We start from the raw sequence: 57,671 nt of genomic DNA on the forward strand, positions 1-57,671 counted from the left end.
TTAAAGGCAAAAGTCAGTTCGACCCTAAATCGGCGCACGGCACTGCGTGGGGCGAACTACGTCTTCTGCGTGGTGCGTACCGGCGGCCTCGAAGCCTTTACACACGACATCGATATTCCGCTCAAATACGGAATCGACCAATGCGTGGGCGACACGCTTTGCGCGGGCGGTATCATGTACGGGCAGCGTGGGATCGCGGTACTCCTCGACATCTGCAAAGACATCCGCGAAGTCGCCGCGCCGAATTGCCTACTCCTCAACTACGCTAACCCGATGGCGATGATGACTTGGGCGGCCAGTGTTTACGGCGGCGTGCGCTGCGTCGGCCTTTGCCATGGCGTGCAGGGCGGCATACACGAGATTGCAAGAGCAATCGGCGCATCCGCTAAGGATCTTGATGTGATCTGCGTCGGCATCAACCACCAGACTTGGTTCACCGAAGTAAAGCACAACGGCGTCGATGTCCCGATGGACAGGATTCTCGCGGGTTTTGAGAACCACCCCGAGGCTGCACGCGATGAAAAGGTGCGTATCGATATGATGCGCCGCTTCGGCTACTTCTCCACCGAATCGAACGGTCACTTGAGCGAATACCTGCCTTGGTATCGCAAACGCCCCGCTGAGATTAAAAAGTGGATCGATACCAGTACCAACGCTTGGATTCATGGCGAGACTGGCGGCTACCTGCGCTACGTGACCGAAGGTCGCCATTGGTTTGAAGAAGAGTTTGGCGAAGGCCGCTTGCCCGCCACGCTTGAGTTCACCGCGGAGAATCGCAGTCCGGAGCACGGCAGCTACATCCTTGAGGCGATGGAGACCGGGCGCGTATATCGCGGTTTCTTTAATTTGGTAAATCGTAACACGATTTCCAATCTGCCTGCCGATGCGATTATCGAAGCCCCCGGCTTCGTTGACCGCTTTGGGTTCAATATGCCACAGTTTGGCGATCTGCCCTTGGGTTGCGCCGCCGTGTGTAACGCGAGTATCTCCGTACAGCGTATGGGGGCGCACGCCGCCGCCACTGGCGACATCAACCTACTGCGCCAGGCCATGCTCATGGATCCACTCGTCAGTGCCGTTTGTAACCCGCCCGAAGTGTGGCAACTGGTGGATGAGATGCTCGTCGCCCAAGCGGAGTGGCTGCCGCAATACAGCGAGGCCATCAAAGGGGCGAAAGCCCGGCTCGCCAAGGGGCCATTGATCAAAACCAAGGCGGGCTACAAAGGCGCGGCTAGAAAGAAAATCCGCACGACCGCCGAGATTCGCGCCCAGGAAAAGGGGAACCCACGCGGTGGGCATTAAGGTCGCAGACCTTTTGATTTAGCAAGAAGGCCCCGAGTGAAGATTTTCACTCGGGGCCTTTTCATTTGCAAAAAGCAAGCAAGAGGCGGCTTCCACGTTACCGCAGAGCAAGTGCTCTGCGGTCTTTCTGAGTTTTAGAGGTTGATGGTGATGCCTCGTTGGGCGGCGGACTCTTCGGCCGCATCAAGCACTTTTTGAATCTCCGCACCGCGTGCGAAGTCAGGGGCCCGGGGGCCGTCTTCGCCGCGTATCGCTGCGATAAAGCGCGCTTGGTTATCAGTCACTGGGGCGACCTCGATCGATTGCCACTTCGGTTTCTCCAAGTCGGCCTCTAAGCAGGCAGTTAAGGTTCCCAGCTCTCCACTGGTGCTGACTTCAAGAGCCCCCTTGGTGCCGTAGGCTTTGAGGCGCAGATCGTTGAGGTGACCGCTGGCGACACGGGTCTGCGAGATTGTGCCTAGGGCACCATTGGCGAGTGAGACCTGCATTGTCGCACTGTCGTTAGCATCGAGCACGTATTCGCCGATTTTGTTGCCGGGGGCTTTATTGTGCAGCGCAAAGCGACACGATACGTCAGCGACTGGCAGGTCCATCACGTAGGTGGCGAAGTCGACAATGTGCACACCGACATCGCCGAGCGCACCCTTCGAGCCGTGGGCACTTGAAAGCCGCCACAGCCATTGCGGAGTTGTCGTCCACTCGCCCCAAGCCGGTTGGTGCAACCAACTTTGTAGGTAGCTGGCCTCGAAGAAGCGGACTTCGCCAATCAACCCCGAACGGACGAGCTCGGCGGCTTTTTGCATGGCCCCGCCAGAGCGGTAGCTGAAGTTTACGGCGTTGACCACACCGGCTTTGGCGGCGGCTTCAGCCATCTTAACGGCGTCAGCCGCGTTAGTTGCTAGCGGTTTTTCGCACAGGACGTGCTTGCCAGCTGCGAGCAAGGGCAAGGTCGTCGGATAGTGGAAGCGATCGGGGGTTACGTTGCTAACGGCGTCAAATTGGCCCCATGCAATCGCCTCTTCAACAGAGCTAAAAGTGTTGGGGATTTTATATTCTTTGGCGAAAGCCGCGAGCAACTCGGCTTGTACATCGACAGCCGCGACAACTTCTACTCCGGGCATTTGCTGATACCTGGCAGAGTGGCCTTTGCCTTGACCACCCGCACCGACCATGAGGATTTTCACGGGCTTGCTCATTTGACACCTCCTGCCTGCTGTGCACAGACGAGCACTTCAGTCACTTCGTGGATGGGGGTGGGCGCGACCTTGCTAGGACTAAACACTTGGGCATTGGCCCTCTTTTGTTCGCAGGTCAGTTCTCTAGACACAGTTGATCGTATCAGCATAGGATCTACTCCTTTTGTTGTTTGGGTTATGGGGAGCTGGGCCCCGCACTCGACTAAGAACAGGTACGCAGGCCCGAGCGCGCGAACGCTTTCAACCCAAGCCTCAAACACAAGAGGATTTTGTCAGCTAAGCTGAGACTCACCGCTCAAGCCCCCGAGTAGCTTGTCCCAGTCTTCGAGGTACTCGCAAAAATAAGGAAATGTTCTATGGGGATGAAGAGGCACCATTCGTCATTGCATGGGAGCGATTCTACGAGTTTCTACGCGTCAAGCTTTCCTCTGCCTTATGAATCTCTCACGCTCTCTTAGTGATCGGTTTCTCTCCCCTGGTGGCCTGCTGATTTTGAGCTTCGCAGTGGTGTCCAGCATCTTGGTGGCACTCTTACCCAGTTCAGAGCCCGAAGGCATTGAGTACTGGGTCTTCGTCCAAGAGCATGCCTCCGCCTACGAGGCCCGAATTGAACGCTGGAATCGGGAAAACCCTGATCGGGTTTTTGCGATGAAGCTTTTGCACGCGGGCGCGCTGGAACGCCGAATGCTCTCCGGTTTCCTTACTGGCACACCCACAGCAGACCTCATGGAGGTAACGGTCGGAATGTCTCCTAAGGCCTTTCTTGGGCCCATTGATCGTGTGGGCTTTCTAGACCTTACCGAGCGGCTTCATGAGGAGGGGCTTTACGAGCAGTTTAACAAGCCGTCACTCTCGCCGCATACTTCGCGCGGACACATTTTTGGGCTACCACATGATGTGCACCCCGCAGTGCTTGCCTACCGCGCCGATATTGTGGAAGCGGCAGGGATTGATGTCTCCGAAATCGAGACTTGGGAAGACTACTTCCGCGTGATGCGACCGCTGATGGTAGACCTTGATGGCGATGGTCGACCGGACCGTTACTCGCTCAACTTCTCCGAGTTTGATCAAGACATGATCATCGGCTTTCTACTCCAAAACGATGGCGTGATTTTCGACGAGCAGGAGCAACCTGCCTTTGCCAACGAGCGCAATGCGCGCAGCCTAGCCACGATGGTCACATGGGTCACGGGGCCCGAGCGCGCCTCAACCCCCGTCCCCATCCATTCGCCCTCTGGGCTTAAGCAACTCATGGATGGGCTCGTTATCGGCACTCCAATCGGGGATATCCAACTTGGCATGTGGAAATTCAATACGCCTCGCTTAGGCGGGATGATGAAGGTGATGCCGCTGCCCGCATGGGAACGTGGCGGGCGGCGCACGACCGTTCTGGGCGGAGGCACGATGATCGGAATTAACAAACGCAGTCCAAATATCGAAGCGGCATGGGAAATGGCGAAGGAACTCTATATGTCGCGGGAAATTGCGGAAGCCACCTACCGTACGAATATGATTATATCGCCGGTAATGGCATTTTGGGACGAAGCGTTCTACCATGAGCCCGACCCCTTCTTTTGCGGTCAATCTCCCGGCTCCTTTCTGGTGGCCGCCGCGCCCGATGTCCCCACACGTCCGTCTTCGCCCTACACTCCAACCGCTTACAGTCGGATCGGTGTAGCGATGATTACCCTGCGTGCCTATGCCGATAAGCACGGGATTTACGATGCCGAAGGGCTCTATCCGGAAGCACTACGGCTCCTCCAAGAGGAGGAGGAATCACTCAATAAACTCATCTCGCGCAACCTACTCTACAGCGAGTCTTCGGAGACTTGAGCCGGGTACTGAAAAGGAGGGGTACCTTCGTTTAAAAGTGCCCCTCACTCCTAATCACAGGCTTCCGCGCCAGAGGCGCTAGCCATTTCGGTAAGTCATTAGCTTAGTTGACTACCGCTAACAAAGCGCCGCCAGTTCTTCTGAAAATGCCAGAGTCTTGCGTAAGTGACATAATGGTGCATAACCGCTTTACACTCAATGGCCTCAGGAGGATCAGGGAGTAATACGTAATCCTTCGGATCAGGATAGATGCACTCGCGGTCGCTTAGGTGGAGAGCGAAAAGGGTTTGCTCAACATGGTGAGCACTCCCTCCGTGCGCGGTCAGCTTTTTCGCCCAAAACTCCATCTGCTCCCAGTCTATATCCGCTGAGCGAATCCCGAGGAGACCAGCATTAACCCGCTGAAGTACTGGACGACCGGCCAACTCGCTCAAGTAGTCAATCGAAGCACTATAAGCATTCTTTATATCATATAAGTAGAGCTGAGCTTGAGGCAAGTCGTACCATTTCAGAACAAACTCCGGCGAGCGGAAAAATAGAATGTCTGAGTCCATTTGCAGACGCCATTCGACCTGTCCCGCGTGAATATCTAACAGCTTACGATAGATTGGGTTAACGCGATGTTGCGCCCGTAGCGTCGGGTAGTGGCTATCCGGAAGGTGGGTGTCTAGCCAATCCAAAGATTGAGTGGCACCGACAAAGGTAAGCTTAGGAAAAGTCCTCTTCAGTGCCTCAATATGCTCCAGTTTAAGGCTGCCATCGTCAAAAATGACAGGGGCCACCGCACGTCCTGATGCTGCGGCAAAGGACCACAGACAAAATGCAGCCTGATACCAGTGTCGCTCTCCAGTCAGGATATGTATTTTTACTGCTGGGCCCTTAGTCGGAGAAGGGGGCGGGAGCGTATAGGCTGCCTGCTCCATCTCTCGACCGCCTTTTTCAGTGAGCTCCTGGTTTTTCTCATAGTTATTGTACATCATAGTGTTATGAGAGCTCATTGCTGTTTTAGAATGAGTCATTCCAACTAAGATAAGTAAATGTAGTGCGCGTTCCACTACGCTTTACTTATGACGTTATTAATGAAGCTTCCATTCCTCAAATAAGGAAAACTGAAGAAGCGAAACTGCATTAATGGGCTGTTAACTCATTTATATCATAAGACTAAGTAATTTTACTAAAGCGATCTTGACTCATATATATATCCCTTCATTTCCCCCGTCGCTTGTCTGCTAGGTGAAAGCACACACCCGCGCTTTCTGCCCTGCGATGAGTGCCGCCCTCTGCGGCCTTTACCAAACCTAAACCCCTAACCCAGAAGGTTATGCCCCCTAAGAAATTAATCCCGACGGGCCTTGTACTCGCCCTGTCTTGCTCCCTGTTGAGCTCCGCGTCGTTATTCGCTCAAGAGTCTCCTTCTTGGGATCAAGCTGCCGAAACAGTAGAAGATACCTACGTTTTGCCCACCTTTACTGTGGAGAGCGAGACGGTAGACCGCTATCGAGCCGCCGATGCGGTTTCCGCCGTGCGGATTCGCACTCAGATGATCGAAACGCCGGCAACAATTAGCGTACTGACAAAGGACTTTATTGAGGACGTCGCTCCCGTGCGCATTCTCGATGCGACCCGCTACAGTGCTGGCGTCCAAGCGGGTTATCACCAAGCTTTTGCAGATACGATGACCATGCGCGGTTTCGAGTCTGCGTGGAAAACTATCGATAACTTCTTGGAGACCTCTGGTTACTTAATGGAGCCAGCGGTGATTGAGCGGATCGAGATTTCTAAAGGCCCCAATGCAATTTTGTCGGCCGGAATTCGCCCTGGTGGACACGTTAACATCGTCACTAAGTCCCCTCAGTTTGAGCGCAGCACATCCATCACAGGTATCTATGGCGAATGGGATGCCAATAAGTTCTCTTTCGATACCACTGGCCCGCTAGACGACTCTGGACGTTTCGCCTACCGACTCATCGGCGTCTACCAAGATACACACCGCTATTGGTCGAAAGATTTTGAACGTAGCCGCAGGGTAATCGCACCGTCCTTCACTTGGAGAATTAACCCGACCACGGAGCTCGTTATCCGTTATAACTATCGCAACACGACCGAAGCGCACTCGGCACATGCGATCCTTGATCCTTCTGTTACTCAGCGTGGACAAAAGCCTATTCTCGCCCCCGGGTTTTCCTATCGCGGTATGAATGGCATCCCCAGGTGGGCAGTCTTGAATTATGCAGGTGGGACGGCTCAGGCACAACTGACCAGCTCCTTTAACGAGCACATCACTATGCGGCTCGCCGTCTTTGCGGATCGTGGTGGAGAAACCTCCGCGGTAGTGCGCCCCAATCTTCCCCAGCTTGCTGATACCGTAACTCCCTATACGGGGAATGATCGCTACGACCCCTACACCGGATACCTAACCCAAGACTACGTATGGTCGCGTCAAAATCCTAGCCTGCCCTATGATGAGCAGACTAACCCCTACATCTCGACCTTTAGCCCTTACTATGACCCGACGAATATCCAAGTTAGAGCATTAGATATTTCGGCGTGGGCCAAAACTCGTGTCATACAAAATGACTGGGTATTTAACTATGAGCTCCCGGTCGTGAAGCTCCAAACGGTCACTGGTTGGGCTTACAAACACCGCGAAGCCGAGTACCGAGCTATCGTCGGCGCTATGGCACCGTACAGCCTCTATGATTTAGAAAACCAAGACCAAAGCGTGGTGTGGGGGAATAGCTTTGAATCTAACAACGAAAGCGCCGATAGGACTACGGAGATTTTCCTTAATCAGCGTGCATCCTTCTGGGAAGATAAGATCGCGATCTCTGGGGGGGTAATGTATTATGAAACGATGAATTCAGTAACGGACAAGGTCAGGCCTAGCGACAGTTCGCGATTGTCCGACTCCCAAGAGATGTATATGGGCAGTGCGCTCTATCGCATCACAGAGCAGGCATCGGTTTACTATAGCTACTCGACTAACAGTATCCCGACCGCCGCTAACGGAGTGGCGATGTGGAGTGAGGGCAAACAGCACGAGTACGGGGTAAAATCGGAGTTCTTTAACAGGCGGCTCTCAATCAACCTCGCCTATTTCGAAATCACTCAGACGAATGTTACCTCTGGTAATCCTGCTAGAATAGCCGGAGACATGAATGCCCCCGCCACTCTTGTCTCTGACCAAAAAAACCACGGTTTTGAGGTCGAGGTAAATGGAGCACTGACCCGCAACCTCTCTGCACTCGCCAGCTTCAGCCAAGTCAAGATGAGCGATCAGTGGGGCCGTGATGTCCGCTTCGTCTCGAAGAACTTGGCAGCAGCACTTCTTACCTACCGCGTTCACGACGGAGCGCTCTCCGGCCTGAGTGCCACTCTCGGTGCGGTTTATACCGGTGAATTCGCGGGTGAAGTTCCGTCTCTTGACTTAACGCCGCTTGGCGTCGTTGTGCAGCCAAGTTTCTACATTCCTAGTTACACGCTGGTAAATGCAGGCTTAGGCTACGATTGGGGCCGCTATCAAGTCCGCCTCTATGTCGATAACGTCCTCGACAAGAAGAACTATGTTCAGACCGGTGGGGCCCGTTATGGTTCTGAAGGCCTGTTCACTGGTGCGGGAAGGCTCTTTAAGGTTCAAGCGACCGTAAAGTTCTAAAAGCTGAGTTACTGCGCCCCCGCTTACTTATGCTAAGCGGGGGCACTTTGTCTTGCGGAAGTAGATTTAAATCTGCTTCCTCTGTAAAAAATCGCCCCTGCCTGCAAACAGGTCGAAGGCAGATCCCCTTTACCCCGACTCACTGTTATGCCGAATTTTCTTAAAACGCTAACAGATCGCTTCTTTTCCCCAGGGGCGCTAGTCATCGTAAGCTTGGCGGTACTGAGTTCACTCGTTGTGATACTGCTGCCAGTTGAGAAGCCTGAAGGCATTCAGTATTGGGTTTTCTCCAGCCATCACGGCGAAGCGAGAGTTGAAGACATTGCTGAGTGGAACCGGTCGCATCCCGATAAGCCCGTGGTTATGAAGTTGATGCACATGGCCGCCATTGAGCGGGGGATGCTCTCGGGCTTCCTAAGCGGCACGCCACTGGCAGATATAATTGAATCCAACCATGATGTTTATCCCAAAGCCTTTCTCGGCCCACTTGATCAGATTGGTTTCCTAGACCTTACGGATCGGCTACACGATGAGGGGCTCTATGAGCAATTCAACGCGCCCTCATTTTCTACCATGACCTCGCGTGGTCGGATATTTGGTCTACCCAAAGATGTGCACCCAGTGCTACTGGGCTATCATGTAGACCTAGTGGAGGAAGCAGGTATTGATGTTAACGAAATCGAAACTTGGGAGGATTACTTCCGCGTGATGCGACCGCTAATGGTAGACCGTGATGGCGACGGACGTCCCGACCGCTATTTACTTAACCTCTCAGAAACCGACACAGAGCTCTTGCTGCTATTGATGATGCAAAATGATGGAGTCTTTTTCGACGAAAATGACGTACCCATATTCGCCAATGAGCGCAATGCTCGCTCCCTCGCAACAATCATCACTTGGCTTACTGGGCCTGATCGCGTTGCGGCTCCAGTCACCTCAGGCCCTTCTGGATTTCGTCAGCACCTCGACGCCTTCGTAGTGGGTAATCTATTCCCCGACTGGGTTTATGGAGATTGGAAAATAAATAACCCCGCTATGGCTGGAAGGATAAGGCTCATGCCCCTACCGGCTTGGGAGCCCGGTGGGCGACGTACCAGTGTGATGGGCGGCTCCAATATTGGGATCAATAAGCACAGCCCTTATGTTGAAGAGAGTTGGGAAATCGCAAAGATGCTCTACACCTCAGCCAGGGGAGCAGAAAAGATCTGGCAGACAACGAACATTCTCTCTCCCGTTAAAACGCTCTGGGATGAGCCATTTTATCATGAGCCCGACCCTTTCGTCGGTGGTCAGCGAGCAGGGACACTCTATATTGAACAAGCACCGCATGTGCCGGAGCGGCCCTCATCGCCCTACAAAAACACCGCATTTGGGCAAGTCAGCGCCGCTGCGATTGCACTCCGAGCCTACGCTGAACAAAACAGTATCTATGAAGTTGATCGCCTGATCCCCGAGGCACTGCGACTCCTAAAAGAAAGGGAAAGTGCGCTTAAACGCCTCATATCGAGAAACGTGTTTCAAGAGGGATATCTCGATCAGTGAGGGAAGGTCCTTTCCCTCACTGCCCTAGGGCTCTTCTTTGGGGCCCCGAGTCTGTCTGACTATCTCGTTGGGGCTTGGCCGAGTAGCTGTGCACACAGGGTACAGCCGCTCGGCCTTTAGCTCACCAACTAAAGCTCGCGTATCCAAATGTTACGGAAGCTGACCTGCTCTCCGTGGTCTTGCAGCATAAGCGGCGCGGGGCCGTGCGGACTGTAAGAGGGAGGATCGCGGTATTCGGTTTTCCCTGACAAGGTAACGTTGTTTTGGACGATGACGCCGTTATGTATCACGGTGATGCGTGCCGGCGAGATCAGACCGCCGCCCTGCGAGAAACGGGGGGCCGTCCAAATGATGTCATAGGTCTGCCACTCGCCCGGTGCGCGCGAGGCATTTACCAAGGGGATAGCCTGCTTGTAAATCGCGGCAGCCTGACCGTTCACGTAAGTTTTATTCTCGTAGCTATCGAGCACCTGCACTTCGTAGCGCTGTTGAAGGAAAACGCCGCTATTACCCGGCCACTGCCCGGTCTTCTTCTCGGCATAGATGGGCGTGCGCCATTCAATGTGGAGCTGGGCGTCACCGAAGCTACGTTTCGTGCGAATGTCCTTGGTGCCAGGTACAACGGTGAGAATGCCCCCCTCCTCTACCTGCCAAGATGCGTCACCGCCCTCCACACTCTCCCACTCGGAAATTCCGGAGCCGTCGAAAAGCACAATCGCATCCGACGGTGCAGCATTTAAGGGAGTAGCGACGTGCGCCGGCTCCGGTGCCCAAACTTCGTTATCAAGGGGCGGGGGATCCACTTGTGCGTTTACAGATGCAGCGGCAATTGCCGCCCCAGTGTTAAGAGTGCCTTTGATTGTCATGATTTTGAGGTTTCAGCTTACAGTTAAGTTACCCAAGCCGACTTAACAGGCTCGTGGAAACTGCGGTGAAGAATGAGGGATGGCTACGTAGCGCAATACCTGATTTCCCCCGCCCCGACCTAAAGAAAACTAGAACCTAAGCTGCTAGGACACGTAGCCGGATTGATACCCTCGGTGCAGGCGGCGTTGCCCTACGCGCTGTTTCGTTTTGGCAGAGGCAGCACGCCTCACCGATAGGTAAAGGCGTGGCAAATGGCGGCACCGGCGGCATCGGCTTCGTCGGGCGCGAGTGTCGCGCCGTGCCCCACAAGCCCCATCACCATTTTTTGCATTTGCTCTTTGCTGGCGCGGCCTGTGCCAACGACCGCCTGCTTAATCCGTGTAGGCCCGTATTCGAAAATCGGCAGCGCGCGCAGTGCGGCCGCGGCGATTGCCGCGCCGCGCGCAGCACCGAGGATTTGCGCCGTCTGAAAATTCTGCACGTAGATGGATTGCTCGACTGCAACATGCTGAACCTCGTGCCCGTCGAGCGCAGCACTCACTGCGCGGTGGATGGTTGCCAGTGCCTCCGGCATCGGCACGCGCGGCGAGATCGTAACGGTGCGGCAGTGCAGCAAGAGTGGCATACGGCCCGTGCGAAATTCCACAACGGCAAGCCCCGTTCCGCGCAGACTTGGGTCGATGCCGAGCACTTGCCCCTCAAAAGCGCCGCGGCCCGCGTGCGCCCCACCGGCTTGGCGCGCCGCCGTAATGGCAGATGCACTACTTCGACCGCGCGCACCGCCGCTGCGCGGCACACTTAATCCGGCGAGCTTCGCCGCCCACATTTGCCGAATGTTCATGCGGTGCTGTCCTCGCTAGGTTTCGCCTTTTCCGTCTCCAGTGCGCCACTTGGCCAGTAATGGCTATCGGGAGTCGCGCGAGCACCGAAGATCGCTTGGCCCACGCGGACGACACTCGCGCCTTCCTCAATCGCCAACTCGAAGTCGCCACTCATCCCCATCGAGAGTTCGTCCAAAGAGATGCGACTAGGCGCGTCTTGTCGGAGCCTCTCGCGCAACTCGCGCAAAACCACGAAGCAACGGCGCACGCGCTCGGCGTCATCGGAAAATACCGCGAGCGTCATTAGCCCGCGCACGCGCAGCGCGCTAAAGCTGGGCAGCTCGCGCAAAAACGCGGCGACCTCTTCTGGCGGCAGCCCGTACTTGTTGGCCTCACCCGAGGTGTTGACCTGCACAAAGACATCGAGCCCGCGCCCCTCAGCCTGCAAACGGCGTTCCAATGCCTCGGCCACGCGCAAGCTATCGAGTGCCTGAAACTCGCTGGCGCAGCGGGCGACGAGCTTCGCCTTATTCGTCTGCAAGTGGCCAATCACCGACCAGCGCAAGTCGGGCAATTCCGTGCACAGCGCCTCCCATTTCGTGTGTGCCTCTTGTGGTTTGTTTTCCCCGAAAATGCGGACCCCTGCTGCATAGGCGAGCCGCACTACTTCGGCTGGTTTGGTTTTACTCACAGGCAAAAGCCTCACCTCCGACGGGGCGCGCCCGACACGCGCGCAAGCCGCCGCGATTCGCGCATTCACCGCAGCGAGATTCGCACGAAACCTCTCAACGCTCTCAGCCTCCGGCCAGCAGTTGTGTTGATCGTTTTTCAGAGCGGTAGTCGTAGAGTCATTAAGGTTCATTTTTGGTCACTTGCTTAGCTTGGGCGGCGAACAACTTATCCCGCCCAAGAGCGGTAGAGCAGGTTTAATCCGGCGACGACAGACAGGACGAGTGCGATCATTTCAAAAAGCTGCTGCTTCATTTTTTGCAGAACGACGCGCCCGATCAGCGTCCCGACAAAGACCGCAGGCGCGAGGATCAGATTCCCTTTTGCGCTTTCCCAATTGATGAGCCCAAGGTCCACCATGAAGGGCACTTTAAAACAATTCATAAGCAGGTAAAAATAAGCCGCTGTGCCCATGAACTGCAGCTTCGGCAACCGCATCGCCAGCAGGTAAATCGCCATAATCGGCCCGGCCGCATTGGCGACCAAGGTCGTAAACCCGGCCATGATCCCAAAGGTAGCGACAAACCCAGTGCCATGAGTTTTCTGATCCGCAGTGGCGGTGGCCTTACGCAAAGCCGACGGGCCGCCAACGCGTGTCCCGCCAGACGAGCGGGGCTTTGTCCCTTGGCGGATGAGATGCACCGCGATAAACACCAAAATAATCGTCCCGATGAAAGCGCCCGCTTGCGCGTTCGTGAGGTGCCCCATCGCAAAATAGCCACAAACAACGCCCAGCCCCGTCCACGGAAACAGCTTTAGGAGCATCGCCCACTGCGCATCCTTTCGGTAAGCGGCGACTGCCACGCAGTCCCCCATGATCAACATCGGGAGCACGAAGCCCGACGAGAGCTTTGCCGGCATCAGATTCGCAAAAAGCACGATTCCCAACATCCCCAGCCCGGCGATTCCAGTTTTTGAGACACCGATGATAAATGCGCAGGCCGCCGCCAGCACCCACTCGCCCAACCCCCACTCGGCTAGCATGGCACGTTCTCCTTTGGCTGAACTTCTGTAGTTATAAGCTCATTACGCTCTGGATTTCTTTCGGTAAACTTCCCGCCACTGACCTCAAAAATCTGCCACTCACCCAAGCTCGTATCGGGCGGCTGCGTGCCCGTCGCGATGATTTGGCTTTCGGCGTCAATCGCCGCCCAAAATCGCTGCCGCCGCTGGGGGTCGAGCTCACCCAGCACATCGTCGGCCAAGAGCACGGGGCGGATTCCCGTTTTGGCGCGAAACCACTGCACCTGTGCTAAACGCAGCGCGAGGACGAGCCCACGCTGTTGCCCTTCAGAGGCGTAGTCGCCTGCAGCCTGCCCATCGTGCAAAAACAAAAAATCGTCGCGGTGCGGCCCATTTAGCGTGCTCCGAAACTGCCGATCGCGCTCCCGTCCCTTGGCCCAACGCTCGATCCACGTGCCCTCGTTTTGGGCATCGAAATTCGGTGCGTAACGCAGCGCCGCTTCGCCGCTGGCCCCTCCAAGTTTTACTCCAGCTTCGCGGAGTAGCTCGCTCAACTCATCGAGCCCCGTGTGTCGCCGTGAGACGATCTGCGCCGCTGCAGGCGCCATTGTCTGCTCAAAGGCGGTAAGAGCGGCATCACTCGCCCCCGTTTTTAGCAAACTATTCCGACTCGCCAGCGCACGGTGATAGCTCTGCAAGCTGCGCAGATACTCTGCATCGACCGCTGCGAGTGTCAGGTCGAGCCACCGCCGCCGCAGTGCAGGCGCACCGCGCAACAAGGCCATGTCCTGCGAAGAAAACACCACGCACGGGAATTGCCCAAGATGAGCCCCCAGCCGCGCGACTCGCTCGCCGTCGCGCCAAAGCTCGCGCCCGTCTGTGCGCAGCTTGATGATCAACTCGACTGCTTCACCGAGCGCTCCACCGGTCGCCGCCCGAGACAGCGAAGCCCCATTGCCGACCGCAACCTCGCAGCGAATCGCCGCTTCGCGTGCGTCGTTGGCGATTAAGTGCCGTGTCTCGCGCGTGCGAAACGAGCGCAGCGCAGTGATGAAGCCTGCCGCCTCTAGCAGATTGGTTTTTCCCTGCCCGTTTGGCCCGAGCAAAAAGCTCTGCCGCCCCCGAAATTCCAGCCGCGCAAAACTGATGTTTCTAAAGTTCTGAAGCGTGATTGAGCGCAGCCGCATAAAGTGGTCAGTGACCACTCCCATTCACCTCTCGGGCAGAATGCAACACGCAAGGTAATCTCCCAGCTGACGGCCACTCGGGTCTGCTCCCGTTTCAAGCGCGAGCCGCGCTGCTGCCCTCCCCCATCCTTCACACGCAAACAAAGGTACTGCTGCACAAAGAATAGCTTTCAGCGCGCCAAGCGGCTCTGCTATTTCTGCTTGGCATCATGATCTTCGCCGACGCGCTCCACGCTAGCCTCTCTGCGCTCAAAGCCCTCAAGACTATCCGCCCGCAAATCGACGATGCGGCAGCCCTCATCCTCGATACTCTCCGGCACGACAAAAAACTCCTCATCTGCGGTAACGGAGGCAGTGCCGCCGAAGCCTCGCACTTCGCCACCGAACTCGTGGGCCGCTACCAGAAAACCCGCGCCTCCCTCCCCGCTATTTCGCTCTCCAGCGACGGCTCGCTGCTGAGCTGCATCGGCAACGACTTTGGCTTTGAGCAAGTTTTCGCCCGCCAAATCGCCGGACTCGCCCGCCCAGGCGACCTCGTGGTTGCGATCAGCTCCAGCGGAAACTCACCCAACATCCTCGCCGCGCTCCACGAAGCGAAAACGCTCGGGCTGAGCAGCCTCGCCCTCCTAGGGCGTGGTGGAGGCGCTGCGGCCCCACTCGCCACTTGCGCGCTTACTATTCCCAGCGAAAGCGGGGCTGCCTGCCAAGAAGCCCACCTCTTTCTTATTCACTACTTCTGCGAATTGATCGACAGCGTACACGCCTAGTCGACTCGCCGAGCGCGCGCTCACTCCTTAACTTTGAGCAAGCTCACCTGCTTCCCAAGCTCAGTGTTATATTAGGAACAGGCTCGACGCGTGTTAAGTCGCGCCATTCCTTCGCCGTCTTTATTCCATTATGAGCACTACCTCTTCCCCCGCCGAACAGGCCATCATCAAAACGACCTATGGCGACATGACCCTCGCCTTCTGGCCCGAAGTCGCCCCCAAGACTGTTGAGAATTTCAAAAAGCTCGCCCGCGAAGGGTTTTACAACGGCACCGCCTTTCACCGGATTATTAAAGGCTTCATGATTCAGGGTGGCTGCCCGAACACCAAACAAGGTGAGAGTGGTATGCCCGGTACAGGTGGCCCCGGCTACCAAATCGCGGCCGAGTTTAACGCACGCCCCCACGTTCGCGGCGTCATCTCGATGGCCCGCTCCTCGCATCCCGACTCCGCTGGCTCGCAATTCTTCATCGTTCACGGTGACGCCCGCTTCTTAGACAATCAGTACACGGCTTTCGGCGAGCTCGTCGCCGGCGACGACGTGTTAGAGCGGATTGCGACCGTACCTACGCAAAACAGCGGTGGCGGCGAAAAAAGCACGCCCATCGATCGTATCGAGGTCCTCTCAATCGAGATCACTCCCGCCGCGGCTTAACGCCTTCGGTACGAGTGAGCAGGCGCCTTCCGAGCTGTGAAAAAGCCCATCAACCTCGCCGTCGCGTGCAGTGAGAACCGAGTCATCGCGCGCGACGGGATGACGCCTTGGCGCATTCCCGAAGACCTTGAGCACTTTCACAGACTCACCGCTGGGCAAAGCGTCATCCTCGGTCGGCTCTGCTACGAGATTTGGCCGCGTGTGTCGCTTGATGGACGCACGCCCATCGTCATCACGCAAAACCGCGCGCTCGCCAAACCGGGTGTGCACATTGCGGCCGATGTCGCGGAGGCACTCGCCATTGCCCACAGCCTTCCGGGCGAAATCATGGTTTGTGGCGGGCAGCGGATTTACGAAGAACTCATCGACGCCGCTGACCGGATTTATCTGACGATCGTCCACGTCGAAATCCCGGGAGATCGGTTTTTCCCCGAGTGGCGGCACCTCAGTTGGCGCGAGAGCGAGCGACGTACGTCGCAGGATGCCCACTACCGCTACACCTTTTCGACGCTCGACCGCGTTCGCACTTAGGAATTCGCGTAGTGCTAAAACCATTACAAAGAAAAGGCCGCCCTTCTACTGAAGGGCGGCCTTTCGCTTTTCAAAGATTACACAGCGAGTCCGTTTCGCTTACGAAACGGGCGGCTGAATTACTTTACTGATGTAGAGTTGGCGAGTGCCGCCGGGGGTGCGCCAAATGAAGCTATCGCCTTCGGCGAAGCCGATGATCGCCATCCCGATCGGTGCGAGGATTGAGAGGCGGCCTTCCGCACCGTCTGCCTGCTCCGGGTAAACGAGCGTGTAGGTGTCCAGTTCGCCGCTTTCTTTGTCTTCGATTTGCACAGTCGCTCCCATGATAACGACGTTTGAAGGGATGTCCGCTGGAGCCAGCACTTCGGCGCGCTTAAGCTCGGCTTGAAGCGGAGCGAGTGTCTCGCGCAAGCGGGGCTGGGATTGAATCGCCGTATCGACGAGCAAGCGCAGGCGGTCGTGGTCAGCCGTCGTGAGCCGAAGCCTTGGCAGAGAGTTGGTAGCTGTGTCGTTCATAAGTGTGTGTAAAAGGAGTTAGGGGTTAAGGAAGAGTGAGGAGTCAGTAGAGAGTGCACAAAACCCCGCAGCAGATAGGCGCTACGGGGTTCTTGGGCTTTCACGCCACGGCGATTTCACCGGCCGTGAATGCAATAGGGTTTGGCGCTTTCGCGTTAGCTCAAATCTCAAAAATTTCGTCAGGGCGGAAGAAGCGTGCGAGCTCGATCTTGGCGTTCTCGTCGCTGTCGGAGGCGTGGACGACATTGGTCATCATGTCGGTGCCGAAGTCGCCGCGAATCGTGCCTTTAGCTGCCTTGGTCGAGTCAGTGGGGCCGAGCAGGTCGCGCACGCGCGCAACAATACCGTCGCCTTGTAGAGCCATCATAATGACAGGCCGCTGGCTCATGAACGCCTCAATCTCCGGGTAAAACGGCTTGTCGGCGACGTGCGCGTAGTGCTCGCGCAGCAACTCGGGGCTCAGCCGTGCGAGCTTGCAGCCCACGACATCGAAGCCCGCCGCTTCGAAACGCGCCAGCACCTCGCCCACATGCCGCTGCGCCATACAATCCGGTTTAAAGATAACAAAGGTCTTCTGCATAAAGGTCGCAGACGCTAGCCGAGAGCAGCGCCTTGGAAAGGCTAAATCTGTGCGCCGGCAACACAGGCCTGTGGGGGGGCTCCCAACTCTCTCTATAGCTTACTTTTGCAGGTACCGAACTGGTACCCTCACGGGGAATCGAACCCCGGTTTGATCCGTGAGAGGGATCCGTCCTAGCCGCTAGACGATGAGGGCAAAAGTGGCGCACCCGTAGGGAGTCGAACCCCAAACCTTCTGATCCGTAGTCAGACGCTCTATCCAATTGAGCTACGGGTGCGCAAAAGAGAGTCGGGGAGCAAGCAGGTGAGTCGCTGTGAGCGCAAGTGCCAATTTTGAGAAATTCACGTTGTGCTCACCGTGCTGGGGGCGCTGCCCGTGGTCACTGTCTCCCCCGCCCCAGTGTGGCGGGCGCTTAGGCGTCGCTCTGTTTCATCGCTTACCGGCCGCGCGGGTTGGATTCTCGTGAAGGCGCCAGTCGACGAGTTCGAGTTGGAGAAGTTTGCGTTCGCGGAAGTAGTTCCAGGTGAGCTTTAGAGCGAGGTCGAGCGGTGCGTCTGTTGGCGGAATGCGGTCAGCCATTTTCCAAGCCACGCCGTAGAGCCGCCGCCACGTTTTGTCCACGAGTTGAAAGCGGAAGTGCATATCTTTGAACACCGCTGGAGCTCCCGCGAGGTACACGCCGCGCATGCCAAAAATCGGCTCGGGGTTGCCTTGGCCAAAGGGATGCAGGGTATCCAGTTCCGCCATGAGTGCTTCGCCGATTTCCTCGGGGCTTATCCACGCCGCAATTGGCAACTCAGCATCGGAGATATCGCGCCCGGCATGCTCGCGGACGGCATGCGCAAATTTTTGGCGAAAGCTCGCGAGCCGCTGTTTATCGAGCCCAACGCCGACAGCCATCGGGTGGCCGCCCCAGCCTTCGAGCTCTTCGGCACAATCAGCCAGCACATCGACGAGATTCACGCCAGTGACGCTGCGGCCCGAACCTTTGGCCAGTTCGCCATCGTTACCGAGCACGACACAAGGACGGTTGTATTTGCGCGTCACGCGGCCCGCGACGATGCCGACAACGCCCGGGTGCCACTTGTCGGAGTAGAGGACGATACCTTGGTCATCGGCATAGTGTGCGTCTATCATCGCCTCCGCTTCTTCGGTCATCTGTCGCTCAATGTCTTGGCGCTCTCGGTTAAACGCGTCGAGTTGCTGCGCAGTCGTCTCGGCAAAGCGAGAGTCGCTAGTCAGCAGCAGCTCGACCGAGAGCGCGGCATCGGCGAGGCGTCCGCTAGCGTTGATGCGCGGGCCGAGCCGAAAGGAAATATCCACCGGTGTAATCGCCTGTCCGGGCGGCAGCCCGGCCACCTCCATCAGCGCGCGCAGGCCGGGCCGCGCAGTCTTCTCAATCATTTTTAGCCCGTGCCGTGAGAGGATTCGATTCTCGCCGAGGAGCGGCACGAGGTCGGCCACGGTGCCGAGCGCGACGAGGTCGAGCTCTTCGCGAAGCTGAATCGTATTGGCGATTTCATTACCTTCGGGCCGGAGGAGCTTGAGCAGGCCGTGTGCGAGCTTAAACACGAGCCCGACGGTGCAAAAGTTGCGGTAGCTTTCGCTGAGCTCGCCCGCATCGACTTGGATATGCGGGTTAACGAGGATGCACTGCGGCCCACCCTCCCCTTCGCTTTGAGGCAGGGGACTCGCGACTGCGGTCAGCTCGTCGTCGCGCGAGCGGTGGTGATCGACAATGAGCACATCGATACCGAGCCCGATTAGGTAAGCGATTTCGTCGTGCGAATTCGTCCCGCAATCGAGCGCGACAAACAGCGCGGGCCGTCCGGCTTCAAGCGCGCGATCAATCGCGCTACGCGAGAGCCCATACCCATCTTCCGCGCGGAGCGGCACGATGAAGCGCGGGGCTAGGCCGAAGCGGCGCAGGAGCCCGACAAGGAGTGTCGTGCTGCTGACGCCATCGACATCGTAGTCGCCGAGGACGACGACTTGCTCGCGGCGCTCAATCGCGCGGTGCAGTCGCTCGGCGGCGCGCTTGAGCTGCGGCACGACGAATGGGTCAGCGAGTGTCGCGAGGCGCGGGTGCAGGAACTGCGTGACTGCCGCGCGGTCGGCTAAGCGGTGCCGCAACAGCAGCTCGGCCAACACACGGCTGAGCCCGCCCGATGCAGAAGTGAGTGCCTCGACCTGCCCAGCCGAAGGCGGCGTGTAGGTCCAGAGCATGAGGAGTAAAGGTTATGCGTTTAATGCCTAAAGGGCGCGGCGCACGTTAGTCCGATGCTTTGCTGGAGCCGGCCCACTCGTACTTCGGGGCGATATCGTGGTGTTTCTCGACGTGTTTGCGGTCGCCCTTGTGCCACCAGTAGAAGACGGGGCTGGCAATAAAGAGCGAGGAGAAGGTGCCGGTGAGAACACCGATGAGGAGGGTAAAGGCGATGTCGTTTACGACGCCGCTCGTCACCACGAAGAGCACGATGGCCGTAATCAGCGTAGTGCCGCCGGTGATGACGGTGCGCGAGAGCGTGAGGTTGAGCGAACGGTTGATGATGTCGCGCAAGGTCGCGCCCGGGTTTAGTCGCAGCTCCTCGCGTATTCGGTCGAAGACTACGATGGTGTCGTTAATTGAGTAACCGGCGACGAGGAGGATGGCGGCGACCATCGCGGCGTTAAACTGCCGCCCGAAGAGCACGAAGACGCCCACCGTTACGACTATGTCGTAAACCGTCGAGACGACCGCGCCGATGCCGTAGCCAAACTCGAAGCGGAATGCGATGTAGCCGAGGATGAGGAGCAGCGACCAGAAGATGGCCCACAAGGCGTTGCGCTGAATCTCCGCACCGACACTCGGGCCGATTCGTGTTTCGGAGATTGGCGAAAGCCCCGCGTCAGGATGTGCGCTTTGCAGGGCTTCGACGAGTGGTGCAGTTTGGTCAAAGGGCGTCGTCACGCGCAGCACTTCGGTATCGCCACCGATTGCCTGCGTGTAGCTCAGGTTGATGTCTTCGAGCCCGAGCCGGTTGGCGACGTCGCGGACTTGCGCGAGCTCCAGCTTCTTACCGAACGCGAGCACGACTTGGTCGCCCCCGGTGAAGTCGATGCCGTAAACGTCCTTGCCCTTGTAGACGACGGCCCCCGCACCAATGACGACCACCGAGGTCGCCAAGATAAACGCGGGGCGCGTGTATTTGAGGAAGTCGAAGCGCGTGCCTTCGAGGATGCTGAACATTTTCAGCGACTTGATTTTCACGCCGTTAATCAGCCAATCGAGCAGGAAGCGGCTGATGACGAGCGCGGCAAACATCGTGCCAAAGATGCCGATGGCGAGCGTAACACCGAAGCCCTTCACCGGACCAGTGCCGAGCGCGACCATGATCATCGCGGTGATGAGGGTCGTGAGATTGCCGTCGAGAATCGCCGAAAAGGCTTTCTCGAAACCGGCATCGAGCGCGGCCGGAAGCGATTTACCCAGCTTCATCTCTTCACGCATCCGCTCGAAAATCAGGATGTTCGAGTCGACCGACATGCCGATGGTGAGGACGACGCCCGCGATGCCCGGCATGGAGAGCGTCGCGCCGATGCTCGCCATCACGCCGAGGATCACGAGGACGTTGCTCGCCATCGCGATAACCGCGAGGAGCCCGCCGCTCGTGTAGAAAACGATGATGAAGCCTGCCGTGAGCGCGGTGCTAAGGATGAAGGCTTTTTGTGCGCTTGTAATCGCGTCGGCGGCGAGCGAGGGGCCGACTTCGTATTGCTCCTTAATGATGAGGGGCAGGTCGAGCGGGTTGTTGAGAACGTTGGCGAGGTTGAGGGCTTCGCGCTCGCTGAAACTGCCGGTGATTTGCGCGCTCTCGCTGTCGATTTCGTCGCGCACGCTGGGGGCCGAGTAGAGCCGCCCATCAAGCACGATTGCGAGGCGACCGGGGATGCCCGTTTGACGACCGAGCGTGGCGATTTCGCGAGTGACTTCGGCGAAACGGCTGCGGCCTTCGGAGGTAAATTGGAGGATGATCTCGGGCTTCCCGTACATGTCGGGCCGGGCAAAAGCATTGGCAATTGCCGCGCCGGTCATCTCGGGGAGGCGCTTAACGTAAAGCTCTTCGTAGAGGAGTTCGCCACGCGGGCTTTCTTGCTCGAGAGCCATGCGCTCGTAACCCGCGGGGGCGACCGGGCTCGTCTGCGGCGAAGCGGTCGGATGGACGAGACGGAAGTCGAGCCGCGCGGGCTTCTTCACGCTATCGACGACTTCGGGGTTATCTTTGGTGCTGACGCCCGGGAGCTGCACCTCAATCCGCGTATCGCCCACGGGGCGAATGATCGGCTCGGCCACGCCCAGCCCGTCGATACGGGTTTCGAGGATTTCGATGGCCTTGGAGAGTTTTTCGCGGCGCTCGTGTTCGCCGAAACTGGCTGCCGCCGCCTCGTCGACTTCGAGGGTGAAGGCCACACCGCCGCGCAGGTCGAGCCCGAGCTGCAGCGGACTACGGGAGCGGCGTAGCATCTCGTTTAAGAGGATGTCGTTTTTGCGCTCGATATTGCGCAACGAGCCCTCGAAGCGGATGCCCGGGAAGTGCTTGGCGAGGTCAATTTTGCGCTCTTTGCCAAGTTGCTTAAGCGCGACGAAAACGCTCGGCGATTCGCCCGCTGCGACGCGCGCCTCGGCCTCGTCTACGAGCCGCGTGAACTCGGCACGCTCGGCACTGGCCTTTGATTTTATGTAGTCAGGAAAGGGTTGATCCTGGAGGGGGAGAAGCGAAGCGACCGCCCAAAGCACAATCAGAGTGCTCAGGCTCAGCTTCCAGAGGTTACGCTTAAGCATGTGGGTTTGTTTTGTTTGTTAATTGAAAATGAAAGCGCCGCCCGGGGATGGCGGCGTGTGCGTGTGAACAGGCGGAGAAAATGCAGGCCCCTGTTGGGCTTCGTTTAACGGTCGGCCAGCGTGCCGACCGCATAATTGAAACAGCCCGCGACTGTTACTCGCCCGACTTCTTCACGCACGCGCTGATGAAGCTCTTGCCCACCTCGATTTTTACGTTGTCGGCGATACGCACGACAAAGCGGTCGTCCTTCACGTTGGTGATTTGACCGTAAATCCCGCCGGTCGTCACGACCTCGTCACCGCTCACCAGTGCTTTGAGCATCGCATCGTGCGCCTTCTGCTTTTTGCGCTGCGGAGCGATCATCAAAAAATACATCGCGCCAAAGAGCAGAATGATAGGCAGCATGCCGCCGAGAAGCCCGCCGGGGGCGGGCGCAGCGTCCGCTTGGGCGAGGAGGTTAAGGGCATCAAAAAGGGGGGACATTTTCGGCATTGCGTGTTGGTGATTTTAGAAAAAGAAACCGCGCACTTAAGGGAGCCGCCTCTAACCATAGCAAGCCCTAACGCGGCGACACACCGCCTTAGCCTCCACCAAAAACGTCCTCGCAAACGGCCCCTTCGCACCGCACCAAACCGCATACGCAGCCCAATCGAACCTCACGCTCTTGAAACGCAAACCTGCCGCCCACTGGTCCGCCGCCAAATCCGAAGAACTCTACGGCTTTAAGCGATGGGGCGACGGCCATTTCGCCGTCGATAACGAAGGCTTCGCAACCGTCCAGCCACTGGGCGACGAGCGAAAAATCCGCATCCTCGACGTGGTGCGCGAGGCCGTCGGCATGGGCCTATCTGCGCCGATGGTCATCCGCTTCCAAGACCTGCTGCGCAACCGCGTCAGCCAGCTAAACGAGGTCTTCGCCAAGGCGATTAAAGAGGAAGACTACCCGGGCCGCTATCGCGGAGTCTTCCCTATCAAGGTCAACCAACTGCGTGAAGTCGTCGAAGAAATCATCGAGGCCGGACGCGACTTTGACTACGGGCTAGAGGCCGGTTCGCGGCCCGAGCTCATGATCGCGCTCGCCATGCACGAAGGCACGAAGCGACTGATCATTTGCAACGGTTACAAGGACCTCGACTACCTGCGGCTGGCACTCCTCGGGCGCAAGCTCGGCAAGCAAGTCATCATTGTCGTCGAGCAGCTCAGCGAGCTCGACGACATCATCGCCTTGGCCGCAGAGACCGGCGTCGAGCCCATGATCGGCTTTCGCGCTAAGCTCCAAACACGCGGCGAAGGTAAGTGGGCGACCTCCACCGGCGACAACGCCAAGTTCGGCCTCAACACCGCCGAAATCCTCTCCGCTTGCGAGAAACTCAAAGCCTCCAAGCTCAGCGACTGTCTACGGCTCGTGCACTTCCACATCGGCTCGCAAGTGCCGAACATCCTCACGATTAAAAACGCCGTCACCGAGGCATCGCGCTTCTACTGCCAGCTCCACAAAATGGGCTTCCCGATGGGGCTGCTCGACGTGGGCGGCGGGCTCGGCATCGACTACGACGGCTCGCGCACCAACTTCGAGTCCTCGATGAATTACACGATGGCCGAGTATGCGCGCGACATCGTCTCCAATATTCGGGAGATCTGCACTGCCGAGGCCGTGCCGCCGCCCGACATCGTCAGCGAGTCAGGTCGCGCGGTCGTGGCCCCGCACGCGCTGCTCGTCGTCGAAGTCGTCGAGCGCATCAATAAACGCGAGTCACTCGGCAAGCACCGCCAACCCGCCGAGAAACACGCCATCGTCTCCAGTCTCGAAGCGACGCTCCAAAACCGCCCTCGCCTCGGAAAGCTCGAACGCTTCCACGATGCTGTGCAGAAAAAGGCCGAAGCCTTTTCGCTCTTTAACCTAGGCTACCTCGACCTCGAAAACCGTGCCGCTGCCGAACAGCTCTTTTGGCAAATCTGCGAACAAATCGCCAAAGAAATTAAGAAGACCGGCTACGTCCCTGAAGAGTTGCACGAGCTGAACAAGCTCCTCGCCGACCAATACGTGTGCAACTTTTCGGTCTTCCAGTCACTGCTCGACCACTGGGCACTCGGGCAACTCTTCCCCGTCGCCCCCCTGCACCGGCTCACCGAAAAACCCAGCGTCGACGCCATCCTTGTAGACATTACGTGCGACTCCGACGGCAAGATCAGCCGCTTCATCGACCTGCAAGACGTGCAAGACTACGTCCCCCTCCACCCGCTCGGGAACAAACCCTACTACCTCGGGATTTTCCTCACAGGTGCCTACCAAGACATCATGGGCGACATGCACAACCTCTTCGGTCGCGTAAACGAAGTGCACGTCTTCCTAGAGGACGACGAAGAAGACGGCTTCTACATCGAAGAAAGCATCAGCGGCAGCTCGGTCGGCGAAGTGATGGAGGACGTGCAATACCAACAAGCCGACCTGTGCCGCCGCATGAAACGGCAAATCGACAGCGCCACCCGCAAAGACGTGCTCAAGCCCCGCGAAGGCATCCGCTTGCTCGAACTCTACGAACGCCAACTGCGCAACAAAACCTACCTCGGAACCGAGCCGTTCTCCACTCGCCCAAAACGCAAAGTAAAAAAGCGATAAGGCTTCGGCCTGCGCTCACTGCTCAAACGGCGCGGGCCTCGGTCTGCGACTGCGAGCACGCTGCTAATCAAACAAGGCTAAGCCCTCCATTCGTGGCGGGGATAGCGGCGGGAGAGTTCGGCGCGGATTTTTGGATATTGCTCGCGCCAAAAACTCGTTAAGTCGTCGGTGATTTGGATGGGGCGTTGGTTCGGCGCGAGGACTTCGATTCGCACCGGCACTCGGCCTTGGCCGAGAGTGAATTTTCCCTCCACATCATAGAGTTCTTGGATTCGTGCGCTGAGAATTGGCGGCCCCTCCGGCAGATAGCGCAGCCGCGCCCGCCCTCCCCTTCCGCTTCGTTGGCCATTTCCCATTACAAGCCGTTCGGGCAGGTAGAGGTCGAGTGCGGCGAGCTGCTCGGCAGAAAGCCATTCGCGCAAAACGGGCATTACTGGCTTTTCGCGCACTGCCCGCGCCGAGCTTTCGCCGTAGCACAGTTGCTCAATCAAGGTCGCCCTATCCTCCTCGGTAATCGGACTCGACTCCAGTTCGGGAAACCACTCCGCCAAGCGATTCACTCGGATAATCCATTGTTCCACCGCCTCATCCCAGTGTTTGAGTGCGATGCGGCCCGCCAGCACCTCGCGGGCAAGCAGGGCTGCCGCCTCACTCGGCGGCACTTCGTCGCCGCTCACTTTTGCTTCGAGCACGAGGTCGCGAAACCGCCGTTCGTGCCGCGCAACGACGCGCTTGGCGGCCTCGTCGTAGCCCACGCCCGTGGTCACCGAGTAGTCGCCCGGGAAAAGCTCCTCCAGCCACGCTTCCTCAATTTCAGTCGCGAGCCCGAGCAGCGTCGCGACTTCACCACGGCCGCCGACTTCGGTGATTTCGGCCACGACCAAAAGCGGGGCTTGCTGGCAGACACTTTCGCGTGAGAGCAGCCCGCGCCGCCCGTGCACGAGGTCGCAGCGCAGCGTCCCCGCATCGAGTCGCCGTGCGACTTGATCGGAAAACCCGGCTAGGACGCATTTACGAAGTTCGCTTTCGGCCGCCGGGCCTGTCTCCAGTTCCAAGCCTTCTCGTTGGGCAATGTTCAAAAACTGTTGAAACACCGGGCCGACCTGTCGCGCCGCTTGGGCGTGAATCCCGAGTGCGCGGCAAAACTCCACATCGAACCTTGCCTCTGCGGCCGCTTCCCAAGCCCGCATCAAAAGCAAAAAATCGCTCGTGTGCGCCTCGCCAAGGCGTCGTTCGCGCTCGGCCTCCACCGACTTGGGAACGTTCTTGAGCAAGAAACTCCGGTCCTGAGTGAGCGCGGCCATGAGTGCGACCTCGCGGACGCAGCCGCGTTTTTCGGCTTCGATAAGCATCCGCGCATAACGCGGGTGCAGCGGGAATCGGAGCATCCGCCGCCCCAGTTCGGTGATTTTTGAGTGCGCGTTTGCAGAGTCTTCACGCGAAACCCCGCCTAGGTCTTTTAGCAACTGCTCCGCGCGCATAAGTGCCGCCGGATTCGGCGGCTCAATCCACGGGAAGCCTGCAACATCCGCGATCCCGCTCGCTTTCAGCGTTAGGACGACCTCTGCAAGATCGAGCCGCTTGACCTCGGGCACTTCTTGCGGGGCGCGCCGCTCGTGTTCGCGCTGCGTCCAAAGCCGCAGGCAACGGCCCGGCGCAGTGCGCCCGGCGCGGCCCGCTCGCTGATCGGCACTGGCGATTGAGATTTTTTCGACGAGCAAGGTATTGATTCCGCGATGCGGATCGTAGCGGGCGACTCGCGCCAGCCCGCTATCAATGACGAGCGTCACGCCCTCAATCGTGAGCGAAGTTTCGGCGACGTTGGTTGAAACGATGATTTTTCGGCGCGCGCCAGGTGCGGCACCGCCCGCGCTGCGCTCGAGCGCCCGGTCTTGTTCCGCAGCAGGCAAGTCGCCGTGGAGCGGAAAACACTCGAAATCCCTCAAAGCGCGCCGCGCCCCAATCGCCTGCACCGTCCGCCCAATTTCGTAGGCCCCGGGCATAAAAATGAGCACATCGCCATCCGGCTGCGACCCGCCGCCATCGGACGCGCGCCGAGCAAGGGCCTCTTCAAGGTACTTTGCCGCAAGTTCCCAAACCGGCTCTGTATCGAAATTTACCGGACGCGGCAGGTACTCAATTTCGACCGGAAAACTCCGGCCTGCGGAAGTGAGCACCCGACACGGAGCGAGATAGGCTTCAAGTGTCGCGGTATCCAGCGTGGCTGACATCACGATGAGCCGCAGATCGGGCCGCGTGCTGCGCTGGATTTGGAGCGCCCGCGCGAGCGTGATGTCGCCGTAAAGGTGCCGCTCGTGAAACTCGTCGAAAAGGATAGCCGACACGCCGCGTAACTCAGGATCGCCCAGCATTTGGCGCAGCAGCACGCCCTCGGTCACAAAGCGGATACGCGTCGCCGCTGAGGTCCGCGACTCTAGCCGGATTTGGTAGCCGACCGTTTCGCCGAGGGCGCTACCGAGCTCGGCGGCTACCCGCTTGGCGAGCATCCGCGTGGCTAAGCGGCGCGGCTGCAAAATGACGATTTGGCCGCCGCTCGCAGGGCCGCTAGCCTCGTTACCCGCCGAGTCGGCGAAGCCGTGCTTAAGTAAAATCTTCGGAATCTGTGTAGACTTTCCCGAACCAGTTGGGGCCTGCACCAGCACCCGCACGCCAGCGGGCTTCCCCACTGCGTCACTGGCTTCCGACGCGGCGCGCAACGCGGCGACGAGCGGTTCTTCCAATTCGTAAATCGGCAGGCTTAGCGGGTTCATTCGGACAAAGCCCCGATGACGCAGCGGCACCGCACTCGTGCAAAATAAATCGGCGTAATCCTCCGCAGTCTCTACGCAAAGCTCCGACAAGAAAAATGAGAGAAGTATTTGCGTAGTGGGATTGGGCTCCCGCAGCGTTTGCCCCTTTTTCAAAAAAAACGTCAACCGCCTACGCCTACACCGCATCGCAGCCTAGCCCAATCGCATGAACCAAAACATCCGCAACATCGCTATCATCGCCCACGTCGACCACGGCAAAACGACCCTCGTCGACAAACTCCTCAAGGAAGGCGGCGCTTGGCGCGCGCACCAGCAAGTCGAAGAGCGCGCGATGGACTCGATGGATTTGGAGAAGGAAAAGGGCATCACCATCAAGGCTAAGAACACCTCCGTGCACTGGCAGGATAAGACGATCAACATCCTCGACACTCCCGGGCACGCCGACTTCGGCGGCGAGGTCGAGCGCGCGCTGCGCATGGTCGATGGCGTGCTGCTACTCGTCGACGCCTACGACGGCCCGCAGGCGCAGACTCGCTTCGTATTGCGAAAAGCCCTACAGCACGGGCTCAAGGTCATCATCGTCATTAACAAAATCGACCGTGAAAACGCCGACCCGGCCGGCATGTATGACAAAGTCCTAGAACTGCTCCTCGAGCTCAACGCCGACGACGAGCAGTTCGACGCACCGGTCGTCTACGGCTCAGGCCGCGACGGCTACATGATGTATAAACTCGACGACGAGCGGCGCGACATGACGCCGCTCTTCCAGACCATCCTCGACCACGTCCCGCCGCCCTTCGCCAAGCCTGCCGACCCGTTTCACATGCTCGTGTCCAACATCGATTGGAGCGACTACGTGGGCCGAATCGCCGTCGGTAAAATCCTCGGCGGCAGCGTCAAGGTCGGCTCACCCGTCTACGTGCTGCGCCACTCCGAAGGCGGCAAACGCGTGCAAACGAAGATCACCAAAGTCTTCGAGTTCACCGGCCTAGGCACCACCGAGACCGACTCGGCGAGCGCGGGCAACATCGTCGGCCTCGCCGGGTTTGAGGACATCGACATCGGCGACACCCTCACCGCCGATGAAGCCGGTCACGCCCTGCCCTTCACGCAAATCGACCCGCCGACGCTCGAAATGCAGTTTTCGGTCAACGACGGCCCGCTCGTCGGCACCGAAGGCAAGCTCGTCACCTCGCGCCAACTCCGCGACCGACTCATGCGCGAGCTAAAGACCAACGTCTCCATCTACATCGAAGACGCCCCCGACCGCGCCGGCACCTTTAACGTCAAAGCACGCGGCGCGATGCAGGTCGCCGTCCTCGTCGAGACGATGCGTCGCGAGGGCTACGAACTCCTCGTCTCGCGCCCCACCGTCATCGAGCAACGCGGCGACGGCGGCGAGCGACTCGAGCCCTACGAAACCGTGTGGATCGAAGTGCCCGACACCTGCGTTGGCGCAATCATGCAAAACCTCGCCAACCGCAAAGGCCAACTCACCAACATGGAAAAGCTCAACACGACTACCATGATTGAGGCCACCATCACCACGCGCGGACTCATCGGGATGGAGATCGACGTCGTCAACGCCACCAGTGGCCGCGGCATCATGAGCCACCTCTTCAAAAACTACGGCCCCTACGCGGGCGAAGTTTTGACCCGCATCACCGGCACTCTCATTGCGACCGAGGCGGGTGAGACCACGACCTACGCGCTCGTCCAATGCCAAGAACGCGGCAAACTCTTCGTCAGCCCCGGGCAAAAAGTTTACGAAGGCATGATCATTGGCGAAAACCCGCGCAATGAGGACATCGCCGTAAACGCCGTGCGCGAAAAGAAGCTCACCAACTTCCGCTCCCAGGGCGAAGGCGTCGCCGCCGGGCTCACCCCCGCAACCCAACTCTCGCTCGAACGCGCTATCGAATACATCGCCGCCGATGAACTGCTCGAAGTGACGCCGTCGAGCCTGCGGCTGCGCAAACGCATCCTCAACAACGGCGAGCGCATCAAAGCCGCCAAAGCCGGCCGCAACGCACAATAGCCGAGCGCTCAGTGACGACTTCCCGTTTGGCACGCCGCTCGTTTTTGGCACGCCGCCCGCGGGCGGCGTGCCAGAGCGGCTAAGCTCGCCCCCGCCTTTCCGGCTGGGCGAGTCGCCAAATACACGGGTTTTTCACGCGGCTGCTCTATAGCTGCCGGTAGCTCTGCTCGGCCTCTTCGAGGCTGAGCGTGGGGCGGGCGGTTTTAAGCAAATTGAAGTGTCGCAAAAACGGAACGACCTGGGGCGCGCCCGTCGCGATCTCGCGCATAAACATCCGCCCAAGCACCCCCGCGCGCGCCGTGTAGCCGGTTTCTTGGCAACGGCGCAAGGTCGCCTCGACATCGTAAGCCACATTGCGGTGCTCCACGCGAATCGCAGCGGGGCGACCTGCTGCAGAGCGGCTGCGAGTGAGCACGCAAAACTGGGGACGCGGATGCCCATCGAGTGGCAGCCCCACCGCCCCCGTCGTCACAATCCGCCGCCTAGGCTCCTGCACTAGTCGCCGCCCGCGCCACTCACGCGTTGAGCAAAAATGATTGTGCGAACGCACAATCAGCGGCGGCGCATTTTGAGAAAACATCAGGTCAAGCGCCTCGCTTGGCGTGTGCGGCCAAATCGAGTCCGCATCGCTGCGCTGCGAGGCGTGGACGATGAGCAGCCCCGGCCAATCCCGCGAAGTCCACGAAAGCGGCAGCGCCGCAAGCTCGGCGCGCTGGGCCACGCTCAAGTTTTCCAGCGTGTAATGCAGCGGTGCAAATTGCGGCGTCGCCCAAACCGGGTCCGCACGCACGGTGCCGAAATCAAAAACATAACGCTCGTGATTCCCGCGCAGGACCGGACAGCCGAGCGACTTTACCCGCTCCCAGCAAAGCGCCGAATCCGGCCCGCCATCGACCACGTCCCCCGAAACCACGATTTGGTCGGGCGCAACCTGCTCAAGCTCGGCAAGCACCGCCTCCAATGCCGCCAAGTTGCCATGAATATCACCAATAACCGCAAGTCGCATAATCCCGCAGACACTCAGCGAGCGGGTATCCGCTGCGCCACTTCTTTTATGGCGCAAAGCCTCCGATAAAATACCTATGCCAAGAAAACCAAAAGCGCGCACCCGATTAGGTGTGCGCGCTCTAAGTAAGCCAGCCGTGGCCTAGTAGTGGCCTAGTAGTGGCCTAGTGATTTAGTACTTAATCGTGCAGCCGTAAGGCAGAGTCACGGTGGTCGCTACAGGCTCACCGCGCCGGAGTGCATCGAGCGCACTCGTTACATAGTTCTCTGCCTTTTCAATGTCGCTCTGGCGAGTCGAGCGGATGCTATCAATCGCCCCATCGTAAGCGAGTGAGCCATCCGCAGTGATGATAAACAAATGCGGAGTCGTCTTAGCATCGTAGAGCCGCCCCACCGTGCCGTCCGGGTCGCGGAGATATGCGCTCGCCGCCGCTCCCGTACTCGCCTGCCACGCGCGCGCTTCGTCTGCGCTATAGTCGCCCTGTGCTTCGGGATGCGCCGAGTTGATAAGTAGCCAGACGACGCCTTCGGCGGTGGCGGCCTCTTGAGTCTTAGGCAAATTACCGCTCTCGTAGTGTTTTACGACAAAGGGGCATTCGGGATTCACCCACTCGAGGATGACAGTCTTACCGCGATAGTCGGAGAGCCTATGCGTATGACCGTCGATGTCTGTAAGGGTGAAGTCAGGAGCGGCCGCACCAATTTCGACACGGGCGCTTGCTAGAGAGGCGAGCCCAAGGCTCGCCGCGAGGAGGCTGATAAGTGTTTTCAATTTCATGGTCGGACAGTAGGAGAGCGAAGACTGCTAACGCGCTTTGCGGAAGATGCGAACCCATCACGCGGTTTTTTCTTAGTTTTGGGCGGCTTTTACGGATCACCCCTAGCTTGCCCAACTACGTAGAGTGAGCTTCACTCGCCCCCGCTTCGCCGAAACTTCTTATGACTTTCGCCTCCGGCATTTCCATTTTTCAAAAGCTCCCGCTGCTGCTTCGCATCAGCTTGGTCATGTTGCTATGCCTGTTGGGAGGTAATATCGCGTTACTCTGGCCGCACTGGCGGACAAACCCCGACCTATCACACGGCTTCTTCGTCCCGATTCTATTTTTCCTGCTGCTGCGCGAAGGGATGCAGCAACCCCGTCCGCGCTATCTCCCCGCTCACTGGCTAAAAACGCTTGCGACGCTCGGGCTCCTCACTGGAGGGCTGCTCGCAATCCTAGCAGGCGGCCTCTATTCGGCCGCGGTCGGCTGGAGTCACTCGCTCGTCGTATTTACGATGACGGCGGGCGGCTGCATGCTACTGTGCGCGACGCTCCTCGTGCTTTCGGATACACGTTGGCGGCTCGTCCCCTTTTGCTGGCCAGTGCTCGTAGGGATCGGGCTGTGGCTGCTGTGTGCTCCGATTCCGCCCGGCACTTACAGCCGCCTCATCGTCGCGCTACAACTCATGGTGACTGAGCACGTAATCACCGCGCTGCACTTGCTCGGCATCATCGCCACTCAACAGGGTAACATTATCGAGCTGGCGACTACCCAAGTCGGTATCGAGGAAGCGTGCAGCGGCGTACGCAGCCTAATCTCCTGCGTCTTCGCGGGCTTCTTTTTCTCGGCAAGTCTCGTGCGGCAAACGTGGGCGCGCGTGCTCATCATCGGCCTGTCGGCACCGCTGGCACTCGTCATGAACTTCCTGCGCTCGCTGACGCTTACCCTCATGGCCAACGCCGAGATGGACATCACCGGCACCCTGCACGACGTGACCGGCTTCGCCGTCCTCGGCATCACTGCCGCGCTCCTTAGCGGGCTCGCGATCCTTCTCGACCGCCCTGGGCCCGAAGCGCTTGCCGACTCGGAAAAACCCTCCTCCGAAGCAGCACCCGCTCGGGACAAGCCCGCCCGTACTCCTCGCCTTTTCCCCAAGCTCGACTCACTCGGGCTCGCCTCCGGGCTCGGGCTTACCTGCTTACTCGTACTCGGGTTTATCCTCCTGACTCGCGCTCCTGAGGAAAGCGCCCAGCAGCCGGATTTATTGGAGCTGCTCCCAAGCCGCGCGGCAGGCTGGCAGGTCAACGCAAACCCAAAGCTCTACCAATTCAGCGGCGTGCTCCAAACCGAGAACCTCGCCGAGCGCACCTATCGCAAGAGAACCGAAGATGGCCGCGACCTGCAGATCACCATCTACCTCGCCTATTGGGAGCCCGGCAGCACCTCGGTCAGTCAAGTCGCCATGCACACGCCCGATGCCTGCTGGCCAGGCGCGGGCTGGACGCTCGTCGAGGACGGCACACGCCCCCGCGAGGCCCTTCGCCTCGCCGGTGATCAAAGCCTGCCCACCGCCGAAGCTCGCCATTTTAAAAACGGCAACTACCCGCAGTACGTCTGGTTCTGGCATCTCTACGGTGGTCGCCCAATCGCGTACGAAGATCCCCGCTCGCCCGTCCGCCTGCTCAAGCAAGCCTGGCAACACGGCTTTAGCCGTAACGGCAGCCAATGCTTCATCCGCGTGTCGTCCAACTACCCTTGGGAAACCCTCAAAGACGAACCGCTGCTAAACGAAGTATTTGAAAACCTGCGCCCACTCGGCCTCGACGCCTGAGCCGGCGGATAGCCGCGGGAAACGGGTTGGGTTGGGCGGGCGCATCTTGTCGCGGCAGCGCAGCCGCAGGCTGTTTTTTGATCCGGGGCGCTGTGCCCCTTTTGGAATGGACGGGAGGGCAGTCGTCCCTAGAGGCTGCGCGCCTCTATGATTATCAAACCCAAGGTTCGTGGCTTCGTTTGTGTTACCGCTCACCCCGAGGGCTGCGCCGCCCATGTCCAAGAGTGGATTGATTACGTAAAAGCCCAGCCGTCGATTCAAGGCGGCCCAAAAAAAGTTTTAGTCATCGGCTCCTCGACCGGCTACGGCCTCGCCTCGCGCCTCTCACTCGCCTTTGGCGCCCGCGCCGCGACCCTAGGCGTCTTCTTCGAGCGCCCTTCCGAAGAAGGCCGCCCCGCAACCCCTGGCTGGTACAACACCATCGCCTTCACCAAAGCGGCCCGCGCCGACGGCCTCTATGCCCGCAACATCATGGGCGATGCCTTTTCCGACGAAATTAAGGCACAAACCATCGACGCCATCAAAGCCGACCTCGGCCAAGTCGACCTCGTTGTTTACTCGCTCGCCTCGCCCCGCCGTACGCATCCGAAGACTGGCGCCGTCCACAAATCCTGCCTCAAACCACTCGGCGCACCTTACACCAATAAAACCGTCGATACCGACAAAGGCATCGTCAGCAGCATCACCATCGAGCCCGCCGACGAAGCCGAAGTCGCCGACACCGTCGCCGTCATGGGTGGCGAAGACTGGGAGCTGTGGATTGACGCGCTCCGCGCTGCCGGAGTGCTCGCCCCCGGTGCGCAATCGCTCGCCTACTCCTACATCGGCCCAGAAGTCACTTGGCCTATTTATCAAAACGGCACCATCGGCATGGCCAAAAACGACCTCAGCCGCGCCGCCAAAGCCATCGATGCAAAACTCAGCCCCAGCGGCGGTCGCGCCTTCATCTCGGTAAACAAAGCTCTCGTTACCCAAGCCAGCTCAGCCATCCCGGTCGTCCCGCTCTACATCTCCATCCTCTACAAAGTGATGAAAGCCGCGGGCCTCCACGAAGGCTGCATTGAGCAAATGCACCGACTCTTTGCGACCCAAGTCTACAACGGCCACACTCCCACTTTCGACGAAGCGGGCCGCGTGCGAATCGACGATCTCGAGATGCGGCCCGAAATCCAAGCCGCCGTCGCTGCACTTTGGCCCACGATTACGACCGAAAACCTCGAGTCCGAAACTGACATCGCAGGCTATCGCACCGAGTTCCTAAAACTCTTCGGCTTCGGCCTAAACGGCGTAAACTACGACGCCGAAACCGAGCCGCACATCCCGCTGATTTAAGGGAGGAGCCACACGCCAACTATTCAGCATTTCGCAACGCCGCGTGGGCTTACGAGCCACGCGGCGTTTGTTTTCCGGCCTTCCTTAATGCCTCGCAGCACCGGGATCCTTAGGCAGTAGCCCCGCCAAGAGCCCGATCAGCGGCAGCCACGCGCAGATCTGGAACACCGTCTCGATGCTCGTCGCGTCGGCCAGCCGCCCCAAGAGGGCCGAGCCGAGCCCGCCCGCCCCAAAGGCGAAGCCAAAAAACAAGCCCGAGACCAAGCCCACTCGCCCGGGAATCAGTTCCTGAGCGTAGACCAATATCGCTGAAAAGGCCGAGGCGAGGACTACGCCAATCACAACCGTTAGCGCGACCATCGCCCAAAGCGTATCGACTTGCGGCAGTGCCAGCGAGAAGGGAGCCGAGCCCAGAATTGACGCCCAGATGACTTGTTTGCGCCCTACCCGATCACCGACCAAGCCGCCGATGATCGTCCCCGCCGCGACCGCAAACAGAAATGCGAACAAACAAAGCTGCGCACCATAAACCGAAAGCCCCAGCTTATCGATTAGGTAAAAGGTGTAGTAGTTGCTGATACTCACCATGTAGAAGTATTTGGAAAAGATCAGCACGAGCAGGACGCCTACGACCCACGCCGTCTTAGCAACACTCGCAGACGGCTTCACTCTACGTGCTCCCGTTGGTCGCAGCGCAGGCTCACTTCCGCCCGATGCTCGCTTCGGCTGCCGTTCGGCTTTGTTTCCTAAAAACCCAGCATACCAATTCCCCGCCCAGCCGAGGACTGCGATGCCAAGCAACGCGACGAGACCGAACCACAGCACCGCCCCCTGCCCCCGCGCCACGACTAGCATCGCCGCCAGCGGGCCAAACGACGACCCGAGATTACCGCCCACTTGGAAAAACGATTGGGCAAACCCATGCCGCCCGCCCGAAGCGAGCCTCGCCACCCGAGACGCCTCCGGGTGAAAAATCGCCGACCCCGTCCCGATTAATGCAACGGACGCGATAATCACGCCGTAGCTCCACGCCTGCGACAGGAGCACCAGCCCCACCAGCGTAATCCCCATCCCGATCGCCAGTGAGTAAGGCCTCGGTCGCTTATCGGTATACGCTCCCACCACAGGCTGAAGCAGCGAACCCGCGAGTTGGAAAACAAAGGTGATAAGCCCAATTTGCGTATAGTTCAGCGCAAACGCGTCCTTGAGCACCGGATACATCGCCAGCGGCAGCGTCTGAATCGTGTCATTGAGCAAGTGCCCGACGCTCAGCGCGCTTAAGACAGGCATCACCAATGCCGCTCGATCTGCCTCCGCCCGCGTGCCTACAGCCCTCGCCGCCGCCCTCGCGGATGCACCGCTCGCCGCCGACCGCGCAGATGCACCGTTCGCTGCCACGTCACTATTCCGAGTCGCTTCCATAAGAAAGCGCGCAGCGTGGGATGCTTTTTCCCCTTCGCAAAAGTGAAAACCACGTCTTTGAGCGAAGCGTCGTGCCCCCGCCACCACTTCGAGCACGGAAGGCCCAGCCTCAGCAGGGAGAAACTGGCTGCTTGCCTCATTTTGTCGTGCGAGCGTGAGTGGCTGCGCTCACTGAGCGCGCCTCATGCCTACCACTTCCCCTCCCTCACGCACCACGGTTTTCACAATCGCCAACCAAAAAGGCGGTGTCGGCAAAACCACCACCGCCGTCAACCTCGCTGCTGCGCTCGCCGCGCAGGAAATCCCCACGCTGTTAATCGACCTCGACCCGCAGGCGAATGCGACCAGTGCGCTCGGGCTCGAAAAAACCGAAGGCCGCAGCCTCTACGGCCCGCTTCGCGGCGAAGGCGAAGCCGCCGAAATGCTCACGCCGACCGCAATTGACGGGCTCACAATCATCCCCTCCGAAGAAGACCTCGCCGCCGCCGAAATCGAGATCGCCCAAAGTGAAAACTACCTCTCGCTGCTGAGCCGCGTGCTCGCGCCCATCCGCGCGAGTGGCGACTACCGCGCCATCCTCATCGATTGCCCACCCGCGCTCGGCATGCTCTCGATGAACAGCCTCTGCGCCGCCGACTCGCTCCTCATCACGCTCCAATGCGAATACATGGCCCTCGAAGGCTTGGGGCAAATCCTGCGCAACGTCGAGCGGCTCAAAACCGCCAACATCAACCCCGACCTGCAACTCGGAGGCATCGTCATGACTATGTTCGACGCGCGCACCAATCTCTCCCGCCAAGTCGTCGAAGAGGTTAAAGCACACCTGCCCGATAAGATTTTCAAAACCCTCATCCCGCGCAGCGTGCGGCTAAGTGAGGCCCCGAGCTTCGGGCAGACCATCTTCGACTACGACCCGCAAAGCGCAGGCTCGCTGGCTTACCGCGCACTCGGCGAGGAGGTAATCACCCGCTTCGGCTTGCGCTAAGCGAGGACGCCCTTTCCTTCGCGCGCCGCTCCCCTCGCACTCGCCCCACTCGCCAAATCTGATGACCCGCCGAGCCGCCAACGAGTGGCTCGCCCCAAAATACCACTAGTGATCTCCAAATACGCCCAAGTCTTCCTTGTCGGGTTGCAGAGCAATCTCGTCTACCGGTGGAACTTCCTCCTGCGCGGCGTCTTCTCGCTGTTTCACCTCCTCGGCGTCTTCATCCTTTGGTCAGCGGCGTTTTCGGGAAACGCGACAATCGGCGGCTTCGATGTGCGGCAGACGATGACCTACTTCATCTCGCTGATCGTCCTCCAGTTCTTTGTCGCTGCCGCGAATGAGGACCACCAAGTCAGCGACGAAATCCGCAACGGCCTCATCAACCAGTTCCTGCTAAAGCCGATTAGCTACTTCGCCTACCGGTTCACACTCTACCTCGCCGCGCGGCTCGTCTCGGGGTTCCTCGTCCTCATCCCGCTCGCCGCCGCCTTCCCGCTTTTACGCGACTACATCGTGATGCCCACCGAGCCTTGGCGTTATGTCGCCGCAGTCCCTGCGCTGCTGCTCTCCGGCCTCATCCAGTTCAGCATCGCGTACTGCTTCGGACTGCTGAGCTTCTGGTTCTTGGAAATCCAAGGCTTTATTATGCTCTCCTACGCGGTCGAAACCGTCCTCGGCGGTAACCTCTTCCCGCTCGATTTGATGCCCGCGCCCATATTCAAGGCCGCCCAATACCTCCCCTTTTATTACCAAATGTATTTCCCCGCAGCGATCCTCACCGGCCGCATCGGGCTAGAAAGCGCCACCAGCGGACTCCTCATTCAGAGCGCTTGGGTCTGCGTGCTTTTCCTTGTCAGTCACTTTTTATGGAAACGCGGGCTATGGCTCCATACCGCAGTCGGCGGCTAAAGTCCCGCCGCGCCCCCACGATGCATAAGCTCAACTATTACCTAAAACTCTGGCTCGCCAGTGTGCGCTACTCGGTCACGCGCACGCTGATGTTTCGCGCCGACTTCCTGCTTTGGTCCACGGTCGAGCTATTCTGGATGGGGATCAACATACTGCTTGTCAGCGTCATCTACGCGCACACCGACTCAATCGCCGGATGGAGCAAATACGAGATGCTCCTCCTCCTGGGCACATCGATGCTCGTCCAACGTTTGCTGATCGGCTTTTTTTGGGCAAACATCCACGAACTCGGCGACAACATCCGCACCGGCAAGTTCGACTTCTTCCTAGCGCAGCCCGGAAACCTCATGTTCATGGCTTCGACGCGTAAGCTCGACCTCGACAGTTTAGCCAACTCGGTAGTCGCGATCGCCCTCGTCGCCTACTCCGCTCGCGAACTCGGGCTCTCGCCCTCACTCCTCGACCTCGCCACCTATGCGTTCCTCGTCGGCTGCGGGCTGGTCATCCACTACAGCTTCATGCTCACCATGGTTTCGTTGAGCTTTTGGATCACCAACGCGCAAGGACTCGAAGGCAGCTACTTTACGCTCTTCTCGTTTTCGCGAATCCCGCGCGAAGCATTTAGAGGCGTTACGCAACTCGTCTTCGTGTGGACGCTCCCCGTCGTCATCGTCAGCAACGCCCCCGCACAAACAATCCTCTACGGCTTTAATCCCCAACTCTGCCTCTGGCTCGCAGGCGCAGCGGCCTTCTGGTTCGCGCTCACCGTCATCGTTTTCCACTGCGGGCTGAAACGTTATTCCAGCGCGAGTTCGTAAGCTACCCCATGAATGCGCCCCACCAGAATCTGACGAGCGGACAAGGGCCACTCGCCAATGAAGAGGGCCTGCGCCCCCTACAAAAAAAAATCGGCTACGCCTTCCGCAACTTGCGTCTGCTGGAGCAGGCACTCACGCACCCGTCTGCGCTAAACGAGCTGCCTCGCCGCCGAGCGGGCAACGACCGCTCGCCCCAAAAAACGGTCTGCGAGCGAGACCGAGACCAAAGCAATCAACGACTCGAGTTTTTGGGCGACTCCGTCCTCCAACTCATCCTCTCCGAGGCGCTTTACTCGCTCTACCCCGACGACCGCGAAGGCGCCCTCAGCACTAAACGCTTCGCACTCGTCAAAGGCAGCACGCTAAGCGCACTCGCCCGCGAAATCGCACTCTACGAACACATCCGCGTCGGCCAAAGCGAGCGCACGAACACCGGCACAGCGAACACCGGAAATCCGACTGGCAGTGACAACACCAGCGCGACGGCCAGCCTGCGCGACTCGATCCTCGAAGACGCTTTTGAAGCCCTCGTCGCCGCCATCTACCTCGACTCCGACTTGCCGACTGCGCGTGAAATCGTCCTCCGGCTCTATGGCGACATCGCCCAAAAACTCGCCGCCGCCGCACCCGACACCAACCCCAAAGGCCGACTCCAGGAACGCGTCCAACCGCGCTACGGAAATGACGCGCTCCACTACGAGGTAATCGCCACCCACGGCGAAGCACACGCCCGCGAGTTTGAAGTCGCCCTCCGCCTCCGTGATCAGCGGATCGCCACCGGGCGCGGCTCCTCCAAGCAACGCGCTGAAGAAGCCGCCGCCCGCGAAGCACTGGCCCATTGGACGGACACGGAATGAGCAAGGCCAGGGCCCAAGTCGTCAGCGGTGTCTGTCCACCGGCGCGCGGACTCGCGCTCGCCGAGCTCATCGCCGCGCACCCGGAGCAAACGCTCTGGCTCGTCGTCGCCCCTGACGCTAAAACCGCCGAACACCTCGCCGAAGACATCCCGTTTTTTCAGAACCTTGGCGAAGCTCGGAGCACAAAGACGCGCGCCTCGGCCTGCGACCGCGAGCACGCGCCGAAAAAAAAGCGGGCTGCGCCCCCGCGCCCCATAATAGAGGCGGCGACCTTTCCGGAAGCGATGCCGGACACGCGCGACATGCGCGACGCCTTCGCCGCCTCCAGCCAGCGGCTCGCTGTGCTGTCGAAGTTGCGCGAACTCCGTGCGACTGTAGCGGGCGACTCCACTCGCCGCCGCTCAGCCCCTCTCGACGCACGCGCTGGCGCACCGCTCGTCGTCCTGTGCACGCTGCCCGCGCTCCTCCAGCCCGTCCCCGCACTCGAGGCGCTAAGCTCGCGCGAAATCACTCTTCGCACAGGCCAAGCCCAGCCCTTCGCCGGACTTTTAGAGCAACTCCAAGCCCTCGACTACGACTGCGAAGCGCTCTGCGAAGCCCCCGGCCACTACGCCGTGCGCGGCGGCATTATCGACCTGTATCCCATCACCGCCACGCAGCCCTACCGCGTCGATTTTTTTGGCGACGAAATCGAATCCATCCGGCTGCTCGATCCCGTAACGCAGCGCTCCGGCTCGCCCGTCGAGTCGATCACGCTCTCCGCAACCCCCCGTGTAAAACTTGATCCCGCTCGTAGCGGACTCGCCGACTACCTGCCCGCCGACCACACGGCACTCGTCTTCATCGAAGCGGCCGAACTCGACGAAGTCTTTAGGCGCGAAACCACAAGCGAAGGCGAAGGCCAGGCCGACCCACTCGAAACACTCTCCACCATTCGCGCCAAGGCCGCACTCAGCATCAGCCTCTGCGAAATCGAGCAGGAGAGTGAGCTTTTCCCGACGCCACCCCATGACGCCGAAGGGCCGGCGCGCCCCTCGCTAGACAAAAGGGTCTGCGACCCACTCGCGCTCCACCGCCGTTATCCCACCGAGGCCCTCCTCGCCCACGAACGCGTCGCCGCCGAGGCCGATGCGCGCCGCGACTTCCTCGAACAACTCGTCCAGTGGCAACGCGATGGATACGCGCTCCACTTCGTCGCCTCGCGAGACGGCGAGGCCCAGCGAATGACCGAGATTTTGGAGGAAGAGGGGCTGGCGAAAACACTCCGTGTGCAAACGCATATCGGCAGCCTTAACGAAGGCTTCCTCTATCGCTCTGGTGCGGACTCCAGCCCGCGCAGATTGGCCTTCGTGACCGAGGTAGAAATCTTTGGCCGGCAGCGCGCACGCCGTCCGCGCGCCACCACACAGCAAGTCGCCCAGCGCGCCCAAATCGACCAGCTCCTCGATTTTTCCGAACTCGTCGAAGGCGACTACGTCGTGCACCTGCAGCACGGCATCGCGCACTTTCGCGGGCTGGCTACGCTCGACACCGCCCAAGGCCCACGCGAAGTCATTTCCCTAGAGTTCGACGAGCAAGTGACGCTTCATGTGCCGCTCCAAGAGTCGCACCTTATCAGCCGCTACGTGGGCCTCACCAAAGTGCGCCCGCAGCTCGGGAAAATCGGCAGTGGCCGTTGGGAAAAAACGCGCAAAGCCGCCGAACGCGCCACCATCGACCTCGCCGCCGAGCTCCTGCGCATCCACGCCGCGCGCGAGGCCCAGCCCGGCTTTGCCTGCCCAGCAGACACCGATTGGCAAAAGGAGTTTGAAGCCTCCTTCCCCTACACCGAGACCCGCGACCAACTCCGCGCCATCGAGGACACCAAGGCCGACATGGAGCGCACTCGCCCGATGGATCGGCTCATTTGCGGCGACGTCGGCTTTGGGAAAACAGAGGTCGCCATCCGCGCCGCATTTAAGGCCGTGCAAGGCGGCCGCCAAGTCGCGCTCCTCGTCCCCACGACCGTTCTCGCGCAGCAGCACCTCAACACCTTTCGCGAGCGCATGGCCGGCTACCCGATTGTCGTCGAGATGCTCAGCCGCTTTCGCTCTCGCAAAGATCAACAGGCAATCCTCGCCGCGACCGCCGCCGGACAGGTCGACATCCTCATCGGCACGCACCGGCTGCTCCAAAGTGACGTCGCCTTTAAATCGCTCGGGCTTCTAATCGTCGACGAGGAGCAACGCTTCGGCGTGAAGCACAAAGAGCGCTTCAAGGCCCTCCGCGCCACGCTCGACGTCCTCTCCATGAGTGCCACGCCCATCCCGCGCACGCTCTACATGGCACTCACCGGCGCACGCGACTTGAGCGTTATCGAGACCCCGCCCGCCGACCGGCACCCCATTCATACGATTGTCAAAACCTATGACGAGAAACTCGTCGCCGAAGCCATCCACCAAGAACTCCGACGCGGCGGCCAAGTTTTCTACCTGCACAACCGCGTGCAAACCATCGACCTCATCGCAGCGCGTTTGCGCGAGCTCGTGCCCGGCGCGCGCGTCGGCGTCGGGCACGGGCAAATGGAGCCGACCGAGCTCGAACGCGTGATGACCGACTTCGTCGCGGGCACTTACCAAGTCCTCGTTTGCACGACCATCATCGAGAGCGGCCTCGATATCCCCAACTGTAACACCATCATTATCGAAAGCGCCGACCGCTTCGGGCTCTCGCAACTCTACCAACTGCGGGGCCGCGTGGGCCGCTTCAAACACCAAGCCTACGCCTACCTCCTCCTCCACCGGCACAGCCGCTTGCTCGACATCGCGCGGCAACGACTCGGCGCGATGCGCCAACACAACCAACTCGGCGCAGGCTTCCGCATCGCCATGCGCGACCTGGAACTGCGCGGCGCGGGCAACCTCCTCGGCTCCCAGCAAAGCGGTCACATCGTCGGCGTAGGCTTCGAGCTTTACTGCCAACTCCTCCGCCAATCCGTCGCCCGACTCAAAGGCGAAGCCCAAGCCGCCGCCATCCGCGCCACCGTGAAACTCGACTTCGTCGTAGTCGGCGACGACCGTGAAACCGCGGAAACGAAAGCTGGCGATGACCTGCGGCCGACCCGCCGCACGCAAAACAAAGGACAGTTTGTGTCCGGCTATACCGCGCTCAGAGACGCCGAGCACGCTGCCGCGCCGCCGCTCGCGCCCATCCGCGCTTGCCTCCCCGCCAACTACATCCCCGAGACACGGCTGCGAATCGACTTTTACCGCCGCCTCGCACTCGCGGGCTCGTCTGCGCAACTCAAGGAAATCGCCGCCGAGCTACGCGACCGCTTCGGCAAATTCGGCGAGCCGGTAAACGCCCTGCTCACCCTCACGGAAATCCGCATCCGCGCGGAGCAAAAGGGAATCCTCTCCGTCGAAACCGAAGGCGCGAAATTGAAGTGCTTGCGGGCAAAACCGCTAAATACGCCCAGCGCTCCCCCCGGACGCGCAAGCAACGGCTCCCCGCCAAATAACCCGGCCAAGCAGCCCTGGGTGCAGCACGGCACGCGGTTTCCACGATTGACCGCTCCCAAGCCCCTCCTACGGTTGCGCGAGATTCTCATTTTCCTAAACAATTTACCCGACTCGCCGCCCAACTCATGACCACGTCCCCGCTGCCCCGCGCGCTTCTCGGCTTCGTTTGCTCGCTCCTCCTCGCGGCGACGAGCGCCCTCCACGCCCAAAACGACAACCTCGACCTACGCTTTGCCAACGGCATCGCGGCAATCGTCGAAGAGAAAGTCATCACCGTCGACGATATCCGCCGCGAAATCGCCCCACTCATCCCCGAAATCCAACGCTCCGCGCGTAACGAAGCCGACTTTACCCGCCGCCTCGAAGAGCTCCAAGACAGCATCATCCAAGACCTCATCGACCGCGTCCTCATCATTAAGGAATTTCGCAAAGACGATAAACGGCAGATCCCACCCGGCTTCATCGACCGCCGCATCGCCGATATCCAAGCCGAGCAATTCGACAATGATCGCTCCAAGTTCCTCTCCTACCTGCGCACTCGCGGAATCACCATGCGCGAGTATCGCCGCGAGGTAGAGGAAGACATCATCTACGGCTACATGCGCGCCCAACAACGCCGCTCCGAAAGCATTATCAGCCCCGTCCGCATTGAGACTTTTTACGAGGAAAACCAAGACCGCTTTTACCAAGAAGACAGCGTCCACCTCCGCCTCATCCAGATAAACCGCGCCCCCGGCGAAACCGAGCCCCAGCACTACAGCCGCGCTAGCGAGATCGTGGCCCGCTTCCGCGCCGGCGAAAGCTTTGCCGAACTCGCCCGCCAGCACAGCCAAGACTCGCGCCGCACGCGCGGCGGCGATTGGGGCTGGCAAAAACGCTCCGACCTAAAGGCCGAATTCAGCGACCCGCTCTTTGAGCTTAAGGAGGGCGAGATCAGTGCCCCCGTGATGACTCCCGAGGGCTGCTTCATCCTCTACGCCGAAGCGCGCAAATATGCGGGCATCCAGCCAATCGACGAAGTCCGCCCAGAGATTGAGCGCATGCTCCTCCAACAGATGGGCCGCCAAAGCGAAGACCGCTGGCTCGAACGCCTCCGCCGCAACGGCTACGTAAAGCACTACTAACTTTTCCCACTGCGCGTGGGGCCCTTTTTCCACTGCGCGTGGGGCGGCGGTCAGTGACCGCTTCCATTTAATTTGGGATTTCTCATCGCGCTACCGCGCGATCACGAAATCCCAAATTTGAAAGCATTCTCCCTGTCGCGTTGCGATAGGGAGAGCAGTAAAAGGGAAAGTAGAGTGATAACCCGTTTGGGCGAGGTGGGAAAAATCACCAGTAAACTCCCGCCTCCAAAGTTTGGGTTCCTTTCTACCGAACGCTTGGTTGCCGTGCGAATGCACGGCGGCCAAGCGTTCGGTAAATGGGTGCAGCGACACGCTGTCGCCCCACGCGTAGTGGAAAAGTGCCTCACGCGTAGTGGGAAAAACGTTACTCCTGATTGGGGCGGCGCGGTTTGTGGCGGCGCCAGAGGAGTAAGCCCAAGCCGGTCGCACCGAGGATTGCCCCGTAGGTGCTCGGTTCGGGGAAGTAGGTGGCCATTTGTCGGGGGAAGGGTGTGACCTCGTAGTAGTCCTCGTTGTAGTGAGCGATGTAGAGGAAACTGTAGCCTTCGAATTCAACGCGTTGGTTAGTGTTAGCCAAAATACCGCCGTTAAGGCCGGATGGATCGGTGTACCTGTACTCGTCGTATTTGGAGCGGTGGACGAGGAGGTAGTCTTCGCCCTCGAACCAGTTGCGAATGGTCAGTTTTGAGCCGACCCCAATGATCAGTTCGTCGATGTAGAGGTAGTTGGCCATGCCGACCTCGCCGCCTCTGAAGTCGATTACCCCTTGGCCCTGCACCTCCAGCGTCTTGAGCCGGTGTGTGGTTCCGGCAAAGGCAGTCGTCCCCGGCAGACCAGCAGGCTTGAGCGCAAACTCTAAAACGCCCGCGCCATAGTTGCCGCCGCGCAGGACGATATGCCGCTCGCCAGTGAGCTGGTTATTGTATTTCGGCAGACGCAGGACATCCGTTCCCGAGCGGTCGCCCACGATGATTTTACCAGTCGTGTTAATCCGACCGTTGGCACCGAGATCGAGCTCCAGTCGCCCCCCGTGGACGTAGATATTCCTAAAGCTACTCGTGCCGTCGCTTGTGAGTCGGAGCGTTTCGGGGCCGGCTTTTACAAAGTCGATACCGCCAGTAATCCGCGCATTAATCTCGGCCGTAGCGCCCCCGCTTCCGCTACCGTAAACGTGCGCGTAAAGCGTCCCCCCACTGGCAGTTGTCAGCGAGCCTGCGCCCGAGATTTTCCCCGCGGCACCGTTCGCAAAGAGCAGGCCTCCCGAGTCAACCGTTAGCGTACGGCCTGCGGCGAGGTTGAGCTCTCCCGAACCCATTCGCAGCGAGCGAACCGCGCGGCTCTGGTCGAGCGTCCGGTTCGTATTGCCGATGTTGATGTTGCTCGTGGTCGTCCAAGTCGCCCCCGGGGCAGCAGTCACGTAGTCCGCGAGTTGCGTAATGGTGCCGTTGGCATCTTGGCTCACCCAATCCGTTCCGTTAACGGTCGCCCACGGGCTCATATTGCCAAAGTCGCCAAAGGCGTTCTGCGCATTGGGAAGTTGTAGCCGGACACCGGTCGGGCTAAACACCGCCTCGCTTATCAAGTCGAGTGTCGCCCGCTCGTCGTCGTTGCGATCGAAGCCCGCGAACTCCAGAACCATCGCTCCGGTCGCTTCGATCGCTATCGTATTGCTGCCGCCCTCAAGCTTGAGCGTGCCGAGCGTCTCGGTGTCGCGCGCGCCCGAGCCCGAACCCTTGCGATAGCGAAAGGTGCCGCCGTCGAGTGTGAGCGTAGAGTTTGCCCCGAGTCGTCCCGCAAGGTCAGTCGTACGATTATCAAGTGTGAGCGTTCCCGACTCGCGGACGAAAATCTGTGTTCCTGTCAGAACACCGCCAACCAGAATGCCCGGAAGAGCGCCCGCCTCATTCAGAGTCACCGTGGCACCCCGTACGCTAAACGTGTTCAGCGCGTTCGCCGCCCGCATCGCGAGACGCCCATCGCCCACGATTACAAGCCCCGTGCCACTGACGCTTTGATTGAGCACCGCATCGTAATCGACCGAGTCTAGGCGTCCTCGCGCCACGCGGACGGTTTGAGTGCCATTCGTCTCAAGCGCCTTGTCCCAGGTAAGCGTCGCGCTCGACAGCGAGTGCCCAAGGATAAGCTCGCTCCCATCGCTCAGGAAATGCTCGTCTTCCCAAGAAAGTGAACTCTCAGGATCGGTTCCGATACGAATCGTGGTGGACGACTCCCCCGCAGCAAAGCCGCCGCTGCCGAGCCACCGGAACTCCCCGTTTCCCGTGCCAAGGGATACGGTAAACACCTCGTTCGCGCGGTTCTTCATATTCGGCATATAGACGCCGCCCGCGAGTCTGAGGTTGGTGAAGTTGAGATTGTTGACGTCGCCTTGAAGTGCACCTGCTTCGATACGGGTTCCGCCATCGTAAGACGAAGCGCTACTCGTTAGCCGCAGGAGTCCCTCCCCAGTTTTGACCAAGCCAAAGCCCTCACCACTCAGCGCCCCCTCCATCTGGGCCACGCCCTCCTGTATCTCAATCACCCGCTGATTCGTGTACCTGCTATTAGTGTCCAGCCCCGCGTCAGCAAGCAACGCCTCGTACTCTGCTTGGAACTGAGCATGGTTCCCAAAGTAGATATCGTTTTTCCAGTGGAGGAAGCCCTCGTAAGTTTCTGAGCCGAGGACAAGACGCCCTCCGTTTTGCATGTTAATAGTATCCTTGTCTGCGAATCTATGTTCCCAGCTCCCCATAAAGCCACCTTTGTGCCAGTTAACCCTCCCGCCCGCCGTTACGTTATCCACCGATGAACTTATTGGCGGACCGTGTGACACCGTGAGATTCACGGTCTTTTCCGTGGTCCCGCGTGCGAGAAAACCTCCCCGGGCCCCTATCCATTTCACAGAGCCCGCCGGCAAAGCGCCATTCTCCCACCCCCCATCACTCACTTTCCGTGTGAAGTGCGTATCGACTCCCAGCCCCAAAACGCCTCCTGACAAAAGGAGTGTCGTCGCGAAGCTTAGCTCCGCATTAAAGCCTCCAGAAAGTGCCCAGTGCGAGTTTTCGATCCTCAATTCGCCCATCACAATCTGAGTCCCTCCAGTCCCCTTGTTACCTTGGTCGGGGAACTGCACATTATCGGCATAGGTCAAGGTAATCACCCCTTGCCCGTCTTTCATAAACATACTACTCTCGATATCGATCTTTCCTGTGAGCTTAAGGTTTCCAGATCGTGAGTAAAACCAAGTAGGAAACAGTGCACTAAACTGTGGGTTGCTGTGTTTAATCGCGGAGCTGATCGTGTTGTCGCCGCTATCGTTGTAAATCGCTCCGGAAAAGCCAGCTGCTTTTCGGTAGTCTGAGCCGGAGGGGTTATCAATATTAGTACTCCGGCCCGCGCCTTGGCTAAAGACGTAAATCTCCTTGGGCGCGAGCGTCAGCCCGTTCGGTGCGGTGTCCAGCGTCGAACGCAGCATTAAAGTCCCATTAGCGGACCTGGGGTTGAGCTCGGTTTCGGTTACGAATTGATTCACAGTCGTGGTAGCGCTTAGTGCCCCACTGTTTTTGATGACCGCGATCGCATGGCCCACAATATTCAGCGAGCCATTCGTCCATCCTGAGTTATTGGCGTTCAAGATGAGCTGCGTTCTATCTGTATCCACATCGATTCGTCCCGTGCCGGTGAGGCCCGAGGCGATATGAGTCATTGAGCCGCCGCGAATTTGGAGCTTATGCGAGCCAATGCCGAAGGTGCTGCCCGTGGCCAGTGGGTCGTTGATGCCAGTGGGCTGCCCTGAAATGAGGAGCCCCGCTAGGCTCTGATTGCTAATCCGCACGGTGGACGCGGCAGTGCTATGAATCGAAATCGTGGGAGCGAAAATTCGCGTTTCGCGCGACCGATACCAATCGGCCACGGCAATGATATGCTCCTGATCGCCCACGTTCGCCCCCAGAGTGAGCCCGCCATCGCTCGACAGCGTGTAGCCCGGACCTTCTTCATGCCCCTCAAACCAAAGCGACCCAATCGAAGTGCCCCCCGCAATCACGACCTCCTCCCGCGCATCTAGATCTGCCCCAAAACTTGAGAGCGCACCAAAAAATACCGCCGCGTCATCCGGCGGCACTTGATTGTCCTTGTTCGGGTCTGGGTGCGACCAATTTGCGCCGTCACCCCAACTTTGTGTCCCTGCCCCTTTGTCCCATACGTAACTATCGGAAGGCGGCACCAGCACAATGACCTGTGCATCAAGCGGCAGGCTCACCGCTCCAAAGCCGACCAGAAGTCCGAAGACTACCCTAAAATACTTACTTAAGTTATTATTTAAGAGTATCTTATGCCTCGGGTGGGGGCGTAAGATACTCTTACTATCTCGGAACTCGGGCGCATGAGGGCAGTCGTTTAAGTACATTTCTCCTAGGGTTATTTACGTAACCCGACCCGCGAACCTCTCACTACAATCAAAAAGTACGTAGAGAATACGTATAACTACGTATTTAAATCGCCTTTTAGCGCAGTTTTTTTAGCCAAGCGCGCCCGCCATTAGAATTTCGGCGTAAAAAATGCGTAATTCCACACGGAATGCCCTAGGGGCTGTTCCCGTTTCAAACGCGAGCCGCGCTACTGCGTTTTTTCCACTACGCGTGGAGCGGCAGGCTGTGCCTGCACCCATTTACAGAGCCGCTTGGTTGCTGTGCATTCGCACAGCAGCCAAGCGGCTCTGTGAAAAGGAACCCAAACTTCAGGACGTGGATTTATCCGTGATTTTCCCCACTTCGCCCAAACGGGTTATCACTCTACTCTCCCTTTTACTTCTCGCCCTGTCGCAACGCGACAGGGGGGGAATGCTTTCAAATTTGGGATTTCGCTTTCGCGCGATAGCGCGAGCCGAAATCCCAAATTGAACGGGTGCAGCGACACGCTGCCGCCCCACGCGCAGTGGAAGCTCTGCCCTTACGCTGTTGCGGCACGCTCGCCGCTTTTCCCCTGTTCGACGATGGCCAGCATCAGGTCGTTTTTGGAAATGCTGCCGAGTAGGATACCGCTCGCATTGACCACTGGCAGCCGCTGGACCTCGCTGCCGATGAACTTCCCTAAGGCCTCGCTCAGCGATTGCTCGGGCCGCACAGTTGGGAAGTCTTCGCGCAAGATATCGCCTGCCAGCACGAGGTCGACCAGCGTGGGCTCGCTTAGGTAAGGCTTGATGTCGTGTAGCGAGACTGCGCCTATCCAGCGGCGCGTCACCTCGTCGGCCACATACACATTATTAATCCGCACGCTGAGGAAGAGTTTCGCCAACTGGGCAAAGTGTGCGCGCGGGCTCACCGTAGGAGGATCCACCTTGATGAGGTCGCGCACCACTCGGCTTTCCAGCACATGCGAGGTACTCTCCGCCTCCTTACGCCGCAGGACCTCGCCATACAGCGAGTGCGAGTCGATTCCCCGCGCCATGAAGTAGGCCACGACACTGCACAGCATCAGCGGCAAGATGATGTTGTAGCTCAACGTCATCTCAAAGAGCAGGATGACGGCCATCAACGGCGCGCGGCTCGCCGCCGAGAGGAACGCGCCCATCCCCACTAGCGCAAACGCCGAAGGGTCGATCGCTGCCTGCGGCCAAAGCCCGTTGACCGCCGTGCCAAAAAGATAGCCCCCGGCCGCGCCCATGAACAGCGTCGGCGTAAACACGCCACCTTGCGCGCCCGACCCCACCGAAGAGGCGGTAGCCAGCCATTTGCAGATGAGGATGCCAATCAAGGCCACCCACGCGATCCGCCCATTTAAAATATCGACGACTACCGTGTATCCATTTCCCGCAACCTCGGGCACGCTAATCGCAATCGCTCCCACAACCAGCCCCCCGAGCGTCAACCGTGCCACGAGCGGCAAGCGTGTCTCGACAAACAGGGACTCCGCCCGCCGCAGCGATTTTAGGAAAAACGGGGCGACTGCTCCCGCCAGAAGCCCCAGCACCAAGTAGGGCCCCATCTCTAGGGGCGAGTGCAGCTCGAAGCGCGGCACTTCGTAAATCGCGCCGGAGCTCCCCAACACCTGCATCGTCAAGGTCGCCGCGACGGCGGCAGCGATAAGTGCCCCCAAGCTCTCCATCGCAATCGTCCCAAGCAAAATCTCTGCCACGAAAAACGAGCCGCCAATTGGCGCGTGATACGCCGAGGCGATTCCCGCCGCAGCCCCGCAGGCCACTAGCAAGCGCAACTGCTGCGGCGAAAACCTCCGCCAACGCCCGACCAACGACGCGAGCACCGCCGCGAGCTGCACCATCGACCCCTCGCGCCCCACCGAGCCGCCCGAGCCGATAGTAAACAGTGAGGCCGCGATTTTGACCAAGCTAGTCCGCAGCGGCAGCCGCCCATCGCCGATGACGATTGCCTCCATGTAGTCGGTCGCGCTCTGCCCTTTCAAAAACCGCGCGCCGAGCAGCAGCACCATCCCCGCCAAAAACCCGCCAGTCGCCGGCACCAGCAGCCGCGCCCACCACGGCAAAACGCGCATCGACTCGACCACGCCCGCCGTCGAATTCGTCAACACTTGGTGAATCCCCTCCGCGCAAGCCGAGAAGAACAAGGCGGCCAGCGCACCGAGTAGCCCCGCCAAGGCCGCCCACAGCAGCGTCACCTGCCACTCGGTCGGGTGCAGCTTCTCCGCCAGCCACACCCGCCAACGCATCAAACGCAGTAAGCGCTGCATGAATTGTTTGGCCGGGTCAGTGACTGCCTTCATCGCGGGGGACAAGCTCGGACTCTTCGGCACAGCCAAATCAAAAGTCGAACTCCGATTGCTGCGCAGTCTCACGCCGCGGCAGCTCGAGCGCAGAGTCAACGGGCTTCGCGCTGGATGGTAGCGAAGGCGCGTCTGAAACACTAGGAAGCGTCGCCGCCAAGGCCGCGAGGTCGAGCCGTGGTGCCGCTCGTGGCAGCTCCAAGAACTCGGCCGGCTCAAGTTCGGGAGTACCTGACGCTCCTCCAATGAGAGGCCCGCTCGAGGAAAGCGTCTGCGCCCCCTCGCCCAGCTCCACCAAGCTTCGCAGCGAGGCAAAGTGCGCGCCAAGGTCGATATCCCCGCCGCCGCCGCCCGGGCCGCCGAGCAGTTTATCAAACAGTTCTCGTTTCTCCGCCTTCAGGGCTTGGATCCGCTCCTCAATCGTCCCCGCCGTGACCATTCGATAAACAAAAACGGTATTCGTCTGCCCAATACGGTGTACCCGATCAATCGCCTGCGCCTCGACCGCCGGGTTCCACCACGGGTCGAGCAAGAACACATAATCCGCCGCGTGCAGCGTAATCCCCGTGCCCGCTGCCTTGAGCGAGACCAACATCGCCGCCGCGCCAATGGCGGTCTGAAACTCCTGCACTGGCCGCTGCCGATCGAGCGTCGCGCCCGTCAGCTCGAAGCGAGGCAAGAGCGGATAGTGCACATCCAGAGCCGCCTTCACGCGGTCGAGCAGTTTCACGAACTGCGAGAAGATGACGACCTTGTGCCCGTTATCGATGACCTCGGCGAGCTTCTCCACAAGCAAGGTGAGCTTCCCCGAATCGCTCAGCGGTGCCTCGCGCCAGGGCAGCAAATCCGGGTCGCAACACGTCTGCCGCAGCCGCGTGAGCAGCGCGAGAAAGCCAAACGACTTTTCGCGCAAGGCCGCCGCCATGTCTTCGCCCAGCCGCTCCAAGCCCTCCGCACAAGTCCGCGCGTACTCCGCTTTTTGCACGTCACTGAGCGGGCACAGCAGCTCAATCTCGACCTTCTGCGGAAGCTCCTTGGCGACTTCGCGCTTCGTCCGCCGCAAGATAAACGGCGCGAGCTGCGCGCGTAGCCGCTCGGTCGTGCCCACGCGGTCGGCAGCCAGCGCGGCCTCAAAGCCCGCTCGCGTGCCAAGTAGCCCGGGCAGCAAAAACCGAAACAAGCTCCATAGGTCGAGTTGACGGTTTTCGAGCGGCGTACCCGTCAATACGATCCGCCGCCGCGCGCGGATTTCCCAGCAGCTCTGCGTAATCTTCGCATCTGGGTTTTTGATAAATTGGCCCTCGTCGAGCACCGCATAGCCAAAGTCCGCTGCGGCCAATTGATCGCGGTGTTTGCGAAGCTGCGTGTAGCTCGCAATCCACACCAAGTCGCCGCGCCGGTCGTTCGCAAAATCGTGTCCCGCATTGAGCACTGCGGTGCGCAACTCGGGGGCAAAACGCGCAATCTCCTCCACCCACACCGGCACCACACTCGCCGGACAAACCACGAGCGAGGGAAGCGGCTTCGGCGCCCACTCAGCCTCGCAGCCGCCCGCTGCGATCACGCTTCCGCTTTGCACGGCGGGCGCTGCATCTGGTCTAACCGGATGCTTCGCTAAAAGCGTGATGACCTGGAGCGTTTTCCCTAAACCCATCTCGTCGGCCAAAAGCCCGTGACAGCCCACCTCGCCCAAGTGCGCCATCCACTCCACACCGCGCCGCTGGTAAGGCCGCAAAATCTCCGGCAAATCCGCGCTCGGCGGCGGCACTGCCAACACCTGCTGCCGCCACGCCTCGACCTCCGGTGTCAAGGTCACCCGCAGGCCCGAATCGTTAAAAAGCGAGAAGGCCAAGTACGGCGGAAGCGAGCTCGTCTGCTGAGCCGGAGATCGGACTTCAGCCCCATCCCCTTTTTCCTCTGGGCGGTGAAGCCCTGTCTGCGACGGCAGCTCCGGGCCGAGCAAAAGGGACTGCGTCCCCTGTGAGTGTCCGCTCCACAGCTGATATGAGGCGAGCTTCTCGGGCTCGATTCGCACAATCCCTAAATCGGGCAAAATCACCGGCTGCCCATCGCTCTTGAGCAAGGCCCGTACCTCGCTCGGCGAAAGCAGCTTCTCGCCCGCACGGAAAATCCAACGCAGGTTGATCCCTTCCGTAAGCTCCGCGGCCGCCGCCGCGCGTCGCGCGGAAGCCGCAAAGGCTTTGGCGACCACTCCCTCAATATCGATCGAGCGCGTGCCCTCCATCAGGTGCCCAGCCCGCTCGTCGAGCTCGATACGGAAAATCTTTTCCCAAGCGAGCAAGGTCGTTTTCAAAAACTGCGGAATCTCGACGAGCGATTCCATCAAGTAGACCCCACTCTGCTGGTCGTAGTGCAAGTGTGCCTTCCGCGCGTAAGCGGCCAGCCCGATTAGCTTCGCCCGCTCCGCACTACTCACATGCGCGCTGGCGCTGCCCTCCGCCTGCGCATGCGCCGCAGCCCCAAGGGCCGGACTGCGCCGCCCCGCCTCATCGACCCAAAATGCGCGAAAACTTAAGCCCGCTGACTTCACCTTAAACACGAGCAGCAAGTCGCGATCGGGACGCGCGCCGCCACTCTCATGGGTCGGCTTTTTCGCGACTTCGCGCGGGGCCTCTTCCTCTGCCTCGCCACCCTCGATCGCGGTTGCCGGGATTTCGTCAGCGACGAGCTCCTCGATCTCATAAAACCCCGCTACGGCCAGCGCACGCGCCTCCTCCAAATTAGTCGTCGAAGAGCGCACATTGAGCCGCTCGCGGCCCTCCTCCGTCGCCTCCCACTCAATGAGCGCGTATTCGTCGCGCTTATCGACACGGCGGTGGATGATCGCCTCGCCCTCTGTCAACTCCAGCTCCCGCACCTGCCCTTCGCGATAAAATCGCCGCCCTTGTTCTAATTGGCTGTCCTTAAAGCGCTTCGACCAGTCTTCACTCAATTTTTGGAACCAAAACTCGAGCGATCTTGGGGAGTAAATGCGCTTTGTGGCATGCGGTTGCATCCGAAAAAAAGGGCGACCGTAGAACCACCCCTACCCCCTGCAATCATGAATTGTGGCTTAACGAACGCTTGCCGCCGGCTTGGCGAACAGCTCCGAAGTCGCTTCCAAGGTACGCGCCAGCGCCCCTACGTTTTGCGCGTGCCAAGCTCGCCCTGCTGCGCCCATCGCCTCACGTTTCTCGCTGTCTAGAAGTAGCTTACAAGCTTGGGCGGCCAGCGCTTGCGAATCGCCAACGACTCGGGCCGCACCGCAGTCGACCAACTCGCGCGCAATTTGCCTAAAACTCCCCATTCCTGGCCCAAACAAAATCGCTCGCCCCAAAATCGCCGCCTCGACTGGCGTCTGCCCCTCCGTGTGCGGCGGCAAACTTTTCCCCACAAACACTAGGTCGGCGACCTGCAAGAGCCGCTGTAACTCGCCTGTCGTGTCGGCAAGCGACACATCGACGCACTCCGAATCACTGCGACTCTCACTCAAGTACTCGGAGCGGATTCGGTACCTAAACCCGCTCTCACGCAGCACAGCCACGATCTCAGCTCTGCGCTCCGCATGCCGAGGCACCAGCAGCAGCGAACAGGCAATGCCCTTCACGCGCAGGCTCCGCAAGGCGCTGATTAGCGCCGCCTCCTCGCCCGGCCAAGTCGACGCCCCCATCAGAATCAACTCGCCCGACTCCACAGGCCGAAGCCCAAGCTCACTGCGCAACTGCGCCTTCGCGCCCGCGTCCAGCACAGGCACCGCAACATCGAGCTTCATATTTCCCGTGGTGATGACCCGGTCTGGCGCAAAGCCCAGCGCACGAAAGCGCCGCGCATCCTCTTCCGCGCATGCGAGGATTTTAGTAATGCCGCCAAACAAAGGCTCAATTGCCCAAAGACAGCGCCGCATCCGTCGAAAACTCCTATCCGAGAGCCGCGCATTGAGGCAGACGACCGACACGCCGCGCCGCGCCGCTTGCGCGATATGCTCCGGCCAACGCTCGCCCTCCATCAACAAGGCCACATCCGGCTGCACTGCCGCCCAAGCATTTCGGCTAAACGGCCACCAATCTAGCGGCAGATACCCAATTCCAATGGTAAGCGCGCCGTAACGCTCGCGTGCCAGCCGATAGCCCGTGCTCGTCGTCGTCGTTAGGTAAACCTCGTGCCCCTCGCGCGCCCACGCCTCCAAAAGTGGCGCGACCGCCAAAAGCTCGCCCACGCTCACCGCTTGGAGCCAAAGCCGCGACACCCCCTCTCGTTTCGCTGGCAGCGAAGGCACGCGCCCAAACCGATGAGAAAACCCCTCACGGTAGCCGCCACGCCGCCACATCCGCCGCAGATAAAACGGCGAGCCGATCAGCAGTGCAAACGGGTAAAGGGCGCGATACAGCCACAGGTGCACCGTCGCCGCGCGCTTCTGTTTACACTGCGGACCGTTGGCCGCTGCGTCTGACTCGGGAAACGAGCGATTCATTTGCGAGGGCTCGGCACTCAAAAAATGCGGCCACTCACAGCCTTGCGAAGCTGAGCGAGGCGTTGGTACCGCCGAAGCCGAAGCAGTTTGAGAGGGCGGCGCGGACTTCGCGTTTTACCGCCACGTTGGGCGTAAAATCGAGCCCGCTCGCGGCGCAGTCGGGGTCTACGTTGTCTAAGTTAATCGTCGGCGGCACCAGCCCTTCGGCGATCGCCTTCACCGCCGCAAAGGCGCCGAGTGCGCCCGCGCCGCCGAGCAAGTGGCCGGTCATCGACTTTACGCCGCTGACGTTGAGCTTGCTCTTCGCCTCGCCAAACACCGCCGCAATCGCCGCGGCTTCTTCGCCGTCGCCGCCGGGGGTCGAGGTGGCGTGCGCCGAGACATAGTCAACGTCGCTCGGCGCAAGCCCGCCGCTTTCGAGAGCCGCCCGCATCGAGCGCACCGAGCCTTCGCCACCGGGGGCGAGCGAGGTGAGGTGATAGGCATCGGCACTCGCGCCGTAGCCGCGCAGCTCGGCGTAAATCCGCGCCCCGCGTCGCCGTGCATGTTCGTACTCTTCCAAAACAAAAACGACTGCGCCTTCCCCGAGCACGAAGCCGTCGCGGTCGGCGTCGTAGGGACGCGAGGCGATGGCGGGCGCATCATTGCGCGTGGACAGTGCGCGCATTTGAGCAAAAGCCCCGACGGCAAGCGGCGTAATGGTCGATTCCGCTCCGCCCGCGATCATCACCTCGGCCTCACCACGCGCGATTGCCGCCGCGGCCTCGCCCAGTGAGTGCCCGCTCGTCGCGCAAGCCGATGCGACGCTCATATTAGGCCCGCGAAAATCGAGCAGCAGGCTCACTTGTCCAGCGAGCAGGTTGGGCGCGATTTGGATAATAAAGAAAGGCGAGATCTTCCTAAACCCGCCCGCCTGCCAAGTGTCGTGCATCGCCTCCATTTCGGGCAATCCGCCAAGCCCGACGCCCAAGTTTACGCCCATCCGCTCCGGCGAGAGTTCCGCGCGAGCCGCATCAAGCCCGCTATCCGCATAGGCTTCGACTGCCGCGACCGCGCCGAGATGCGTAAAGCGGCCAAACTTCTTCATGTCCTTCGGCGTAAACACTTGGGTGAGCGGCGGGCCGTCGGCGCCGCGCGGCGCGAGCGGACTTGCCACTGCGCCCGTCGGCTCCAGCCCGCGAACCTCGCCCGCGATTTGCGCCGAGCAGCCGCTAGCGTCGAAACGCGAGATCGGGCCGATCCCGCTCTTGCCCGCCGCAAGCGCCGCCCAAGTTTCGCCCGCACTATTACCGACAGGAGTAACGGCTCCGAGTCCGGTAACAACCACTCTGCGCCGTGAAGAATGAACTGAAGGGATTACGCTCATAAGAAAGTCAGGGTTTTAGAAAAATTTCCCGTACAGCTGAGGCCCCCGCGCGCCGATGGCGAGCCACTATCTTTGGCTTTGCTTCGTGCCCCGCTTTGTGCCGCAGTCACCCGCACTCAACAGATGGAGCAACTGCACCCTTATTGGCGGATGGACTACATCGCCGCGCCACGGTATCCCGAAACCGAGCGCCCTTTTACTGACCTGCCCGCACTAGGCGACGACGCCCGTGCCCTCATCGTGCACCGCAGCCGACTCAGCTACGTGCTGATGAACCGCTACCCGTACAACCCAGGCCACTTGCTCGCAATCCCCTATCGCGAAGTCACCGACCTCGACCAGCTCGACGCCGCCGAGCGTGCCGACCTCAGCGACTCAATCCTCTACGCTAAAAAACTGCTCACCGCCACGCTCCGGCCCGACGGGTTTAACATCGGCTACAACCTCGGCAGCGCAGCCGGTGGCTCCATCGCTCACCTGCACGCGCACATCGTCCCGCGCTGGCAAGGCGACAGCAACTTCATGCCCGTAATCGGCCAGACGCGCACGCTCCCCCAGTCACTCGACACACTCTGGGCGCGGCTGCGCGAAGTCGCCGCTACGCTCGCCGACCAAAACGACGCCGAGCCTCCCAACAACGACAGTAGCGAACACAAATGAGTGCCGCACCCGCCGCCCGCGCCACCTCCAAATCCCTGCACTTCGCAACTCCGCGCCAGCGTGCACAGCTTTACGCTAGCCGCGAAGAAAACCTCCTGCGCGCCGAAGCGCTCTTAGGTGTCCGGCTCACCGCCCGCGAGGACTGGATTAAAATCGACGCGCCCACCACCGCCGCACTCGCCCGCGCCGAGGCCGCCTTCACCTTCCTCGAAGCGGCCCGCGCCCAAGGCATGACCATTCGCACGCCCGACTTTGAGCGCATCGTCGAGACCTTTGCACGCGACGAAGGCGACTCGCTCCAAACGCTCATCACCCAGCCACTAATCATCCCGACTCACCGCAAAAGCATCGTCCCCAAAACCCTCGCGCAAAAACTCTACCTTCAGTCCATCCTTCAGCAGTCGATCGTTTTTGGCATCGGCCCAGCAGGCACGGGCAAGACCTACCTCGCAATCGCCGCCGCCGTCCGCGCGCTCCTTCAAAACGAAGTCCAACGCAT

Annotated in this window: 40 protein-coding genes and 2 tRNA genes (1 of these 42 running past the window's edge); 19 read left to right on the forward strand and 23 right to left on the reverse strand. The window is 59.8% G+C overall.

Going from position 1 to position 57,671, the window contains the following annotated elements; genetic code table 11:
* On the forward strand, positions 1-1,302 hold a 1,302-nt coding region (locus AXK12_RS07665), incomplete at its 5' end, for a family 4 glycosyl hydrolase (RefSeq protein ID WP_068713115.1).
* A gap of 134 nt (positions 1,303-1,436) precedes the next feature.
* Here AXK12_RS07665 and AXK12_RS07670 read toward each other — a convergent pair.
* On the reverse strand, positions 1,437-2,498 hold the full coding sequence (locus AXK12_RS07670; protein WP_269446583.1) for a Gfo/Idh/MocA family protein: 1,062 nt from the start codon (positions 2,496-2,498) through the stop codon (positions 1,437-1,439).
* A 435-nt stretch (positions 2,499-2,933) separates the two neighbouring features.
* Between AXK12_RS07670 and AXK12_RS07675 the strand changes: the two genes are divergently transcribed.
* A complete protein-coding gene (locus AXK12_RS07675; protein ID WP_068713118.1) occupies positions 2,934-4,331 on the forward strand; it encodes an ABC transporter substrate-binding protein in 1,398 nt (465 codons plus the stop codon).
* A gap of 98 nt (positions 4,332-4,429) precedes the next feature.
* Here the strand turns inward: AXK12_RS07675 and AXK12_RS07680 are convergent, their stop codons facing one another.
* Entirely contained in the window at positions 4,430-5,311 is an 882-nt protein-coding gene (locus tag AXK12_RS07680; RefSeq protein WP_068713120.1) for a hypothetical protein, read from the reverse strand.
* A 341-nt stretch (positions 5,312-5,652) separates the two neighbouring features.
* On the opposite strand from AXK12_RS07680, the gene AXK12_RS07685 reads away from it, so the two are divergent.
* Positions 5,653-7,986 (forward strand): TonB-dependent siderophore receptor, encoded by a 2,334-nt coding sequence (locus tag AXK12_RS07685; protein ID WP_068713122.1) that lies wholly within the window; start codon positions 5,653-5,655, stop codon positions 7,984-7,986.
* 147 nt (positions 7,987-8,133) lie between these two features.
* Positions 8,134-9,528, forward strand: a complete 1,395-nt coding sequence (locus tag AXK12_RS07690; RefSeq protein WP_068713124.1) for an ABC transporter substrate-binding protein — start codon at positions 8,134-8,136, stop codon at positions 9,526-9,528.
* 128 nt (positions 9,529-9,656) lie between these two features.
* On the opposite strand, the gene AXK12_RS07695 is transcribed toward AXK12_RS07690, so the two are convergent.
* The 5 genes from AXK12_RS07695 to recF form a co-directional block, all read right to left on the reverse strand.
* Positions 9,657-10,394 (reverse strand): 3-keto-disaccharide hydrolase, encoded by a 738-nt coding sequence (locus AXK12_RS07695; protein WP_068713126.1) that lies wholly within the window; start codon positions 10,392-10,394, stop codon positions 9,657-9,659.
* Between the two features lie 227 nt (positions 10,395-10,621).
* Positions 10,622-11,236, reverse strand: coding sequence for a crossover junction endodeoxyribonuclease RuvC (locus tag AXK12_RS07700; RefSeq protein WP_068713128.1), 615 nt, complete (start codon positions 11,234-11,236; stop codon positions 10,622-10,624).
* Positions 11,233-12,078: a YggS family pyridoxal phosphate-dependent enzyme gene (locus AXK12_RS07705; RefSeq protein WP_068713130.1), complete on the reverse strand. Its 846-nt coding sequence runs from the start codon at positions 12,076-12,078 to the stop codon at positions 11,233-11,235. Before AXK12_RS07705 ends, AXK12_RS07700 begins: the two co-directional genes overlap by 4 nt.
* A gap of 35 nt (positions 12,079-12,113) precedes the next feature.
* Positions 12,114-12,929, reverse strand: coding sequence for a sulfite exporter TauE/SafE family protein (locus tag AXK12_RS07710; protein WP_068713131.1), 816 nt, complete (start codon positions 12,927-12,929; stop codon positions 12,114-12,116).
* Positions 12,923-14,119: a DNA replication/repair protein RecF gene (gene recF / locus AXK12_RS07715; protein WP_068713132.1), complete on the reverse strand. Its 1,197-nt coding sequence runs from the start codon at positions 14,117-14,119 to the stop codon at positions 12,923-12,925. Before recF ends, AXK12_RS07710 begins: the two co-directional genes overlap by 7 nt.
* A 185-nt stretch (positions 14,120-14,304) precedes the next feature.
* Between recF and AXK12_RS07720 the strand changes: the two genes are divergently transcribed.
* From AXK12_RS07720 to AXK12_RS07730, 3 genes are all read left to right on the forward strand, one after another.
* Entirely contained in the window at positions 14,305-14,862 is a 558-nt protein-coding gene (locus tag AXK12_RS07720; protein ID WP_068713133.1) for a D-sedoheptulose-7-phosphate isomerase, read from the forward strand.
* A 130-nt stretch (positions 14,863-14,992) separates the two neighbouring features.
* Entirely contained in the window at positions 14,993-15,517 is a 525-nt protein-coding gene (locus tag AXK12_RS07725) for a peptidylprolyl isomerase (RefSeq protein ID WP_068713135.1), read from the forward strand.
* A 36-nt stretch (positions 15,518-15,553) separates the two neighbouring features.
* Positions 15,554-16,048: a dihydrofolate reductase gene (locus AXK12_RS07730; protein ID WP_068713136.1), complete on the forward strand. Its 495-nt coding sequence runs from the start codon at positions 15,554-15,556 to the stop codon at positions 16,046-16,048.
* A gap of 99 nt (positions 16,049-16,147) precedes the next feature.
* On the opposite strand, the gene rnk is transcribed toward AXK12_RS07730, so the two are convergent.
* The 7 genes from rnk to yajC form a co-directional block, all read right to left on the reverse strand.
* Positions 16,148-16,564 carry a nucleoside diphosphate kinase regulator gene (rnk, locus tag AXK12_RS07735; RefSeq protein ID WP_068713138.1) on the reverse strand — a complete coding sequence of 139 codons (417 nt, stop codon included), beginning with the start codon at positions 16,562-16,564 and terminating at the stop codon, positions 16,148-16,150.
* A gap of 160 nt (positions 16,565-16,724) precedes the next feature.
* Positions 16,725-17,144, reverse strand: coding sequence for a nucleoside-diphosphate kinase (ndk, locus tag AXK12_RS07740; protein ID WP_068713140.1), 420 nt, complete (start codon positions 17,142-17,144; stop codon positions 16,725-16,727).
* 120 nt (positions 17,145-17,264) lie between these two features.
* Positions 17,265-17,339, reverse strand: a tRNA-Glu gene (locus tag AXK12_RS07745).
* A gap of 5 nt (positions 17,340-17,344) precedes the next feature.
* Positions 17,345-17,421 (reverse strand) — tRNA-Arg (locus tag AXK12_RS07750).
* A 152-nt stretch (positions 17,422-17,573) separates the two neighbouring features.
* Entirely contained in the window at positions 17,574-19,370 is a 1,797-nt protein-coding gene (gene recJ, locus AXK12_RS07755; protein ID WP_068713142.1) for a single-stranded-DNA-specific exonuclease RecJ, read from the reverse strand.
* Positions 19,371-19,416: 46 nt separating this feature from the next.
* A complete protein-coding gene (locus AXK12_RS07760) occupies positions 19,417-21,966 on the reverse strand; it encodes a protein translocase subunit SecDF (protein WP_068713144.1) in 2,550 nt (849 codons plus the stop codon).
* A 154-nt stretch (positions 21,967-22,120) separates the two neighbouring features.
* Positions 22,121-22,450 carry a preprotein translocase subunit YajC gene (gene yajC / locus AXK12_RS07765; RefSeq protein WP_068713193.1) on the reverse strand — a complete coding sequence of 110 codons (330 nt, stop codon included), beginning with the start codon at positions 22,448-22,450 and terminating at the stop codon, positions 22,121-22,123.
* Between the two features lie 181 nt (positions 22,451-22,631).
* On the opposite strand from yajC, the gene speA reads away from it, so the two are divergent.
* A complete protein-coding gene (gene speA, locus AXK12_RS07770) occupies positions 22,632-24,587 on the forward strand; it encodes a biosynthetic arginine decarboxylase (RefSeq protein ID WP_068713146.1) in 1,956 nt (651 codons plus the stop codon).
* A 77-nt stretch (positions 24,588-24,664) separates the two neighbouring features.
* Here speA and hrpB read toward each other — a convergent pair whose 3' ends face one another.
* Positions 24,665-27,448 carry an ATP-dependent helicase HrpB gene (gene hrpB / locus AXK12_RS07775; protein WP_231863597.1) on the reverse strand — a complete coding sequence of 928 codons (2,784 nt, stop codon included), beginning with the start codon at positions 27,446-27,448 and terminating at the stop codon, positions 24,665-24,667.
* A gap of 115 nt (positions 27,449-27,563) precedes the next feature.
* On the opposite strand from hrpB, the gene typA reads away from it, so the two are divergent.
* Entirely contained in the window at positions 27,564-29,396 is a 1,833-nt protein-coding gene (typA, locus tag AXK12_RS07780; RefSeq protein WP_068713148.1) for a translational GTPase TypA, read from the forward strand.
* Positions 29,397-29,541: 145 nt separating this feature from the next.
* On the opposite strand, the gene AXK12_RS07785 is transcribed toward typA, so the two are convergent.
* The gene (locus AXK12_RS07785) at positions 29,542-30,459 is read right to left on the reverse strand and encodes a metallophosphoesterase family protein (RefSeq protein ID WP_231863598.1); all 918 of its coding nucleotides are present in this window, start codon (positions 30,457-30,459) and stop codon (positions 29,542-29,544) included.
* A gap of 114 nt (positions 30,460-30,573) precedes the next feature.
* Positions 30,574-31,179, reverse strand: a complete 606-nt coding sequence (locus AXK12_RS07790; protein ID WP_156468933.1) for a redoxin domain-containing protein — start codon at positions 31,177-31,179, stop codon at positions 30,574-30,576.
* A gap of 161 nt (positions 31,180-31,340) precedes the next feature.
* Between AXK12_RS07790 and AXK12_RS07795 the strand changes: the two genes are divergently transcribed.
* Together AXK12_RS07795 and fabV are read left to right on the forward strand one after the other, a co-directional pair.
* On the forward strand, positions 31,341-32,993 hold the full coding sequence (locus AXK12_RS07795) for an exosortase/archaeosortase family protein (RefSeq protein WP_068713152.1): 1,653 nt from the start codon (positions 31,341-31,343) through the stop codon (positions 32,991-32,993).
* 147 nt (positions 32,994-33,140) lie between these two features.
* Entirely contained in the window at positions 33,141-34,325 is a 1,185-nt protein-coding gene (gene fabV, locus AXK12_RS07800) for an enoyl-ACP reductase FabV (protein WP_068713154.1), read from the forward strand.
* An 84-nt stretch (positions 34,326-34,409) separates the two neighbouring features.
* Here fabV and AXK12_RS07805 read toward each other — a convergent pair whose 3' ends face one another.
* Positions 34,410-35,747 carry an MFS transporter gene (locus tag AXK12_RS07805; protein WP_082782741.1) on the reverse strand — a complete coding sequence of 446 codons (1,338 nt, stop codon included), beginning with the start codon at positions 35,745-35,747 and terminating at the stop codon, positions 34,410-34,412.
* A 184-nt stretch (positions 35,748-35,931) separates the two neighbouring features.
* Between AXK12_RS07805 and AXK12_RS07810 the strand changes: the two genes are divergently transcribed.
* The 6 genes from AXK12_RS07810 to AXK12_RS07835 all read left to right on the forward strand — a co-directional run bounded on the left by AXK12_RS07810 (position 35,932) and on the right by AXK12_RS07835 (position 43,940).
* The gene (locus AXK12_RS07810; protein ID WP_068713156.1) at positions 35,932-36,732 is read left to right on the forward strand and encodes a ParA family protein; all 801 of its coding nucleotides are present in this window, start codon (positions 35,932-35,934) and stop codon (positions 36,730-36,732) included.
* Positions 36,733-36,840: 108 nt separating this feature from the next.
* Positions 36,841-37,641: an ABC transporter permease gene (locus tag AXK12_RS07815; protein WP_231863599.1), complete on the forward strand. Its 801-nt coding sequence runs from the start codon at positions 36,841-36,843 to the stop codon at positions 37,639-37,641.
* The gene (locus AXK12_RS07820) at positions 37,614-38,459 is read left to right on the forward strand and encodes an ABC transporter permease (protein ID WP_231863600.1); all 846 of its coding nucleotides are present in this window, start codon (positions 37,614-37,616) and stop codon (positions 38,457-38,459) included. Before AXK12_RS07815 ends, AXK12_RS07820 begins: the two co-directional genes overlap by 28 nt.
* 8 nt (positions 38,460-38,467) lie before the next feature.
* Positions 38,468-39,316 (forward strand): ribonuclease III, encoded by an 849-nt coding sequence (gene rnc, locus AXK12_RS07825; protein ID WP_068713160.1) that lies wholly within the window; start codon positions 38,468-38,470, stop codon positions 39,314-39,316.
* Positions 39,313-42,945: a transcription-repair coupling factor gene (gene mfd / locus AXK12_RS07830; RefSeq protein WP_068713162.1), complete on the forward strand. Its 3,633-nt coding sequence runs from the start codon at positions 39,313-39,315 to the stop codon at positions 42,943-42,945. Before rnc ends, mfd begins: the two co-directional genes overlap by 4 nt.
* Complete coding sequence (locus tag AXK12_RS07835) at positions 42,942-43,940, forward strand: peptidylprolyl isomerase (protein ID WP_068713164.1); 999 nt, start codon at positions 42,942-42,944, stop codon at positions 43,938-43,940. The genes mfd and AXK12_RS07835 overlap by 4 nt, the downstream gene beginning before the upstream one ends.
* A gap of 364 nt (positions 43,941-44,304) precedes the next feature.
* On the opposite strand, the gene AXK12_RS07840 is transcribed toward AXK12_RS07835, so the two are convergent.
* The 5 genes from AXK12_RS07840 to fabF all read right to left on the reverse strand — a co-directional run bounded on the left by AXK12_RS07840 (position 44,305) and on the right by fabF (position 56,512).
* Positions 44,305-48,198 (reverse strand): autotransporter-associated beta strand repeat-containing protein, encoded by a 3,894-nt coding sequence (locus AXK12_RS07840; RefSeq protein WP_231863601.1) that lies wholly within the window; start codon positions 48,196-48,198, stop codon positions 44,305-44,307.
* Between the two features lie 689 nt (positions 48,199-48,887).
* Positions 48,888-50,675: a ClcB-like voltage-gated chloride channel protein gene (locus AXK12_RS07845; protein WP_082782743.1), complete on the reverse strand. Its 1,788-nt coding sequence runs from the start codon at positions 50,673-50,675 to the stop codon at positions 48,888-48,890.
* 37 nt (positions 50,676-50,712) lie between these two features.
* A complete protein-coding gene (locus AXK12_RS07850; protein WP_231863602.1) occupies positions 50,713-53,628 on the reverse strand; it encodes a DEAD/DEAH box helicase in 2,916 nt (971 codons plus the stop codon).
* A 120-nt stretch (positions 53,629-53,748) separates the two neighbouring features.
* Complete coding sequence (locus AXK12_RS07855; RefSeq protein ID WP_082782748.1) at positions 53,749-55,146, reverse strand: 3-deoxy-D-manno-octulosonic acid transferase; 1,398 nt, start codon at positions 55,144-55,146, stop codon at positions 53,749-53,751.
* A 34-nt stretch (positions 55,147-55,180) separates the two neighbouring features.
* Positions 55,181-56,512, reverse strand: coding sequence for a beta-ketoacyl-ACP synthase II (gene fabF, locus AXK12_RS07860; RefSeq protein WP_068713169.1), 1,332 nt, complete (start codon positions 56,510-56,512; stop codon positions 55,181-55,183).
* A gap of 78 nt (positions 56,513-56,590) precedes the next feature.
* Between fabF and AXK12_RS07865 the strand changes: the two genes are divergently transcribed.
* Positions 56,591-57,172: an HIT family protein gene (locus tag AXK12_RS07865; protein WP_231863604.1), complete on the forward strand. Its 582-nt coding sequence runs from the start codon at positions 56,591-56,593 to the stop codon at positions 57,170-57,172.
* On the forward strand, positions 57,169-57,671 hold the beginning of the coding sequence (locus AXK12_RS07870) for a PhoH family protein (protein WP_068713173.1). Its footprint extends 505 nt past the window's final position; only the first 503 of its 1,008 coding nucleotides appear in the window; its start codon is at positions 57,169-57,171; its stop codon lies off the right edge, out of view. Before AXK12_RS07865 ends, AXK12_RS07870 begins: the two co-directional genes overlap by 4 nt.

Origin of the sequence: Cephaloticoccus capnophilus (assembly GCF_001580045.1) — a bacterium.
Lineage (GTDB): Bacteria > Verrucomicrobiota > Verrucomicrobiia > Opitutales > Opitutaceae > Cephaloticoccus > Cephaloticoccus capnophilus.

Coding starts and splice junctions, on each gene's coding strand:
- AXK12_RS07820 (WP_231863600.1), top strand. CDS start 37,614: ATGGCTCCATACCGCAGTCGGCGGCTAAAGTCCCGCCGCGCCCCCACG.
- AXK12_RS07810 (WP_068713156.1), top strand. CDS start 35,932: ATGCCTACCACTTCCCCTCCCTCACGCACCACGGTTTTCACAATCGCC.
- AXK12_RS07675 (WP_068713118.1), top strand. CDS start 2,934: ATGAATCTCTCACGCTCTCTTAGTGATCGGTTTCTCTCCCCTGGTGGC.
- AXK12_RS07835 (WP_068713164.1), top strand. CDS start 42,942: ATGACCACGTCCCCGCTGCCCCGCGCGCTTCTCGGCTTCGTTTGCTCG.
- AXK12_RS07690 (WP_068713124.1), top strand. CDS start 8,134: ATGCCGAATTTTCTTAAAACGCTAACAGATCGCTTCTTTTCCCCAGGG.
- AXK12_RS07670 (WP_269446583.1), bottom strand. CDS start 2,498: ATGAGCAAGCCCGTGAAAATCCTCATGGTCGGTGCGGGTGGTCAAGGC.
- ndk (WP_068713140.1), bottom strand. CDS start 17,144: ATGCAGAAGACCTTTGTTATCTTTAAACCGGATTGTATGGCGCAGCGG.
- AXK12_RS07790 (WP_156468933.1), bottom strand. CDS start 31,179: ATGAAATTGAAAACACTTATCAGCCTCCTCGCGGCGAGCCTTGGGCTC.
- AXK12_RS07695 (WP_068713126.1), bottom strand. CDS start 10,394: ATGACAATCAAAGGCACTCTTAACACTGGGGCGGCAATTGCCGCTGCA.
- AXK12_RS07845 (WP_082782743.1), bottom strand. CDS start 50,675: ATGAAGGCAGTCACTGACCCGGCCAAACAATTCATGCAGCGCTTACTG.
- AXK12_RS07795 (WP_068713152.1), top strand. CDS start 31,341: ATGACTTTCGCCTCCGGCATTTCCATTTTTCAAAAGCTCCCGCTGCTG.
- recF (WP_068713132.1), bottom strand. CDS start 14,119: ATGGGAGTGGTCACTGACCACTTTATGCGGCTGCGCTCAATCACGCTT.
- recJ (WP_068713142.1), bottom strand. CDS start 19,370: ATGCTCTGGACCTACACGCCGCCTTCGGCTGGGCAGGTCGAGGCACTC.
- fabF (WP_068713169.1), bottom strand. CDS start 56,512: ATGAGCGTAATCCCTTCAGTTCATTCTTCACGGCGCAGAGTGGTTGTT.
- AXK12_RS07685 (WP_068713122.1), top strand. CDS start 5,653: ATGCCCCCTAAGAAATTAATCCCGACGGGCCTTGTACTCGCCCTGTCT.
- AXK12_RS07725 (WP_068713135.1), top strand. CDS start 14,993: ATGAGCACTACCTCTTCCCCCGCCGAACAGGCCATCATCAAAACGACC.
- AXK12_RS07700 (WP_068713128.1), bottom strand. CDS start 11,236: ATGAACATTCGGCAAATGTGGGCGGCGAAGCTCGCCGGATTAAGTGTG.
- AXK12_RS07805 (WP_082782741.1), bottom strand. CDS start 35,747: ATGGAAGCGACTCGGAATAGTGACGTGGCAGCGAACGGTGCATCTGCG.
- AXK12_RS07680 (WP_068713120.1), bottom strand. CDS start 5,311: ATGATGTACAATAACTATGAGAAAAACCAGGAGCTCACTGAAAAAGGC.
- typA (WP_068713148.1), top strand. CDS start 27,564: ATGAACCAAAACATCCGCAACATCGCTATCATCGCCCACGTCGACCAC.
- yajC (WP_068713193.1), bottom strand. CDS start 22,450: ATGTCCCCCCTTTTTGATGCCCTTAACCTCCTCGCCCAAGCGGACGCT.
- fabV (WP_068713154.1), top strand. CDS start 33,141: ATGATTATCAAACCCAAGGTTCGTGGCTTCGTTTGTGTTACCGCTCAC.
- AXK12_RS07855 (WP_082782748.1), bottom strand. CDS start 55,146: ATGAATCGCTCGTTTCCCGAGTCAGACGCAGCGGCCAACGGTCCGCAG.
- mfd (WP_068713162.1), top strand. CDS start 39,313: ATGAGCAAGGCCAGGGCCCAAGTCGTCAGCGGTGTCTGTCCACCGGCG.
- rnc (WP_068713160.1), top strand. CDS start 38,468: ATGAATGCGCCCCACCAGAATCTGACGAGCGGACAAGGGCCACTCGCC.
- AXK12_RS07710 (WP_068713131.1), bottom strand. CDS start 12,929: ATGCTAGCCGAGTGGGGGTTGGGCGAGTGGGTGCTGGCGGCGGCCTGC.
- AXK12_RS07760 (WP_068713144.1), bottom strand. CDS start 21,966: ATGCTTAAGCGTAACCTCTGGAAGCTGAGCCTGAGCACTCTGATTGTG.
- AXK12_RS07705 (WP_068713130.1), bottom strand. CDS start 12,078: ATGAACCTTAATGACTCTACGACTACCGCTCTGAAAAACGATCAACAC.
- rnk (WP_068713138.1), bottom strand. CDS start 16,564: ATGAACGACACAGCTACCAACTCTCTGCCAAGGCTTCGGCTCACGACG.
- AXK12_RS07720 (WP_068713133.1), top strand. CDS start 14,305: ATGATCTTCGCCGACGCGCTCCACGCTAGCCTCTCTGCGCTCAAAGCC.